The organism is Massilia sp. Dwa41.01b (genome assembly GCF_014171775.1).
GTDB lineage: Bacteria > Pseudomonadota > Gammaproteobacteria > Burkholderiales > Burkholderiaceae_D > Telluria.
Genome location: NZ_CP050454.1, coordinates 1,996,825 through 2,051,553 on the forward strand (window position 1 = coordinate 1,996,825; position 54,729 = coordinate 2,051,553).

General features: G+C 66.0%; 55 protein-coding genes, 2 tRNA genes and 5 pseudogenes (2 of these 62 cut by a window edge). 26 read left to right on the forward strand and 36 right to left on the reverse strand.

The genetic code is table 11. The features are described 5' to 3' along the window. The 4 genes and pseudogenes from G4G28_RS09085 to ppa form a co-directional block, all read left to right on the forward strand. Positions 1–104, forward strand: a pseudogene (locus G4G28_RS09085) (uroporphyrinogen-III synthase) (it extends 662 nt beyond the left edge of the window). Next, positions 101–1,279, forward strand: a complete 1,179-nt coding sequence (locus G4G28_RS09090; RefSeq protein ID WP_183108266.1) for a uroporphyrinogen-III C-methyltransferase — start codon at positions 101–103, stop codon at positions 1,277–1,279. The pseudogene G4G28_RS09085 and the gene G4G28_RS09090 overlap by 4 nt, the downstream one beginning before the upstream one ends. A 72-nt stretch (positions 1,280–1,351) precedes the next feature. Further along, positions 1,352–2,518, forward strand: coding sequence for a heme biosynthesis HemY N-terminal domain-containing protein (locus G4G28_RS09095; protein ID WP_229508069.1), 1,167 nt, complete (start codon positions 1,352–1,354; stop codon positions 2,516–2,518). Between the two features lie 528 nt (positions 2,519–3,046). Next, entirely contained in the window at positions 3,047–3,586 is a 540-nt protein-coding gene (gene ppa, locus G4G28_RS09100; protein ID WP_182988016.1) for an inorganic diphosphatase, read from the forward strand. Positions 3,587–3,863: 277 nt separating this feature from the next. Here ppa and G4G28_RS09105 read toward each other — a convergent pair whose 3' ends face one another. From G4G28_RS09105 to G4G28_RS09150, 10 genes are all read right to left on the reverse strand, one after another. After that, on the reverse strand, positions 3,864–5,300 hold the full coding sequence (locus G4G28_RS09105; RefSeq protein ID WP_183108268.1) for a PA domain-containing protein: 1,437 nt from the start codon (positions 5,298–5,300) through the stop codon (positions 3,864–3,866). After that, complete coding sequence (locus tag G4G28_RS09110) at positions 5,287–5,730, reverse strand: post-PEP-CTERM-1 domain-containing protein (protein WP_183108269.1); 444 nt, start codon at positions 5,728–5,730, stop codon at positions 5,287–5,289. The genes G4G28_RS09105 and G4G28_RS09110 overlap by 14 nt, the downstream gene beginning before the upstream one ends. 53 nt (positions 5,731–5,783) lie before the next feature. Further along, entirely contained in the window at positions 5,784–6,452 is a 669-nt protein-coding gene (locus G4G28_RS09115) for a choice-of-anchor J family PEP-CTERM protein (RefSeq protein WP_182988018.1), read from the reverse strand. A 464-nt stretch (positions 6,453–6,916) separates the two neighbouring features. Continuing rightward, entirely contained in the window at positions 6,917–7,990 is a 1,074-nt protein-coding gene (locus G4G28_RS09120) for a branched-chain amino acid ABC transporter permease (protein ID WP_182988019.1), read from the reverse strand. 13 nt (positions 7,991–8,003) lie between these two features. Continuing rightward, entirely contained in the window at positions 8,004–9,032 is a 1,029-nt protein-coding gene (locus G4G28_RS09125) for a branched-chain amino acid ABC transporter permease (RefSeq protein ID WP_182988020.1), read from the reverse strand. A gap of 7 nt (positions 9,033–9,039) precedes the next feature. Further along, the gene (locus tag G4G28_RS09130) at positions 9,040–9,786 is read right to left on the reverse strand and encodes an ABC transporter ATP-binding protein (RefSeq protein ID WP_182988021.1); all 747 of its coding nucleotides are present in this window, start codon (positions 9,784–9,786) and stop codon (positions 9,040–9,042) included. Continuing rightward, positions 9,779–10,561 (reverse strand): ABC transporter ATP-binding protein, encoded by a 783-nt coding sequence (locus tag G4G28_RS09135; RefSeq protein ID WP_182988022.1) that lies wholly within the window; start codon positions 10,559–10,561, stop codon positions 9,779–9,781. Before G4G28_RS09135 ends, G4G28_RS09130 begins: the two co-directional genes overlap by 8 nt. A gap of 1 nt (position 10,562) precedes the next feature. Continuing rightward, positions 10,563–11,762 (reverse strand): substrate-binding domain-containing protein, encoded by a 1,200-nt coding sequence (locus G4G28_RS09140; RefSeq protein WP_183108270.1) that lies wholly within the window; start codon positions 11,760–11,762, stop codon positions 10,563–10,565. A 33-nt stretch (positions 11,763–11,795) separates the two neighbouring features. Continuing rightward, a complete protein-coding gene (locus G4G28_RS09145) occupies positions 11,796–12,692 on the reverse strand; it encodes an alpha/beta fold hydrolase (RefSeq protein ID WP_183108271.1) in 897 nt (298 codons plus the stop codon). A 167-nt stretch (positions 12,693–12,859) separates the two neighbouring features. Continuing rightward, complete coding sequence (locus G4G28_RS09150; RefSeq protein WP_182988023.1) at positions 12,860–15,151, reverse strand: TonB-dependent receptor; 2,292 nt, start codon at positions 15,149–15,151, stop codon at positions 12,860–12,862. Positions 15,152–15,421: 270 nt separating this feature from the next. Here G4G28_RS09150 and G4G28_RS09155 point away from each other — a divergent pair, with 270 nt between their 5' ends. After that, positions 15,422–16,315 (forward strand): LysR family transcriptional regulator, encoded by an 894-nt coding sequence (locus G4G28_RS09155; protein ID WP_183108272.1) that lies wholly within the window; start codon positions 15,422–15,424, stop codon positions 16,313–16,315. A gap of 181 nt (positions 16,316–16,496) precedes the next feature. On the opposite strand, the gene G4G28_RS09160 is transcribed toward G4G28_RS09155, so the two are convergent. Then, positions 16,497–17,627: a GNAT family N-acetyltransferase gene (locus tag G4G28_RS09160; protein WP_183108273.1), complete on the reverse strand. Its 1,131-nt coding sequence runs from the start codon at positions 17,625–17,627 to the stop codon at positions 16,497–16,499. A gap of 130 nt (positions 17,628–17,757) precedes the next feature. Between G4G28_RS09160 and G4G28_RS09165 the strand changes: the two genes are divergently transcribed. Further along, positions 17,758–19,806, forward strand: a complete 2,049-nt coding sequence (locus G4G28_RS09165; RefSeq protein WP_182988025.1) for an NAD(+) synthase — start codon at positions 17,758–17,760, stop codon at positions 19,804–19,806. A 35-nt stretch (positions 19,807–19,841) separates the two neighbouring features. Further along, positions 19,842–20,180 carry a P-II family nitrogen regulator gene (locus G4G28_RS09170; protein WP_056339716.1) on the forward strand — a complete coding sequence of 113 codons (339 nt, stop codon included), beginning with the start codon at positions 19,842–19,844 and terminating at the stop codon, positions 20,178–20,180. Positions 20,181–20,225: 45 nt separating this feature from the next. On the opposite strand, the gene G4G28_RS09175 is transcribed toward G4G28_RS09170, so the two are convergent. From G4G28_RS09175 to trxB, 9 genes and pseudogenes are all read right to left on the reverse strand, one after another. Further along, positions 20,226–21,197, reverse strand: coding sequence for a hypothetical protein (locus G4G28_RS09175; protein ID WP_182988026.1), 972 nt, complete (start codon positions 21,195–21,197; stop codon positions 20,226–20,228). A gap of 277 nt (positions 21,198–21,474) precedes the next feature. Further along, complete coding sequence (locus G4G28_RS09180) at positions 21,475–22,665, reverse strand: diguanylate cyclase (protein WP_182988027.1); 1,191 nt, start codon at positions 22,663–22,665, stop codon at positions 21,475–21,477. A gap of 236 nt (positions 22,666–22,901) precedes the next feature. Next, complete coding sequence (locus G4G28_RS09185) at positions 22,902–23,510, reverse strand: trimeric intracellular cation channel family protein (protein WP_182988028.1); 609 nt, start codon at positions 23,508–23,510, stop codon at positions 22,902–22,904. Between the two features lie 40 nt (positions 23,511–23,550). After that, positions 23,551–24,342, reverse strand: a complete 792-nt coding sequence (locus G4G28_RS25635; RefSeq protein WP_374039795.1) for a sensor histidine kinase — start codon at positions 24,340–24,342, stop codon at positions 23,551–23,553. A 36-nt stretch (positions 24,343–24,378) separates the two neighbouring features. Next, positions 24,379–25,046 (reverse strand): annotated as a pseudogene (locus G4G28_RS28135) (hypothetical protein); the annotation flags it as partial. Next, a pseudogene (locus tag G4G28_RS25645) lies at positions 24,956–25,531 on the reverse strand (GAF domain-containing protein); the annotation flags it as partial. The pseudogenes G4G28_RS25645 and G4G28_RS28135, both read right to left, overlap by 91 nt. 47 nt (positions 25,532–25,578) lie before the next feature. Then, on the reverse strand, positions 25,579–25,815 hold the full coding sequence (locus tag G4G28_RS25650) for a hypothetical protein (protein ID WP_229424939.1): 237 nt from the start codon (positions 25,813–25,815) through the stop codon (positions 25,579–25,581). 145 nt (positions 25,816–25,960) lie between these two features. Further along, on the reverse strand, positions 25,961–26,623 hold the full coding sequence (locus G4G28_RS09195) for a Smr/MutS family protein (protein ID WP_182988029.1): 663 nt from the start codon (positions 26,621–26,623) through the stop codon (positions 25,961–25,963). 12 nt (positions 26,624–26,635) lie between these two features. Further along, a complete protein-coding gene (gene trxB / locus G4G28_RS09200; protein WP_182988030.1) occupies positions 26,636–27,595 on the reverse strand; it encodes a thioredoxin-disulfide reductase in 960 nt (319 codons plus the stop codon). Positions 27,596–27,786: 191 nt separating this feature from the next. Between trxB and G4G28_RS09205 the strand changes: the two genes are divergently transcribed. After that, positions 27,787–30,381, forward strand: coding sequence for a DNA translocase FtsK (locus tag G4G28_RS09205; protein WP_182988031.1), 2,595 nt, complete (start codon positions 27,787–27,789; stop codon positions 30,379–30,381). Between the two features lie 185 nt (positions 30,382–30,566). Next, positions 30,567–31,199 (forward strand): outer membrane lipoprotein chaperone LolA, encoded by a 633-nt coding sequence (gene lolA, locus G4G28_RS09210; RefSeq protein WP_182988032.1) that lies wholly within the window; start codon positions 30,567–30,569, stop codon positions 31,197–31,199. Between the two features lie 51 nt (positions 31,200–31,250). Here the strand turns inward: lolA and G4G28_RS09215 are convergent, their stop codons facing one another. Beyond that, positions 31,251–31,808 (reverse strand): hypothetical protein, encoded by a 558-nt coding sequence (locus G4G28_RS09215; RefSeq protein ID WP_182988033.1) that lies wholly within the window; start codon positions 31,806–31,808, stop codon positions 31,251–31,253. Positions 31,809–31,997: 189 nt separating this feature from the next. On the opposite strand from G4G28_RS09215, the gene G4G28_RS09220 reads away from it, so the two are divergent. Beyond that, positions 31,998–33,302, forward strand: coding sequence for a replication-associated recombination protein A (locus G4G28_RS09220; protein ID WP_182988034.1), 1,305 nt, complete (start codon positions 31,998–32,000; stop codon positions 33,300–33,302). Between the two features lie 37 nt (positions 33,303–33,339). Here the strand turns inward: G4G28_RS09220 and G4G28_RS09225 are convergent, their stop codons facing one another. Beyond that, positions 33,340–33,696, reverse strand: coding sequence for a winged helix-turn-helix domain-containing protein (locus G4G28_RS09225; protein ID WP_182988035.1), 357 nt, complete (start codon positions 33,694–33,696; stop codon positions 33,340–33,342). 131 nt (positions 33,697–33,827) lie between these two features. Between G4G28_RS09225 and G4G28_RS09230 the strand changes: the two genes are divergently transcribed. The 3 genes from G4G28_RS09230 (at position 33,828) to G4G28_RS09240 (ending at position 35,953) form a co-directional block, all read left to right on the forward strand. Further along, positions 33,828–34,385, forward strand: a complete 558-nt coding sequence (locus tag G4G28_RS09230) for a hypothetical protein (RefSeq protein ID WP_182988036.1) — start codon at positions 33,828–33,830, stop codon at positions 34,383–34,385. Positions 34,386–34,484: 99 nt separating this feature from the next. After that, a complete protein-coding gene (gene serS, locus G4G28_RS09235) occupies positions 34,485–35,780 on the forward strand; it encodes a serine--tRNA ligase (protein ID WP_182988037.1) in 1,296 nt (431 codons plus the stop codon). Between the two features lie 83 nt (positions 35,781–35,863). Continuing rightward, positions 35,864–35,953 (forward strand) — tRNA-Ser (locus tag G4G28_RS09240). Positions 35,954–36,204: 251 nt separating this feature from the next. On the opposite strand, the gene G4G28_RS09245 is transcribed toward G4G28_RS09240, so the two are convergent. After that, the gene (locus tag G4G28_RS09245) at positions 36,205–36,645 is read right to left on the reverse strand and encodes a thioesterase family protein (protein ID WP_182988038.1); all 441 of its coding nucleotides are present in this window, start codon (positions 36,643–36,645) and stop codon (positions 36,205–36,207) included. Between the two features lie 109 nt (positions 36,646–36,754). Between G4G28_RS09245 and G4G28_RS09250 the strand changes: the two are divergent. Both G4G28_RS09250 and G4G28_RS09255 read left to right on the forward strand, forming a co-directional pair. Then, positions 36,755–37,745, forward strand: a pseudogene (locus G4G28_RS09250) (GlxA family transcriptional regulator). Between the two features lie 83 nt (positions 37,746–37,828). Next, a tRNA-Ser gene (locus tag G4G28_RS09255) sits at positions 37,829–37,918 on the forward strand. Positions 37,919–38,179: 261 nt separating this feature from the next. On the opposite strand, the gene G4G28_RS09260 is transcribed toward G4G28_RS09255, so the two are convergent. The 5 genes from G4G28_RS09260 to G4G28_RS09280 all read right to left on the reverse strand — a co-directional run bounded on the left by G4G28_RS09260 (position 38,180) and on the right by G4G28_RS09280 (position 41,991). Next, positions 38,180–38,665, reverse strand: coding sequence for a hypothetical protein (locus tag G4G28_RS09260; RefSeq protein ID WP_182988039.1), 486 nt, complete (start codon positions 38,663–38,665; stop codon positions 38,180–38,182). 131 nt (positions 38,666–38,796) lie between these two features. After that, positions 38,797–39,117, reverse strand: coding sequence for a GGDEF domain-containing protein (locus G4G28_RS09265; RefSeq protein WP_183108274.1), 321 nt, complete (start codon positions 39,115–39,117; stop codon positions 38,797–38,799). Positions 39,118–39,125: 8 nt separating this feature from the next. After that, a complete protein-coding gene (locus tag G4G28_RS27765) occupies positions 39,126–40,181 on the reverse strand; it encodes a tetratricopeptide repeat-containing diguanylate cyclase (RefSeq protein WP_183108275.1) in 1,056 nt (351 codons plus the stop codon). Positions 40,182–40,192: 11 nt separating this feature from the next. After that, positions 40,193–40,606, reverse strand: coding sequence for a tetratricopeptide repeat protein (locus G4G28_RS09275; protein ID WP_183108276.1), 414 nt, complete (start codon positions 40,604–40,606; stop codon positions 40,193–40,195). Positions 40,607–40,926: 320 nt separating this feature from the next. Then, on the reverse strand, positions 40,927–41,991 hold the full coding sequence (locus tag G4G28_RS09280; RefSeq protein WP_229507972.1) for a class I SAM-dependent methyltransferase: 1,065 nt from the start codon (positions 41,989–41,991) through the stop codon (positions 40,927–40,929). 177 nt (positions 41,992–42,168) lie between these two features. On the opposite strand from G4G28_RS09280, the gene G4G28_RS09285 reads away from it, so the two are divergent. From G4G28_RS09285 to G4G28_RS09305, 6 genes are all read left to right on the forward strand, one after another. Continuing rightward, complete coding sequence (locus G4G28_RS09285) at positions 42,169–42,345, forward strand: hypothetical protein (RefSeq protein ID WP_182988043.1); 177 nt, start codon at positions 42,169–42,171, stop codon at positions 42,343–42,345. Further along, the gene (locus G4G28_RS09290; protein WP_182988044.1) at positions 42,342–43,226 is read left to right on the forward strand and encodes a neutral zinc metallopeptidase; all 885 of its coding nucleotides are present in this window, start codon (positions 42,342–42,344) and stop codon (positions 43,224–43,226) included. The genes G4G28_RS09285 and G4G28_RS09290 overlap by 4 nt, the downstream gene beginning before the upstream one ends. 197 nt (positions 43,227–43,423) lie before the next feature. Beyond that, the gene (locus G4G28_RS09295; RefSeq protein ID WP_182988045.1) at positions 43,424–44,614 is read left to right on the forward strand and encodes a zinc-dependent alcohol dehydrogenase; all 1,191 of its coding nucleotides are present in this window, start codon (positions 43,424–43,426) and stop codon (positions 44,612–44,614) included. A 10-nt stretch (positions 44,615–44,624) separates the two neighbouring features. Further along, complete coding sequence (locus G4G28_RS09300; protein WP_229424941.1) at positions 44,625–45,227, forward strand: hypothetical protein; 603 nt, start codon at positions 44,625–44,627, stop codon at positions 45,225–45,227. 449 nt (positions 45,228–45,676) lie between these two features. After that, complete coding sequence (locus G4G28_RS25660) at positions 45,677–45,913, forward strand: hypothetical protein (RefSeq protein WP_229507973.1); 237 nt, start codon at positions 45,677–45,679, stop codon at positions 45,911–45,913. Continuing rightward, positions 45,826–47,232 (forward strand): M4 family metallopeptidase, encoded by a 1,407-nt coding sequence (locus G4G28_RS09305; RefSeq protein ID WP_229507974.1) that lies wholly within the window; start codon positions 45,826–45,828, stop codon positions 47,230–47,232. The genes G4G28_RS25660 and G4G28_RS09305 overlap by 88 nt, the downstream gene beginning before the upstream one ends. 195 nt (positions 47,233–47,427) lie before the next feature. Here G4G28_RS09305 and G4G28_RS09310 read toward each other — a convergent pair whose 3' ends face one another. Together G4G28_RS09310 and G4G28_RS09315 are read right to left on the reverse strand one after the other, a co-directional pair. Then, entirely contained in the window at positions 47,428–48,138 is a 711-nt protein-coding gene (locus G4G28_RS09310) for a M23 family metallopeptidase (protein ID WP_182988046.1), read from the reverse strand. 91 nt (positions 48,139–48,229) lie between these two features. Next, positions 48,230–49,273 (reverse strand): L,D-transpeptidase, encoded by a 1,044-nt coding sequence (locus G4G28_RS09315; RefSeq protein WP_229507975.1) that lies wholly within the window; start codon positions 49,271–49,273, stop codon positions 48,230–48,232. Between the two features lie 121 nt (positions 49,274–49,394). Between G4G28_RS09315 and G4G28_RS09320 the strand changes: the two genes are divergently transcribed. Further along, positions 49,395–49,706, forward strand: coding sequence for a 2Fe-2S iron-sulfur cluster-binding protein (locus G4G28_RS09320; protein ID WP_183108277.1), 312 nt, complete (start codon positions 49,395–49,397; stop codon positions 49,704–49,706). On the opposite strand, the gene G4G28_RS25665 is transcribed toward G4G28_RS09320, so the two are convergent. Beyond that, entirely contained in the window at positions 49,663–50,187 is a 525-nt protein-coding gene (locus G4G28_RS25665) for a S9 family peptidase (protein WP_229507976.1), read from the reverse strand. The two genes, G4G28_RS09320 and G4G28_RS25665, sit on opposite strands and share 44 nt — an antisense overlap. Positions 50,188–50,273: 86 nt before the next feature. Next, positions 50,274–50,405: pseudogene (locus G4G28_RS28140) on the reverse strand (alpha/beta hydrolase); the annotation flags it as partial. A gap of 333 nt (positions 50,406–50,738) precedes the next feature. Here G4G28_RS28140 and G4G28_RS09330 point away from each other — a divergent pair. Both G4G28_RS09330 and G4G28_RS09335 read left to right on the forward strand, forming a co-directional pair. Further along, entirely contained in the window at positions 50,739–50,918 is a 180-nt protein-coding gene (locus G4G28_RS09330) for a hypothetical protein (protein ID WP_182988049.1), read from the forward strand. A gap of 159 nt (positions 50,919–51,077) precedes the next feature. Beyond that, on the forward strand, positions 51,078–51,242 hold the full coding sequence (locus G4G28_RS09335) for a hypothetical protein (protein WP_182988050.1): 165 nt from the start codon (positions 51,078–51,080) through the stop codon (positions 51,240–51,242). 85 nt (positions 51,243–51,327) lie between these two features. Here the strand turns inward: G4G28_RS09335 and G4G28_RS09340 are convergent, their stop codons facing one another. Next, on the reverse strand, positions 51,328–51,522 hold the full coding sequence (locus tag G4G28_RS09340) for a hypothetical protein (RefSeq protein WP_182988051.1): 195 nt from the start codon (positions 51,520–51,522) through the stop codon (positions 51,328–51,330). 191 nt (positions 51,523–51,713) lie between these two features. On the opposite strand from G4G28_RS09340, the gene G4G28_RS27445 reads away from it, so the two are divergent. Both G4G28_RS27445 and G4G28_RS09345 read left to right on the forward strand, forming a co-directional pair. Next, on the forward strand, positions 51,714–51,848 hold the full coding sequence (locus G4G28_RS27445; protein WP_267873613.1) for a hypothetical protein: 135 nt from the start codon (positions 51,714–51,716) through the stop codon (positions 51,846–51,848). A 72-nt stretch (positions 51,849–51,920) separates the two neighbouring features. Then, positions 51,921–52,292, forward strand: coding sequence for a hypothetical protein (locus G4G28_RS09345; RefSeq protein WP_182988052.1), 372 nt, complete (start codon positions 51,921–51,923; stop codon positions 52,290–52,292). A 209-nt stretch (positions 52,293–52,501) separates the two neighbouring features. On the opposite strand, the gene G4G28_RS09350 is transcribed toward G4G28_RS09345, so the two are convergent. The 3 genes from G4G28_RS09350 to G4G28_RS25675 all read right to left on the reverse strand — a co-directional run. Continuing rightward, entirely contained in the window at positions 52,502–52,669 is a 168-nt protein-coding gene (locus G4G28_RS09350) for a hypothetical protein (protein ID WP_229507978.1), read from the reverse strand. 61 nt (positions 52,670–52,730) lie between these two features. Further along, positions 52,731–54,620, reverse strand: coding sequence for a bifunctional diguanylate cyclase/phosphodiesterase (locus G4G28_RS09355; protein WP_229507979.1), 1,890 nt, complete (start codon positions 54,618–54,620; stop codon positions 52,731–52,733). Between the two features lie 5 nt (positions 54,621–54,625). Further along, positions 54,626–54,729, reverse strand: partial view of a CHASE domain-containing protein gene (locus tag G4G28_RS25675; RefSeq protein ID WP_229507980.1) — the end only. The gene runs 871 nt beyond the window's last position; only the last 104 of its 975 coding nucleotides appear in the window; its start codon lies beyond the right edge, outside the window; its stop codon occupies positions 54,626–54,628.

Sequence of the window (54,729 nt, forward strand, 5' to 3'; positions counted from 1 at the left end):
CATGCCGGATCGCCGAAACGGCGCGTGCCCTCGGTCTGGAGCGCGTGACGCTCACCGGCTCGGGCGACGAGCGATTGATTGCCGCGTTACAATCTCGAACATGAACGAACTGCCGAATAATTCAGATCTGCCGGAATCCGCACCGCCTGCGCAGCCCGCCATGCAGCCACCCGTCGCGCCTCCGGTGCGCGCATCCGACGCGCCGGGCTCCGACGCCTATGGCGCGCGTGTCGTGCACCGCGCACCGCCCCCGAGCCTGGCCGACCAGTTGCTGCGGCCGCTGCCGCTGGCCGTGGGGGCGCTGGCCTTCCTGCTGGCGCTCCAGACCTGGTCGAGCCACAGCCGCATCAACACGCTGCGCCAGGAAATGGCGCGCAGCCTGCAAAAAGGCAACGAGATGAATGCGGAGACGGCTGCGCTGGCGCGCGACGTCGCCGAGCAATCGAAAGCGTTGCAGGTCAAGGTGGGCGTGCTCGAGAGCCGCCAGCTCGAGAACCAGAGCCAGCAACTGGCGCTGGAACAGCTCTACCAGGATTTGTCGAAGAGCCGCGACGAATGGGCGCTGTCGGAAGTGGAGCAGGTGCTCTCGACCGCCAGCCAGCAGCTGCAACTGGCGGGCAACGTGCAGGGCGCCCTGATCGCGCTGCAGAACGCCGACCGTTCGCTGTCGCGCTCGGACAAGCCGCAGTTCATCAACGTGCGCCGCGCGATCGCCGGGGACATGGAAAAGCTCAGGGCGACGCCCGCCGTGGACCTGGCCGGGGTAGCCGTGCGCCTCGACAGCGTCATCGCCCAGGTCGATACGCTGCCGCTCCTGTCCGACGAGAAACCTTTACTGCCGGCGGCGCCGGTGCGCGCCACCCGCGCGAAGGAGGCGCCGGCGCCGGCCGTCAAGATGACGCTGGGCGAGCGCGTGCTGGCGACCTGGCGCAACTGGAGCGCCGAGATGTGGGACGATGTGCGCCAGCTGATCCGCGTCCGCAGTGTCAATACGCCGGAAGCGCTGATGCTCTCGCCCGACCAGAATTACTTCGTGCGCGAGAACCTCAAGCTGCGCCTGCTCAACGCCCGCCTGGCGCTGCTGTCGCGCGACGAGACGACTTTCGCCAGCGACCTGGCCGCCGCACAGGAGTCGCTAAGCAAGTACTTCGATACCGGTGCGCGCACGACGCAGCAGGCCCAGGCCGCGCTGCGCCAGGTCCAGGCCAACAACCTGGCGATCGAGATGCCGACGCTGGCCGACAGCTTGACGGCAGTGCGCAACTACAAGAAGCCTTAACCCGTCTTCTCCATACGAAGTCTTAACAAGAAGTTCGAATACATGCGTCTACTTCTCTGGCTGGTTGCCCTGATGCTCGCCGCGATCGGCATCGCCGTGACGGCCCGTTTCAATCCGGGCAACGTGGTGCTGTTCTACCCGCCGCACCGGATCGACATGTCGCTGAACCTGTTCGTGGTGCTGCTGGGGCTGCTGTTCCTGACGCTCTACGGCCTGGCCCGGGCGGTGGCGGCGACGCTGCGCATGCCCGAACGGGTGGCCGCCTACCGCCTGCGCAAGCGCGAGCGCGAGGGCAACAAGGGCTTGCGCGATGCACTGAAAGCCCTGTTCGAAGGCCGCTTCGGCCATGCCGAGAAAGCGGCGATGCGTGCCGCCGAGCTGCCCGAGAACGCCGGCCTGGCCGCGCTGATCGGCGCGCGGGCCGCCCATCGCATGCGCGAACCGGCCCGGCGCGATGCCTGGTTGGCCGGCATCGCCCACGACAACACCCTCAAGACCGCGCGCCTGATGACGGTCATCGAGCTGCTGGTCGACGACCACCAGCCGGAAGCGGCCCTGGCGGCGGTGGCGGAACTCAACGCCAGTGGCCAGCGCCATATCCACGCGCTGCAATGGTCGATGAAGGCGAACCAGCAGGCGCGCAACTGGCCGGAAGTGCTGCGCCTGGTGCGTATCCTCGACAAGCGCCGCGCGCTGCATCCGGCACTGTCGAGCCGCCTGCGCGAGATGGCCTACGACAGCCTGCTGTCGGAAGAGGGACGCGACCCGGAAGCGATCCGGCGCGTGTGGGCGGACGTGCCGGCGCAGGACCGCACCAAGCCGTACATCGCCGCGCGCGCGGCCGCCGCCTTCAACGCCAGCGGGCTGCAGGACGAGGCGCGCGTGATTGCCGAGGAATCGCTCCGTGCAGGCTGGGACGAACGCGTGCTGCGCGCCTACCGCGACGCAGCCGGTCCGGCCGGATCGAGCACGCTGCTGTCGCAGATCGAACACTGCGAGACCTGGCTGCGCGAGCGTCCGCTTGATGCCGAACTGGCATTGACCCTCGGCTCGCTGTGCCTGCGCCAGAAGCTGTGGGGCAAGGCCCAGCGCTACCTGGAGCAGGCGCTGTCGGACGCGCTCGACGCGACCATGGTGCGCGACGCCCACCTGAAGCTGGCGCAATTGCACGAAGCGCTCAGCCAGGAAGAGCAGGCGGCGAATCATTATCGGCAGAGCGCGCTGGCGAATCTGTTGTGATGGCGGGCTGAGGCATCAGTCCCCTCGTTTGGTCGAGATTGATCGGCACTGACGGTGTCGTAGGGTGTGCGGCTCCACCCGACCGGCTGATCGCACGCGACGTGGGGCGCCGCTCACGCGTTCAACCCATGCATGCAGGCCCGCGGCCCGGTATCCAACCTTGATCTCCACGCCTCTGCCGAGGCCTTATCCCGGAACCGCACTTCGACCCGCAACCGTGCGTTGAACGCGTGGACGGCGTTTGCGCCGCGTCAGGGCGGGCGTGCGGGTGGAGCCGTCCACCCTACGGTTTTTTTCGCGTCCCCGGCAATATTTCGCGTCCCCGGCAATATCGCTCGGCAAGCACCATTTCTCCCACTGCGACGCGATTCGATGCGCGTCTTTGCGTCGCATGCAAGCCGCTCTTCTCGCGCCTCGCGTGATTCCACCACCACCGATCCGCACGGCAAGGTGCTGCGCCGCACAAGCTTATGCCTATTCGATATAATGCTCCCCTTTATTGATTCTTCAGCAACCAAGGACCCACCCATGAGCTTGAATAACGTCCCAGCCGGCCGCGACGTGCCGAATGATTTCAACGTCATCATCGAGATCCCGATGAACGCCGATCCGATCAAGTACGAAGTCGACAAGGATACCGGTGCGATCTTCGTCGACCGCTTCATGGGTACCGCGATGCACTATCCGTGCAACTACGGCTATGTGCCGCAAACCCTGTCGGACGACGGCGACCCATGCGACGTGCTGGTCATCACCCCGTTCCCGCTGATCCCTGGCGTGGTCGTGCGTTGCCGCGCGATCGGCATGCTGAAGATGACGGACGAAGCCGGTGGCGACGCCAAGATCCTGGCCGTGCCGGTCGACAAGATCCTGCCGATCTACAGCCACTGGCAGAAGCCGGAAGACCTGCAGGACCTGCGCCTGCAGCAGATCCAGCACTTCTTCGAGCACTACAAGGACCTCGAAAAAGGCAAGTGGGTCAAGATCGAAGGCTGGGTCGGCCCGGAAGAGGCGAAGGCCGAGATCATCGGCGGCGTCGCCAAGTTCAAGGAAAAAGAACAGCAGTAACAGCGCAGCGCGGCTGCCGGCGTGCACGCGCCGAGGGGCCGCGGCCATTGCCCATGCCGGAAATGGCATGGGCAATGGCATTGCGGCTGCATACCGGCTGCATCATGAAAAGGCCCGGCACCATCAGGTGACCGGGCCTTTTTTTGTCTCACGCGCTGCACCCCGGGCCTCGGGCCGCACCTGCCTGGGCACGCATCCGGGCACGCATCCGGGCAGGTCGCTGAGCACGTCACTGAGCACGTCACTGGGCGCGCTCAGGAGCACGTCGCCGCCAGTGTTACCAGCCGATGTCCTGCAGCAGCGGGTAGGTGAGGTCGCGCGGCGGCGTCACTTCGTGCGTCAGGTCGGAGTTGATGGACGGCTCCATCAGCTGGTTCGGCTTGGCTTCCGTGGTGTAGTGCGACACCGAGGACCCGGGCGCATTGACGGTCGGCGTGTACATCAGGATGCGGCGCCGCGTATCGGTGCCGGCCAGTCGCGCGGGGTCGATGCCCAGGCTGGCGACGACGCCGGACCGGGTGCGCGAGCGCGACTGCAGGGCGCCCAGCAAGGACGCGCCTGCCGCCTGCGTGACGCGCACCGACGGGATCGTGATGCTCGGGTCGGCGCCGCTCATGCCGGTCGGGTCGCCCGGGGCGTTGTCGGCCACCACCATGCCAATCGCACCCGCAGCCTGGACATTGCGTGCCTTGTCGACGAAGGGGCAGGTACCACGCGAGACGAGGGCGATGTTGCCGCGCACGGCCAGCGCGTTGAGCGCGTCGAGCGGGGTGCAGGCCTGGCCCAGCGCGTTGGCCGCTTCGACCACCGGCATCAACTGCCCCGTGACCGGGGTGGCGCCCAGCGGCGGACCGAAGGAGGCGTCGCCGACGTCGTAGTTGCCCGCCGCCCCGCCCGCGGCACTGCCGCCGACCGTCAGGCGCGAACGTGGATCGAGCACCTGCGGTACCGCGGCGGTGACGATCGGGCCATTCCAGGACAGGCCGTTGCCGCTGATGGCCGACGCGACCCGTTCGGCGTCGGTCATGTCGACCCAGGGCCGTTCGGTGCGGTTGTCGACCAGGTAGTAGTCCCAGATGGAAGGCACGCCGAGGATTTCGGCACCGGTTTCGTCGTCGGTGAAGGTCTGGAAGCCGAGGCCGTGCGCCATTTCGTGCAGCAGCACGGTGACGAGGTCGATGGCGGCGCCGGCATTGCGGTCGAAGCCGAGGTAGAAGCCGGGTCCGGGCAGGCAGTCGGGGAACAGGCCGAGGCGCGAATTGAAGCGTGCGATGATGTGGGGCTCGCCCGGAGTGCTGACGTCGGTGCCGGCCAGCTTGCTGGCCAGGGCGCTCGGATACCAGGTGCCGGGACGCGGCGCGTTGGTGAAGTCCGACCAGATCTCGTTCGCGCCGGCCGAGCCGAGCACGGCGCTGTTCTCGGTGCAGGACAGCGGCACGAAGGAAGCGCCGATGCGGATCGGCACCTTGCTGGTCAGGGTGGCGCCCCAGATGTCGGCCGCGTGCTGGAAGGCCAGCAGGCGTTGCTGGCCGAGCGTGGTGCCGGGATTGCCGCCCACCGGCGTGACCGGGGTCGGGTCGTTGAAGCCGACACCAGGGGCGTTCTGGTTGACGATGGTGATGGTGGCCGCCTGCGCGCTGGCCACGGCGGCACAGGACAGGAGCAGCGTTGCGAGCCGGCGCAGCGGCGTGGTGAACGACTTAGCGAACATCATGGCTGTGCTCCTCGGTGTGGGCTGGCGCGCTCTGCGCTGCATGGACGGCCTTGTCGGCGGCGGCCGCGCCCTGGACGCATTGCTCGGCCAGCTTGCCATCGGGGCCGCGCGTGACGACCGAATACACGAGGCTGCGTTCGCCCAGCCGCACCTGGCGGCTGCCGCCTGGATGGGTGATGAGCGCAGGTTGTGCGGGCGCGCGCAGCGCGCTGCTGCTGCGGCTTGGGGCCAGCGCGCGGATTTCCTGCGGCGTGGCGGCGCGCATCTGGCCGGTCTGGGCGTCGCGCACGACAACCATTCCCTGCTGTGCGGCGCCGCTGCTGCCTGCCGCCGCCGGTGCCGCGGCTTCCGGGGGCGCGCCGAGGCGCCGGCCGGGACGAACAGGCCGGCGAACAGCGCGGCCGACAGCGCGGCCGACAACACGGCGCACGGCAGCGCCTTGCGATGTTTGTTATGTGACATGGTGGGGTCTCCGGAGAAGCGTCAGGTCGACTTGCGGCGCATGAAGCCCAGTGCGCCCAGGCCGAGGGCCAGCATGGCGTAGAGCGACGGTTCGGGTACGGCGGTGACTACTCGGACCGAATCAAGGCCAATGTAGTTCAGGGTATTGGCATAGCCGACATAGCGGAAGGCAAAACGGCCTTCGCCCTCGATGTTCAGGCTGCTGCTCCATTCGCTCCAGTCAGCCGGGTAGCCGCCGGTGCCGCCAATGGTGCCGAGCAGCGTGGTGAAGGCCGAGGTGCCGCCGCCGGCCCCGGAAGCGAAACGCACTTCCAGCAGGTCGGAGAAGCCGGGGATGTCTTCATGCCGGGTCCAGAAGGTCAGGTTGGTCACGCCGGTCAGCGACAGCACGGGCGTGATCAGCCAGTTGTCGACCACGCCGAGCGGGTCGCTCGTGCCGAGGAAGCTGGCGGCGGCATAGGAATTGGCGGCGCCCGACTGCGAGCCGAAGATATCGCTGTTGCCCTGCGACCAGCTGGCGCCGCCCGGGACGCTGCTGTTGACGAGGGTCCAGGTAGACAGGCCGCCGACGTTGTCGAAGCCTTCGTTGAGCGCCTCGACCGCCCCATGGGCAGCGCCGGGCGTGGCCATCGCCAGCGCGATGGCGCCGGCCGCAAGGCAGGAGGGGAGGGACGACTTGAGAGTTTTCATGGGTGAGCTTTCATGCGGAGCCAGAAGGATGGCGTTCCACTCGCGCTGGCTGTCACGAGGCCATGGTTGATTTCATCATATGAGCTGAACGATAACGAACATTGATATTCATTCAATGTGTGCGGCAACTCGGCTGTATGGCGTAAGGTCTAACCAGGACAGGCGAAACGTGGCGGCACGCGCGTGTTTCCGCACGCCGTCAGCGCTCTTGCGCAAGCGAAAACTGGTGGACTGGCGGCGGGTTCCGGAGGGGCAGCGTGGAAGCGAAGTGGCGAAGCGGAAGCGGGAGTACGAACGCGGGAAAGGGTAAGAGCATCTAACACAACCTGCAGCGCAAGACGCTGCAACGCAGCCATGCAGGTTGTGTTAGATGCTCTAAAGCGTAGAGGACAAACGAGAGGAAACAAGCAGCGAAACTGCATGCGGACGGCGGGGCGCCGTCCGCATCCAAACAAAGACGCCGCTCAGCGCCGCGCCAGGTAGCTGCGCAGGCGCAGCTTGCCGACAATGCCGATCGGGAAGAAGTAAATCGACAGCACGAACAGCACGCCCAGCCAGAGCATCCAGCGGTCCGGATGCAGGGCCGCGGCCAGGACGGGCACGCCTTCGAGCGCGCTCGAGCCATGGGCCATCAGTTCCTTCAGGTAGTTCTGCGCCAGGATGAACAGCGCCGCACCCACCACGGCGCCATACATCGTGCCCATGCCGCCGATGACCACGATCAGCAGGATGTCGGTCATCACCTCGAAGCCGAGCGAAGTCTTGGGCCCGACATAGCGCAGCCACAGGGCCATCAGGGCGCCGGCCAGCGCCGCCACCAGCGCGGCCAGGCAGTTGGCCCAGATGCGGTAGACGACGGTGCGGTAGCCCAGGGCCTCGGCGCGGAACTCGTTTTCGCGGATCGCCTGCAGCACCCGCCCGAATGGCGAATTCACCAGGCGCAGCAGGAACAGGAAGAGCAGCAGGCAGCCGAAGAAGACCAGGTAATAGGTCAGCAGCTTGCCGTCGATGGAACGTCCGAACACTTCATTTTCCAGCAGCGTGAAGCCGGGCGTGAGTACCTCGGGTACGCTGAAGGTCTTGCCGTCCTCGCCGCCGGTGAAGTCCGACAGCTGCGAGGCCAGCACCGCGAACGAGGACGCCACCGCCAGCGTGATCATGGCGTAGAAGATCGCCCGCACGCGCAGCGCGAACAGGCCCACCACGAGCGCCAGGGCGAGGGCCACCAGCAGGGCAAGCCCTAAGCCGGTGAGCGCCGCCGACCAGGTCGGCTCGTCGACGGACGCCAGGCCGAGGCCAATGCCGTAGGCGCCGATCCCGTAGAACATCGTGTGCGCGAACGAGACGATGCCGGTGTAGCCCAGCAGCAGGTCATACGAGGCCACCAGCACGATGTAGACGCAGATGGTGGCAGCCGTGTTGAGGGGGCGCGCGCCGGAAGTCAGGAAGGGCGCGGCCGCCAGGCCCAGGAAGATCAGCAGCAGGAGGAGCGACAAGGCGCGGCTGCGCGGCAGGTCGCCCGAGAGAAGTCGGTTCATAGGTCCCATGTTGTCAGCCCCGCGCTTTCGAATACAGTCCGGCCGGGCGCCACAGCAGGATCGCGATCATCAGCACGATGTTCGAGACCAGCGCGAATTTCGGTGCGAGAAAACCCGCGTAGTTGGCCACCAGGGCCATCAGGAGGGCGCCGATGAAGCAGCCGCCTACGGAACCCAGGCCGCCGATGATGATGACGATGAAGATCATGACCATGATCTCGCCGCCCATCGCGGCCGAGAGCGTTTCCTTGTACAGTCCCCACATCACGCCGCCGAGACCCGCCAGCGCGGAACCGGCCGCGAACACGGCCACGAAGAGGCGGCGGATGCGGTAGCCCAGGCTTTCCACCATCTCGCCGTTCTCGACGCCGGCACGAATCAAGAGGCCGATCTTGGTGCGGTTCAGGGTCAGGAACATGGCGGCGAACACCACCACGCCCACCACGACCGCTACCAGCCGGTACTTCTCGATGGCGGCGTCGCCAAGGAAGATGGCGCCGCGCAGGGAAGTCGGCAGCGGCAGCGGAATGGTCTCGGCCCCCCAGATCACGTTGATCAGCTGTTCGGCGACGATCATGCCGCCCATCGTGATCAGGATTTGTTTCAGGTGCTGGCCATACACCGGCATGATGATGACGCGTTCAAAAGCCCAGCCGAGCAGGCCGGTGACCAGCATCGCCACCGTGACAGCCAGCGCCAGCACGCCGAGGTTGGCCAGCAGCGAATCGACCTCGAGCCAGCCGCGCATGGGCAGCAGCACGAGGGTGGCGGCAAAGGCGCCGACGGAAACAAAAGCGCCGTGGCCGAAGTTCAGCACGTCCATCAGGCCGAACACCAGAGTCAGGCCGCTGGCCATGATGAAGATCATCATGCCCATGGCGAGCCCGGCGACGGTGAGCGTGACCCAGGTCGGGAAACTGCCAACCAGGGGCAGCATCAACAGGATCAGGGCGGGGACCAGCAGCAGCGGCGCGATGTCGCGCGGTGCGCTCGGCAAGGGCGCATCCTGCTGGGGCGTTGCGAGGGGAAGGGAAGCACTCATTGGATTCCTATTGGTGGGAGTCGAGCGACAGGCCCAGGAGGCGCTGCTGCAAGGCGTCGTCGCCGGCCAGCTGCGCCATGCTGCCGGCGTGGGCGACGCGGCCATCGTCCATCACGCTCACCGTGTCGCCGAGCGAGCGCACGAAGTTGAAGTTCTGCTCGACCAGCAGGATCGTCGTCTCGAGCGCCTTCAGTTCGCGGAAGGCTGCGATCAGGCTGTGCACGATGGCCGGGGCCAGGCCCTTGGTCGGCTCGTCCACCAGCAGCAGCTTCCTTGGCTCGACGATCGCGCGGGCGATGGCCACCATCTGCTTCTGTCCGCCAGAGAGATTACCCGCGGGGTAGTTCCAGAATTTCTTCAGGGCGGGGAAGAAGCCGCAGATCCAGTCGACGCGCGCCATGTCGAGCGGGCCGTTCGTGGCCGCCAGGTACAGGTTCTCGCGCACCGTCAGGTTCGAGAACACGGCCATGCTCTCGGGGACGTAGGCAATGCCGAGGCGGGCGATGTCGGGCGTCGCCATCTTCGTGATGTCGCGGCCGTCGAAGACGATGCTGCCCGCGCTGGCCTTCCACAGGCCCATGATGGTGCGCAGCGTCGTGGTCTTGCCGGCGCCGTTACGGCCCAGCAGCACCGAGAGGCCGCCGCGCGGCACGACCAGGTCCACCCCTTGCAGGATGTGATACTGGCCGATATGGGTGTGCACGCCGGACAGGGTCAGCAGGGGTGCTGTATCCGCCTTCAATGGGTCAGGCATGTTCGGTTTCCGGTGTTCCAAGATAGGCTTCCTGTACGATCTTCGATTGCATGACTTCGCCGGGATTCCCGTCCGCCACCAGGGTGCCGTTGTGCAGCACGATGATGCGGTCGGCCAGCTGGCGCACCACGTCCATCTTGTGCTCGACCAGCAGCACGGTCTTGTTGGCATCGCGTTTCACGGCATGGATCAGGTCGAGCACGACCGGCACCTCGTCCACGCTCATGCCGGCGGTCGGCTCGTCGAACATCAGGATGTCGGGTTCGAGCGCCAGCAGGATCGCCACTTCCAGCTTGCGCTGGTCCCCGTGCGAGAGCGAGCCGACGCGCGCCTCGCGTTTGCCGGCCATGGCCACGCGCTCGAGGTAATGCTCGGCGCGCTCGATCAATTCCTTGTGGCCGAACCAGACCGAGAACATGTTCAGGCCCAGCCCCGCGCGGCTCTGTACCGCCAGGCGCACGTTTTCCATCACCGTCAGGTTGGGGAACAGGTTGGTCAGCTGGAAGGCGCGGCCGATGCCCAGGCGCGTGCGGCGGGCGGCGCCCTGGCGCGTGATGTCCTGGCCATTCAAGAGTACGCTACCGGAAGTGGCCGCCAGCTGGCCCGAGACCAGGTTGAAGTAGGTGGTCTTGCCGGCACCGTTGGGACCGACGATCACGGTCAGCGTGCCCGGATAAAAGTCCGCCGTCACCCCGTTCACGGCGACGTGCCCGCCGAAGCGGATGGTCAGGTCGCGCGTGGACAGGGAAGGCTGTTGCGAATTCACGGCAGTCATCTCAGCGCTTGTTCTTCACCGGCAGCGGCAGTTCGGTGACGGGAATTTCGCGCACGAGTTCCAGCAGGTCCCATTCGTTGGCCTGGTTCTTCTTGATGCGGAAGTGGTACATCGACTGCAGCGCCTGGTGATCCTCCTTGCGGAAGGTCATCGGGCCTTTCGGGGTCTCGAAGCGCATGCCTTCCATCGCCGCCACCAGCTGCTCGCTGTTCCCGGTCGGGACTTTCGACAGGGCGGTGAACACGGCGCTGGCCGCCGCGAAGCCGCCAGCGGTGAACATGTCGGGCGGTGCCTTGAAGCGCTTCTGGTGCTCGGCCACCAGCCAGTCGTTCATCTTGTTCTTCGGGAAGGCGTAGTAGTAATAGATCGTGCCTTCGGTGCCGGCGTAGTTCTTCCAGGTCTTCATCACCGGCAGGATGTTGCCGCCGGGAGCGAGGGCGATGCCGAAACGCTCGGGCTTCATATCGGCGATCTTGTTCATCGGGTTCGGGCCGGCCCAGACGATGCCGAGCACGCGCGGCTGCGGCTTGTCCTTCAAGGCGTCGAACAGGCGCTGGGTCGGCGCGGTGAAGTCGGTGGCGGTGGCCGGCGCGTATTCCTCGTGCACGACCTTGGCGCGGCTGCCGGTGGCGGCCAGCGCTTCCTTGCCGGCCTTGACGGCGTCGCGGCCGAAGGCATAGTCCTGGGCAAGGAAGGCGACGCTGCCGCCCTTGAGCGTGCTGGCGGCGGCCAGCGCATCCTGCATCGAGCTGCGCGCGGTGCGGAAGATGTACTTGTTCCACTTTTCGGCCGTGATGGCGTCGGCCACGGCCGGCTCGACGATCAGCACCTTCTTGTACTCCTTGGCCACCGGCAGCATGGCGATCGCCGAGCCGGAGGAGGTGGTTCCCACCGCGATGTCGACCTTGTCGTCGCCATAGGCTTCGGCCAGCAGGGTGCGGCCCAGGTCAGGTTTGCTCTGGTCGTCCTTGACGATGACCTTCAGCTTGCGGCCATTGATCTCCATCTTGCCGCCGGTGAGGTATTCCAGGCCCATCATGAAGCCGGTCTCGGTTTCCTTGGCATAGGCTTCGAGCGGGCCGGTCTTGCCGGCGATGACGGCGATCTTGAGGTCGGGGCCCGCGGCCAGTGCCAGCGGCGCGGCGCCGGCGGCGAAGGCGGCCATGAGGGCGATGGACAGGGGTTTGATCAGGTGGTTCATGGTGTCTCCTGTGATGCTGCGTGGTGCAGTTATTTATGGAAGCCGGGACAGGAACTGGCGGATGGCCGCCAGCGCTTCCGGTTCGGTGAGCATCGGTGCATGGCCGACGTTCGGCACTTCGGTGTATTGCAGCGTGGGCGCGGCGCGCCGCATCCAGGCCGCCTGTTCGGGTTCGACCAGGTCGGACAGGGCGCCGCGGACCAGCAACACCGGACGCTTGTGCGCCAGGCGCTTGTAGGCCAGGCGCGCGGCGAGCGATGTCGGACGCAGTTTACCTGTTTGCAGGGAGCGCGCAATGCTGGGGTCATAGCGAAGCGCGAGCTTGCCGGTGTCGTCTTCCTCGAAGGCGCGCGCGGCCCACTTGCGCCATTCCGTGTCCGGATTGTCGGGGAAGGCGCAGGCGTTGATGTCCTTCAGGTAGTCGGCCGCGTCCTGCCAGCTCGAGAGCGTGTTGCAGCGGCCCGCGTAGCCGGCGATGCGCGCCAGGCCCCGGGTCGACAGCACCGGCCCCACGTCGTTGAGGACGGCGCCCGCGATGAGCTCGATGTGGCGCACGGCCAGGGTCATGGTGATCAGGCCGCCCATCGAGGTGCCGATGAAGATGGCGCGGGAGATGCCCAGGTCGTGCATCAGCTTGACGACGTCGCCGGCGTACACGTTCGGGTTGTAGTTGTCGGGGTTGGGGTCGCGCGCCGAGTGGCCGCGGCCGCGCACATCCGGCGCCAGCACGCGCCGGCCCAGGCCTGCGATTGCAGGCGCCAGCTCGTCGAAATCGGCCGAGTTGCGGGTCAGGCCATGCAGGCAGACGACCGGCAGCCGTGCCGGCACGCGCGCCGACGGGTTGGCCTCGATGGCCAGCGCCGGGTAATCGCGTGCGTACAGTGCCAGCCCGTCGGTGCTCTGGTAGCTGATAGGTGTGTAGTTGGACACGCTGGCTCAAATCCTGTGATGCTCGAAAAGAAGGGGCCATCCGCAGGGCGCGGCGGGCGCCCTGTGGCGGCGGTTGTTCCTGCAGGATGTGGTGGCTGCAGGTGCCGTCCTGCCGTCGACCGGGGCGGCGCGTGCCTGCCGCCCGATCGTTCGTCAGGAGCGGGCCGTCAGAAGCGGTACTCGAGGGTCGCCGACACCGTGCGCGGGTTGCCGTAGAAGGCCGTCAGCGTTCCCTCGTTGCCCAGGGTCGGGAACAGGTAGCCGGCGGTCTTGTAGCGCTCGTCGCTCAGGTTCTTGCCGTGGATGCCGGCGCGGATCTTGCCGTCGGCGCGGGTCCAGATCACGCTGGCGTCATACAGCTTGTACGACTCCTGGTCCAGCACCGAGCGGGTCTCGAACTGGTTGGTGGCACCCTTGTAGGAAACGCTGCCGATCAGCGAGATCTTGCCGTTGGCGCCGAAGAGCGGCAGGGCGATGTCGTAGTTGGCGCGCAGGTTGGCCGAGTTGCGCGGGGTGTTCTGGAAGACGCGCTGGTTGGCCACGTTCACGCCGGCCACGATGTACTCCTTGTACTCGGCATCGATGTAGCTGACCATGCCGGCCACCATGAAGTCGCGCGTCAGGTTGGCGACCGCCTCCAGTTCCACGCCCTTGATCTTGGCCTTGCCGGCATTCGTGGTGACGCCGGCGAAGCTGTCGTCGACGCCGTCGCCGTTGGTGTCGATCGCCACCGAGCCCGGGATCTGCACATCCTGGTAGTCGCTGTAGAACAGGGCGGCATTGGTGGTGATGCGCCCGCCGTTGAAGGCGGACTTCAGGCCCAGCTCATAGGTTTCGATGGTTTCCGGCGCATAGCCGGCGCGGGCCTGGGCCAGCGGGATGCGGGTGCCGACCACGTTCAGGCGCGGGTCGAAGCCGCCGCCCTTGAAGCCTTCGGCATAGGACGCGTAGACGTTGTGGTCGGGGTTGATCTTGTAGTTCAGGGCGATGCGCGGGGTGAACTTCTTGTCCTCGCGCTCCAGGCCGTTGCGCAGGTCGGTATCGGTGCGGAACAGGATGGCGTTCGGGTTGCCCATTTCCGGGGTGCCGTTCAGGCCCAGGTAGATCTGGCGGTAGATCGAGGCGGTGCGCTTGTCGACGGTGTAGCGTCCGCCCAGCGACAGGCTGAGGGAATCGGTGAGGTTGTAGCTGCCGTCGATGTAGGCAGCCCAGGCCTTGGTGCCGATGTCGCCGCTGGTGAAGGTCGAGCTCGGGAAGGCGCCGGCCAGGATGGTGTCGAACTTGTTGTAGGCCTGGGCGTCGATGTAATAGATACCGGCCACGCCCTGGATGCGGTCGCCGGTGTAGGTCAGGTTGAATTCCTGGCTGGTCTGTTCGTTCTTGTACAGGGCCGGCACTTCCATGTCGACGACCGGCAGGGCGTCGAAGTCGATCGGCGCGTACGATTTGTCCTTGCGGCTGGCGGTGATCGACTTGACCGTGAACTGGTCGTTGATGCGGTATTCGACCAGGGCGGAGACGCCGTAGGCCTTCACTTCCTGCTCGTGGCCGAGCGCGCGGGTCAGGCTGGCGCGGGTGTCGAATTCGTTTTCGAGGATCGGGGCGCCGCTGGTGCGGCCGACCGTCAGGCGATGGCCGTTCTTCGGGCTCGAGTCGTCCTGGGTGCCGTCGGCGGCGATGCGGATGAACAGGTCCGGGGTGGGCGTGAACTCGGTCGACAGGCGCAGGGCGGTGACGTCCTTGTCGTAGTTCTCGGCGCCGGTGTAGAGGTTCTTGCCGAAGCCGTCGCGCTTGAAGCGGGCCACGGTGCCGCCGATGCGCAGGCTGTCGGTGACCGGGGTGCTGGCCGTGGCGACGCCTTCGATCTGGCCATAGTCGCCGACGGTGGCGCGCAGGCGCAGGTCGGGCTTGGAGCCGAGCTTGCGGGTGACATACTTGACCGCGCCGCCGATGGTGTTGCGGCCGTACAGGGTGCCCTGCGGACCGCGCAGCACTTCGATGCGCTCGACGTCGTAGATGTCGGCCACGGCCGCCTGCGGACGCGCCAGGTAGATGTCGTCGATGTAGATGCCCACGCCCGACTCGAAGCCGGCCAGCGGGTCGGCCTGGCCGACACCGCGGATGAAGGCGGTCAGCGTGGAGTTGGTCGCACGCGAGGCTTTCAGGGTGGTGTTCGGCAGGGCCAGGGCCAGCGCGGTCACGTCCGGCACGCCCTGCTTGGAGAGCTGGTCGGCGGAGAAGGCCGTGACCGACACCGGCACGTCCTGCAGCGACTCTTCGCGGCGGCGGGCGGTGACGACCACTTTCTGGACGCCGGAGGCATTCTCGCCATCGGGAGCGGGCGCGCCTGCCGACTGCTGGGCGTGGGCCATGCCGGCCATGCTGCTCGACAGCGCGAGCAGGGCGGCGGCGGAACTGATCAGCTTCATGTTGTACGTTTTGTTCTTTGTCAGGCGCATCTTGTGTCTCCTAATTTTTGGTATGGCGGCATGCTTGGATTCGCACGCCATGCAGTGTGCTCCGGTTCGGTCTGGCTGAAAAGATAACAGCGCGCCCACCCCTTGTGCGTGAATGCACAGGCCCCGGCACCGTTTTGGGGCCTGCGCTGTCGAGGGCAAATGCTGCAAACGCACAATTTACGTGCCCTCAAACCTGCATACGGGAATAGATTGCGGGAGGAATGTGCACTGGTGCACAATAGGGCGTCTTGATCTAGAACAAGTGCGCCAATGAATACCCTGCCTGAGTGGACCGACCTGCGTTTTTTCCTCGAGCTGGCCCGTGCCGGCACCCTGTCGGGCGCCTCGCGCCGCCTCGATGTCGAGCACACCACCGTGGCGCGGCGCATCGACCGCCTGGAAAAGGAACTCGGCACGACGTTATTCGACCGCTCGCGCGAAGGCTATGAATTGACCGAGATGGGACTGGCCCTGCTGCCGCATGCCGAGGCGATGGAAGGCGCGGCGCTGGCCGCCGCCGAACAGCTGGGCGGGGCGGAAGTAGCCGCCCACGGCGTGGTGCGCCCGGGCGTGCCGGAAGTGTTCGGGGTCAAGGTGGTGGCGCCGCTGCTGGTGGGGCTGCTCGATGCCAATCCCGACCTCACCATCGACCTGCTGGCATTGCCGCGCTTTGCCAACCTGGCCAATCGCGAAGCCGACCTGGGCGTGATGCTCGATCCGCCCACGACCGGGCGCTACATGGTCACGCGCCTGGCGTCCTTCCGCTTCTACCTGTATGCCTCGCCGGCCTACCTGGCCAAGCACCCGCCGATCCGCACCCAGGCGGACCTGGCCCAGCACTATTTCGTCGACTACGTACAGGACCGACTGGCCAGCCGCGAACTGTCCTACCTGGACGAACTGGGCTTCACGCCGCGCCGGCGCCTGTGCTGCTCGGGCATGACGGCGCAGATCGAGGCGGCCTCGCTCGGCATGGGCCTGATGATGGCGCCGCCCTATGCGGTGCCCGACGATGGCAGGCTGGTGCAGGTGCTGCCGGGCTTCTTCGCCGAGCGCTCGTTCTGGCTGGCCGCGCCCACCGACCTGTACCGGCTGCGCCGCGTGAAAGTGGTGTGGAATTTGCTGCGCGATTACGCCGACAGCCAGCCCTCATTGTTCGTGTAGGGTGGGCACTCCGTGCCCACGCGGTGATGGTTGGCAGCCGAATCATCCGGCACGAAATCGGAGCCGTTACCGAACATGGCGTGGGCAGGGAGTGCCTCGGCAGCCTCGCCCACCCTAGTACGTTGATCAGTGTCTGACGTCAACATGCCGCACCGATTCGCGTGGGCACGGAGTGCCCACGCTACCGAAACGGATTGCGCTCGTTGAGCTCACTCATGTACTCATCGATCCCACCCGCCTCGCGTGCGAGGAAGTTCTGGATCGCGTCCGCGAACGCCGGGTGCGCGAGCCAGTGGGCCGAGAAGGTGCGCGTCGGCAGGAAGCCGCGTGCCATCTTGTGCTCGCCCTGGGCGCCGCCTTCGAAGGTCGCGATGCCTTGCTCGATGCAGAATTCCAGCGGCTGGTAATAGGCGCACTCGAAATGCAGGCAGGGCACGTGTTCCAGTTCGCCCCAGTAGCGTCCGTAGAGCGTGTCTTCCGTGTGGATCACGAGCGAGGAGGCGATCGGCCGGCCGCCGCGCTCGGCGATGACGAGCAGGATATTCTCCGGCATGCTCGCACCGATGCGGCGGAAGAAATCGAGGTTCAGGTAGGGCGTCGAGTAATGCGCCGCGTACGTGTGGCGGTAGCAGCGGTTGAAGAACACCCAGTCCGCATCGACCGCGTCGACCCCGCGCACGCGGCGCAGCGTCACGCCCGCCTCGCGCACTTTCCGGCGCTCGGCGCGGATGTTCTTGCGCTTCTTCGCCTCCAGCGTGGCGAGAAAGTCCTCGAAGTTCGCATAGCCGCGGTTGAGCCAGTGGAACTGCACGCCGCTCCGGAGCAGGAACCCCGCCGCCTCGAGCTGGCGCGCGTGCTCCTCGGGCGGGAACAGGATGTGCGTGGACGAGACGTCCATGGCCTCTTGGGCCGCCTGCAGTACGGCGATCAGCGCGGCGCGGGCGGCGTCGTCGCGCGCCAGCAGGCGCGGGCCGGCCACCGGCGTGAACGGCACCGCGGCCAGCAGCTTCGGGTAGTAGTCGAGCCCATGGCGTTGATAGGCATCGGCCCAGGCCCAGTCGAACACATATTCGCCGTAGGAGTGGTCCTTGACGTAGAGCGGCAGCGCGGCGGCAAGTGCCTCGCCGTCGTAGAGCGCGATGTACTGCGGCTGCCAGCCAGTATCGGGCGCGGCGCTGCCGGACTCGTGCAGGGCATGCAGGAAGGCATACGACAGGAAGGGGTTCGCTTCGGCTTGCCGGGCCAGCAGGCCGTCCCATGCGGCCTCGCCTATCTCGGACAGGGAAGAAACGATATGCGTGCGATAATTCAAAAGCTTCAACCCTCGAAGGAAGTGCGCGAAATATGTATGCGGCAGGGGTGCGCAACCCGCGCCTCGTGCGTGGCCGGGCTGCCTGGCGTTCGCCGCGCTTTCCGCGCACTTCGACACGCGAAAGGCCAAGATGAACGACCGATTTTTAAACTTGTACTCGCACGGTTTTGCGCGCGTGGCCGTGGCCATCCCGCGCTGCCGCATCGCCGACCCGGCCTATAACGTCGAGCAGACCCTGAACCTGGCGCGCCAGGCGGCGAAAGAAGGCGCCGCGCTGGTCGCGTTTCCCGAGCTGGGACTGTCCGCCTACAGCTGCGAAGACCTGTTCCACCAGCGCGCGCTGCTCGATGCCTGCGAAGCGGCACTGGCCGCCATCGTCGAGGCCTCGACCAGCCTGCCCCTGGCGATGGTAGTGGGCCTGCCCCTGCGGGTCAATCACCAGCTGTTCAATTGTGCGGCGGTGGTCGCGAATGGCCGCGTGCTCGGCCTGGTCCCGAAAAGCTTCCTGCCGAACTACGGCGAATTCTACGAGTCGCGCCAGTTCTCCGCCGCCGATTGCGCGACCGTCGATGCGGTGCGCCTGTTCGGTGAAGACGTGCCTTTCGGCCCGAACCAGCTGTTCGAGGTCGAGAACCTGCCAAATTTGCGCTTTCACGTCGAGATCTGCGAAGACGCATGGGTGCCCGTGCCGCCATCCTCGTACGCGGCCATGGCCGGCGCCACGGTGCTCATCAACCTCTCGGCCTCGAACGTCCTGGTCGGCAAGAGCACCTACCGCCACCAGCTGGTGTCGCAGCAGTCGGCGCGCTGCATGGCGGCCTACCTGTACACCTCGGCCGGACGCGGCGAATCGACGACCGACATGGCCTGGGATGGCCAGGCGCTCATCTACGAGAAGGGCGATCTGCTGGCCCAGTCCGAACGTTTCCTCGACGAGTCCCACCTGATCTTCGCCGACGTCGACCTGGAGCGCATGTCGCAGGAACGCATCCGCGCCACGACCTTCGCCCAGTCGGCCCGCCGCCATGCCGAGCAGGTGGCCAGTTTCCGCGTGACGCGCTTCCCGCTGGCGCTGCCCCTCGAAGGCCGCCTGCTGCTGAACCGCGAGATCGAGCGCTTCCCCTACGTGCCGGCCAACCGCGCCTTGCGCGACGAGCGCTGCACCGAGGTCTACAACATCCAGGTGCAGGCCCTGATCCAGCGCCTGTCTTCCAGCGGCATCCAGAAGGTGGTGATCGGCGTCTCCGGCGGGCTCGATTCGACCCATGCGCTGCTGGTCTGCGCCGCCGCCATGGACCGCCTCGGCCTGCCGCGCACGAACATCCTGGCCTATACCATGCCGGGCTTTGCCACCAGCGGGCGCACGCTCAAGCAGGCGCACGAGCTGATGCGCGTCGTCGGCTGCAGCGCCCGGGAAATCGACATCCGCCCCAGCTGCCTGCAGATGCTGGAAGACCTCGACCACCCGTTCGCGAAAGGCGAGGAGCAGTACGACGTCACCTTCGAAAACGTGCAAGCGGGCGAACGGACGAACCACCTGTTCCGCCTGGCGAACCACCTGGGCGCGATCGTGATCGGCACCGGCGACCTGTCCGAACTCGCCCTGGGCTGGTGCACCTACGGCGTGGGCGACCACATGTCGCACTACAACGTGAACGCCAGCGTTCCCAAGACCCTGATCGCCCACCTGGTGCGCTGGGTGGCCGAGACCGAAGCGGTCGTGAAGGGCGGGGCGCAAGTCCTGATCAACATCCTGGAGACCGAGATCAGCCCCGAGCTGGTGCCGGGCAAAGAGAACGACGACAAGCCGGCGCAAAGCACCCAGGACGTGATCGGCCCCTACGAGCTGCAGGACTTCAACCTCTACTACATCCTGCGCTACGGCTTTGCGCCCACCAAGGTGGCCTTCCTCGCCTGGTCGGCCTGGCGTGCCAGGGAGGAGGGCCACTGGCCGGAAGAACACGGCGCCCGCAACGAGTACGACCTGGCCACGATCAAGCGCGTGCTGGGCATCTTCCTGTGGCGCTTCTTCAAGACCAGCCAGTTCAAGCGCACCTGCGTGCCGAACGGGCCGAAGGTCGGCAACGGCGGCTCGCTGTCCCCGCGCGGCGACTGGCGCGCACCGAGCGACTCCGAAGCCACCGTGTGGCTGGACGAACTGAAGAAGATTCCCGACTGAGCGCGCGACAAACCATTACCAGAAAAGGAGCAGACATGAAGCAGATTACCTGCGTAATCAAACCTTTCAAACTCGACGAAGTGCGCGAGGCCCTGGCCGACGTGAACGTCACCGGCCTGACCGTGACCGAGGTAAAAGGCTTCGGCCGCCAGAAGGGCCATACCGAACTGTATCGCGGCGCCGAATACGTGGTCGACTTCCTGCCGAAGGTGAAGATCGAAGTCGTGGTAGACGACGCCATCGTCGACCAGGTGGTCGACGCCATCATCAAGGCCGCGCGCACCGGCAAGATCGGCGACGGCAAGATCTTCGTGCAGGATGTGCAGCAGGTGATCCGCATCCGTACCGGCGAGACCGGGGCGGACGCGGTGTAGGATGCGGCGGGCGCTGGCCATGCCAGCCAGCGCGCCCGCCGATGATTACCAGTCCTCGTCCGTGCGTGCGCCTTCGTCATCCAGGTCGGCGCGCGGGATCGATTCAAACAGTGCTTGTGCCGCTTCGCGCGCCGCCCGATCCGACGCTGCGTCGAGCGGCTCGACCTCGAGTGCCTCTCCTCCTGCAACATGGAGCGGACCGCCGACATCGTCGTCATAGTCCGAGCCATCCTCGTGATAAGCTCGCAGAGTGCTTGCAAGCACATCGTTACCCAGCAAGCGCGCCAGGTAAATCCAGGTCCAGCGCTGTTGCGGATCGTCCTGGTCGTCTTCTACCAGGGCGCGCATTGCGCTGGTGTCACCTGCACTGGCGGCAAGCGTGTACCACTCGCGGGGATCGTCCGATCGTTCCGCAAGCACCCTGCGCGCCTCAAGGTGGCCCAAGCGTGCGGCGGCGGCCAGATGCTGCTCCTGAAGCAGCGCGTATTCACGTCGCTTTCGTTCATTGTCGGCCCATTCGGCCTCGACACCGGACAGCATCTTTCCTGCCTGCTGCCGGGCATACCAGTACGCGCTTGCCTGGATTTCGTGGGGATCATAGAGTCCAGCAAGAATCCAGTGCGCTTCGCCATGGCCGGCGTCGGCAGCGTGTCGTACAGCCTCGAGCAGGCCAGGAGACACGGTCTCCAGATCGCCGTCCCGGATCAGATCGAACAGTGTCGACAGCCCCATCGGTGCGATATGTGCCGCCGCCAGCATTGGGGGCAGCACGGTCGTGATGCGGCCGGTATCGAGCCGGAGCCGTGTGCAGCGCTCGCGCAGGAGCCATTCATGCAGGGCAGGGCGGGCCTGGTCACCCGGCCATTCGGTGAAGATGTGGTCTCGATGCAGCGCCGCGAATGAGTTGAAGCCGTAAGACGCGGCTAGCAGCTCGTAGACATGCGATCGCCGGACATCGAGCCCAGCGCTGGACTTGAGCTGCGCCTGAATGAAATATGCAAATGCTTTGACAGTCATGAAAACCTCTCCAGTTGTTCGCCATATTCGGAAGAGCGCACACGTTGAAGGTCCGAATGACGGCGGTCACGGATTGGTTTTGACGACGATGGGGAAAGGCAGCCTGTTTCTACTCGTGTGCAAGTATGGTGGGCACCGGAGGCCATTCTAGCACGAGGCCGGTGCCTGCCCATCCTTGCTACCCGAACTTCCAAGACCTTCCATGTCCCGGATCGGCACTGACGATCTGTCGGAGCAGGTTCCGGGCTGGCGTGCACCATGCCCGCCAGGCGCCGAGTCAGATCATGAATCCGGGTGCCGCGTTGTCCAGGCCGACACTGGCGCCGCATACCCGGTTGCGGCCGCCATGTTTCGCCAGGTAGAGCTGGGTATCGGCGAGCGCCACCAGCCTGGAGAACTCGAAACCATGATCGACCCGCATGGCTGCCAGGCCGATGCTGACCGTCGCGCCGGCAGGGAGCAGGGATTGCGTCATCCGGTGAAAGCCCTGCCTGGCCTGCTCGGCAAGGTCGGACAGGGACCGGCCGGTGAAGCCGTCGACGACGAAGCAGAACTCCTCGCCGCCCCATCGGCAAGGGACGGCATGGGCGCCGCCCAGGCCGTGCAGGACCTCGCCCATCGTGGCCAGGACCTTGTCGCCCACCTCGTGCCCGTACTCGTCATTGATGCGCTTGAAATGGTCGACGTCGAGTAGCAAGACGGCCAGCGAGGTCGTCGACCGTTCCGCTTCCAGCAGGCCGTCGACGTGCAGGCGCAGCCCACGCCGGTTCAGAAGCCCCGTCAGCGCGTCGTTCCCGGCAGCGGCCCGCAATTCGCCCACCAGGCGGAGCATGACGAGCAGGAACAGGATCCAGTTGCCGATCAAAATGTTCGACATCGTCGCAACCCAGGTAACGATATTCACGATCGGGAGCTCGGGTGCCGCATAGGTGATCGCCACGGGGCTCGTCAGGACAAACAACGCCTGTGCCAGTGCGGAGCCCGCCTGTGCAAGCGTCACCACGGACGCAACCGCGTAGGCATAGCGCGACCGCGCTTCGCGATGGCGCCAGAGCAGCCATGAGGTGAACGCGTTGGTAGCAGCCTGGAAGGAGGAGAGAGAGGCGATACGGGGCACGCTGTCGGGCAGCAGCAGCGTGAACACCAGCGTGAGCATGACCACGAGCGCCGCCAGCGCGGGCAGCAGCCACTTGGGACAGGGCCGTCCGACGAACTGCGCCGTTCCGACCAGGAAGAAGGCCTGGCCCAGGCCCAGTGGAATGTTAAACAGGAGCGAAGCCCATTGCCAGTTTTCGATCAGCCGTGGGCCGTCGAGGATGACCGCGAATCCGACGGCAAGTGTCCCGAAGGCCCACAGGCGCACGCCGGCGATATGGCGTGCGGAGGCATGCAGCGTGAAGAACATGGCACTTGCAGTGAGCGAGGCTGCGCCAAGTACCATCATCAGGGTCGGTTCGTCGATCGTCATTCGGATGCTTTCAAGGCAGCGGGCGTGCTTGTCGAAGTAGAAGCGTCAGCCTGGAAAAGTGATGGACTTTACGTGACGGTTCGTTGACGAATGGTACGTGACAGCGTCATGCAAAACACATGCGTGGGGGAGAACACCAGGCGAGAAAGGCACTTTTCCAATTAAATGTTGCTGTGTGGCAACACATTGGGTGAAAGCTCGTGCAGCGGGTGCGCGGGCGCGGTGTGCCAGGCTTCCTAGCGCCCCACCTGTACATCGAACTTCCAGGTAATCAAGCGCAGTGCGCTGATGAAGAGCGCGCTGGTCCACAGGGCGAAATCATGCGACACGCCCGTGTACAGCCCCATCAGCAGGAACATCCAGTTGCCGAGGAAGGCGCAGATGGCATAGGGTTTGCCGTCGCGGAAAACCATCGGTACCTCGTTGCAGACGATGTCGCGCAGGACGCCACCGAAAATGCCGGTGATCACGCCCATCATCGAAGCGATGAAGAGGGGCATGCCGGCGTCCAGCGCCGCCGAGACGCCGGCCACCGAGAACAGGCCCAGGCCGACGGCGTCGGCAATGACGATCAGGCGTTCGGATACGATGTGGCGCAGTGTGCGGATCAGCGGCGAGGCGATCAGGGCCAGGACAAAAATGGCGATTGCGTATTCCTGGTGCGTGACCCAGAACAGGGGGCGGCGGTCGAGCAGGATGTCGCGCAGGGTGCCGCCGCCGAACGCGGCGATGAAGGCAACGGTGAACACGCCCACCAGGTCCATGCGTTTGCGGCGCGCTTCGATGAAGCCGGAAAAGGCGCCGACAAGGATCGCCACGATCTCGATGAACTTGATGAGGGTCATGCGGGCTTGGAGGCTGTTGGCATGTTGCTAGCCTAACATGTCATGCAGCCCGGATGGTAGGACGAAGTTTGCCGCCGGCGGGTGCACTGGCGTGCCGGCTCAGGTCGGGACCGGCGCGTTCGGTTTCCGCCAGCGGCAGGCGCACCGAAAACACCACTTGCCCATCCTCGTGGCGGTAGGCGATTTCGCCCTCGTGTTCGCGCACGATGGTGGCGACGATATACAGGCCCAGGCCCATGCCGCTGCGGTTACGCGGATTGTGCAGTGAGCTGCGCTTGAAGGGATTGAAGAGGGTGGCCGCCTGTTCGTCGCCGATCGGCTCGCCGGCGTTGCTCACTTCCAGCATCGCCCAGCCGGCGTGGGCGGCCAGCGCCACCCGGATCGGACTGCCCACCTGGCCATGGTGGCGTGCATTGCTCAACAGGTTCGACAGCACCTGCGATATGCGCCCGCTATCGGCACGCACCGGCGTCGGGCCGGGCCTGGCGTACTCGTAGCGAATGGCCGGGTAGGCCAGGCGCATCTCCTCGACCAGGTCTTCGGCCAGCGCAGCCAGGTCGAGCGGCTCGAGGATCATGCCCAGCCCCAGGCCGCCGTCGATGCGGCTCATGTCGAGCACCTGGCCGATCAGGCGCTGCATGCGGTTGCTGGAGGACTGGATGCGCTTGCCGAGCGTGGGCTGGGCCTTGCTACGTTCGAGCAGGGTGCCGGCCATGTTGATCGAATTGAGCGGGTCGCGCAGGTCGTGCCCCAGCATGGCCAGCAGCTGGGCGCGGGTCGAGTCGAGCTGGGCGCGCCGCGCATTCGAGGCGCGCAGCAGTTCCGACAGCATCAGGCGGGCATTGTCGAGCACCGCCGCTTCCCGTGGGTGGGCGCGCCCGGCCACGGTCTCGTGCCAGGCGTCAAACGACCCGCGCGGCGTCAGGCGCGCGCCCAGCGGCCCGAATTCGACGCTCTTTCCGGACGGCCGGCCCAGGACACGTGTTCGATCTGCTCGGTGCGCAGCAGCAGGCACCAGCCGCCGCCGGGCGGATCGAAGGGCAGGGCCAGCATGCCGACCCATTTGCCCAGCAGCGGCTGCAGGGCCTCGGGCCACTCGTCCGTGTGATCGCGCGCCAGCAGGTCGAGTGCGTCGGCCGGCAGCGAGCAGGCGATCGCCTCGGCGATGGCGCGCTCGATGGGGCCGTGATGGACGATTTTGCCGTTGTGCAGGCACACCATCGCCTGCGCGCCGGTGGCGCCCAGCAGGGCCTCGGCATGGCGCGCCAGCGCGTCCGGGGTTCCTCGTCGACCAGCAGCGATTCGACGAGATCGGTGCGCACGCGCGCGGTGCGTTCGACCAGCTCGGCGTCCAGGCGCGCTTCGATGCTCTGGATGGTCGAGGCCATCACCTGCGCCAGCACGTCGGCCGCCATGCGGATCGCGTAGGGCACGATTTTCGGTGCCATGTGATGACAGGCGATCAGGCCCCAGAGGCGTCCATTGATGACGATCGACACGCTCATCGAAGCATGCACGCCCATGTTGCGCAGGTATTCGACGTGCACCGGCGAGACGCTGCGCAGTACGGCGAAGCGCATGTCGAGCGGCGCCGCGCCCGGCGCGCCCAGCAGCGGCACCGGCGCGTAGCCGATGTCGGCGATCATGCGCAGGGTGTTCAGTACATACAGGCGGCGCGCCTGGGCCGGAATGTCGCCGGCCGGGTAGCGCTGGCCAAGGAAAGGCTGCAGGTCGTCGCGGCGTGCTTCGGCCACCACGTCGCCGCTGTCGTCGGGACGGAAGCGGTAGGCCATCACGCGGTCGAAGCCGGTGAACTCGCGCACCTGGCGCACGGCCGTCTCGAGCAGGCCTTCGATGCTGCGCTGGCGCCGCACCCGCTCGATCGAGCTGTGGGCCTTGACGGCGAACAGGGCCACTTCATCGGCGCGGACCGCGCGCGTTTCGAATTCGGCGACGATGCGCCCGGCCGTGCCATGCACGATGGCGTCGTAGTCGCGCCCGGCTATGGTGACGGCGGCCATCGCCGGCGGGCATTCGCCCTCGCTCAGCGACGCGGTGCAGTCGGCAATCAGGTCGAGGGCGACTGCGGGCAGGGGAAGACCGGTGCAGGGCCTGCGAGTTGCAGCAGCGCGCCCAGCGCGCCCGGCACATTGCCGCTCCAGCCTTCGAGCTTGCCGGCCGCATCCATGAAGAGCAGGAAGCCGTGCGGCTGGATCGAGCCCGGAATGTGGATGGGCTCGTCGGCGCAATTTGCCAGGTCGACCTGGCGGGGGACGGGCATCGGCTCGGCCTGGACTGTCTTCAATTCGCTTCCCTTATATTGGGCGAGCCACGGATGAACAGGTACGGGCCGGCAGGAGCCAATAGTATAACGGGGGATCGGTGGGCGCCGGACGACTGGTCGGGAGCAAGCGCGCCGCGGCGCCAGGAAGGCCGGCGCGGACAGGGGTTTACAGGTCGAGGGCGGGGCGCAGCAGCACGATCAGCGCGCCCTGGCCGCCGTCGGCGCGGCCGGCCACGCAGAAGGCGACGACATCAATCATCTGCACCAGCCAGCTGTGCACGACCGAGCGCAGCACCGGCTCGCCGTTCGGCGAACCGTAGCCGACGCCATGGATGACGCGCACGCAGCGCACGCCGCGCCGCACCGAGCGGTGCACGAAGTCACCCAGCTGGCCGCGCGCGACGTCGCGCGTCATGCCGTGCAGGTCGAGTTCGTCCTGCACGGGCCAGCGGCGTTTGCGCAGCTTTTTCACCACATCGGGCCCGACGCCTTCGCGCGCGTACGACAGGGTAGGATCGTCGTCGAGCAGGCCGTCGACGTCGAACAGGTCCGACAGCGACTGCTGCATGACCAGGGCATCGTCCTCGGCCTGGGTGCGCTGGACACGGGGCTGTTTCCCCTCGCGCAGCAGCGCTTCCTGGACCGGACGGTAGACGTAGCGGTTCGATTCCGGCATTTTCTTCACGCCGGACATCGCGCCCTGGAACTCGACGGCGCGTTCGCGCGCGATGCGTTCCTGTTTTTCCCGCTCGGCCTGTTCGATGGCGCGCAGCCGCTCTTCCTCGCGGAGGCGGTCGCGCAGGGCCTTCAGGTCAGCAAACTCTTTCATGCCCCTCCAGCATCACGAATCTTCCAGGGCCTCCAGGTAACGCTGCGCATCGAGCGCGGCCATGCAGCCGCTGCCCGAGCTCGTGATCGCCTGGCGGTAGATGTGGTCCTGGACGTCGCCGGCCGCGAACACGCCCGGTACGCTGGTGGCCGTGGCCATGCCCTCGGTGCCGCTGCGGGTCTTGATGTAGCCGTTGTGCATTTCCAGCTGGCCTTCGAAGATCATCGTGTTCGGCTTGTGGCCGATCGCCACGAACAGGCCGTGCACGGTGAGGTCCTTCGTGCTTCCGTCGGCAGCCGACTTCAGCCTCAGGCCGGTCACGCCGCTATTGTCGCCCAGGACTTCGTCCAGGGTCTGGTTCAGTTCCAGCACGATCTTGCCTTCGCTGACCTTGTGCATCATGCGGTCGACCAGGATCGGCTCGGCGCGGAACTTGTCGCGGCGGTGGATCAAGGTCACTTTGGAAGCGATGCCGGCCAGGTACAGGGCTTCCTCGACCGCGGTATTGCCGCCGCCGATGACGGCCACTTCCTGGTTGCGGTAGAAGAAGCCGTCGCAGGTGGCGCAGGCCGACACGCCGCGGCCCATGAAGGCCTGTTCCGATTCCAGGCCGAGGTACTGGGCCGAGGCGCCGGTGGCGATGATCAGGGCGTCGCAGGTGAATTCGTGCGAGTCGCCAACCAGGCGAATCGGCTTCTCGTTCAAATACGTCGTATGGATGTGGTCGAACACGATTTCGGTATTGAAGCGCTCGGCGTGCTGCAGCAGGCGCTGCATCAGTTCCGGACCCTGCACGCCCAGCGGATCGCCTGGCCAGTTCTCGACGTCGGTCGTGGTCATCAGCTGGCCGCCTTGCTCGACGCCGGTCACGAGCATCGGGGAGAGGTTGGCGCGGGCCGCATACACGGCAGCGCTGTAGCCGGCGGGACCGGAACCGAGGATCAGGACTTTGGCGTGTTTCGTAGTGGTCATGGGGTGCGAGTGAGTGTAAGGGAAGTGGGAAACTGGGGGCGCGGGCTGCAGAATCAAGTCGCCAGGCGCTCGCAGATTAGCAACGCAGATTATAGACGATGATGCAGTCAAGCATGAATGGACGGCCCCGGCGCCCATATATGGCTTAGAATGACAGATTCCGCAAAAGCGAACCCATCAGCACTAGCAGCATGAGCAAGAAGAGTCCCACCCCTGTCGTGAATGGTCCCCGCAACGCGTCGGCGCGCACGCCGATGCCAAGCCGTCTCGCGCGCCTCCTGCTGGAAGCGCGCTGGATCGCCATGGCGGTCGCATTCCTGTATTTCGTCATGATTTTGCTCAGCTACAACAAGTCGGATCCGGGCTGGTCGCATGCCAACACGGTCGCGTCGATCTCCAACCTGGGCGGCAAGGCCGGTGCCTGGATTGCCGACCTGTTACTGTTCATATTCGGTTTCTCCGCCTGGTGGTGGGGCGTGCTGTTCCTGCGCGCCGTCTGGCGCGGCTACCGCCGCCTGACCGACAAGCTGGCCACGCCCAGGGAACCGGAGCACCAGGACGAGTTCATCGTCCGCTGGATCGGCTTTGCCATCATGTTTACCGGCAGCCTGGGCCTGGAATACCTGCGCCTCTGGCAGTGGAAGGTGGAATTGCCGCGCGCGCCCGGCGGCGTGCTGGGCCAGATCCTCGGCCAGGCCTCCCAGGTCGCCTTCGGCTTCACCGGCGCGACCCTGCTCCTGCTGCTGCTCTTCGGCCTGGGCTTTTCGCTCTTCTTCCAGGTGTCCTGGCTGGCCGTGGCCGAACGCATCGGCGAGGCGGTGGAAAGCACCATCGACTGGTTCCGCCTGCGCTATGAAGACCGCGAAGACCGCCGCCAGGGCGAAGCCGCTGCCGTGGCGCGCGACGAAGCGCTGGTGAGCGAACGTGCGCGCAACGACAAGGCGCCTGGTCAGGTGCCCGGCCGTGCCGAGCCTGAACTGATCGAATTCGACGAGGTGGCACCAAACCGTCCGGCGCCGCGCAGTGCGCCGCCGCGTGCCGAGCCGGTTCGTCCCGTCGAGCCCCAGCGTGTCGATACTGGCCGTGCCGATACTGGCCGTGCCGATACTGGCCGTGCCGAGCCGGTGCTCGACGTGCCCGTTGCAACGCCAGCGTTCGCCACCGCGGCGCAAACCGCAGCTGCCGAGCACCTGCCGTCGCCGATCAAGATCGAAGCGCAGATGCTGTCGGTGCCGAAAGGCGAGCGCGCCGTCAAGGAGCAGCAGACGCCGCTCTTCCGCGACTTGCCGGGCGACTCGCCGCTGCCGCCGCTGTCCTTGCTGGACGAAGCGCCGCCGGTGCAGGAAACCGTGGCCGTCGATACCCTGGAATTCACCAGCCGCCTGATCGAGAAGAAGCTGCACGACTTCGGCGTGGAAGCCAAGGTTGTCGCGGCTTACCCGGGCCCGGTTGTCACCCGCTACGAGATCGAGCCGGCGACCGGCGTGAAGGGCAGCCAGATCGTCAACCTGGCGCGCGACCTGGCGCGTTCGCTGTCGCTCACTTCCATCCGCGTGGTCGAAACCATCCCGGGCAAGAACTACATGGCCCTGGAACTGCCGAATCCGAAGCGCCAGATCGTGCGCCTGACGGAAATCGTCGGCTCCAAGGTCTACAACGACAGCGCCTCGAACCTGACGGTGGCGCTGGGCAAGGACATCGCCGGTAAACCCGTGGTGGCCGACCTGGCCAAGATGCCGCACCTGCTGGTGGCCGGTACCACCGGTTCCGGTAAGTCTGTGGGCATCAACGCCACCATCCTGTCGCTGCTCTACAAATCCGACCCGGCCGACGTGCGCCTGATCCTGATCGACCCGAAGATGCTCGAAATGTCGGTCTATGAAGGCATTCCGCACCTGCTGGCGCCGGTCGTGACCGACATGCGCCAGGCCGGCCATGCGCTGAACTGGGCGGTGAACGAGATGGAGCGCCGCTACAAGCTGATGAGTAAACTCGGCGTGCGTAACCTCGCCGGCTACAACACGAAGATCGCGGACGCGGCCAAGCGCGAGGAGCACATCCCGAATCCGTTCTCGATCATGCCGGACAATCCCGAGCCTTTGGCCAAGTTGCCGACCATCGTCATCATCATCGACGAACTGGCCGACCTGATGATGGTCGTGGGTAAAAAAGTGGAAGAGCTGATCGCCCGTATCGCGCAAAAGGCGCGCGCCGCCGGCATCCACCTGATCCTCGCGACCCAGCGCCCATCGGTGGACGTCATCACCGGCTTGATCAAGGCGAACATCCCGACCCGCATCGCCTTCCAGGTGAGCTCGAAAATCGACTCGCGCACGATTCTCGACCAGATGGGCGCGGAAGCCCTGCTCGGCATGGGCGACATGCTCTACATGCCGCCCGGTACCGGCCTGCCCGTGCGCGTGCACGGCGCCTTTGTCTCGGACGACGAAGTGCATCGAGTTGTAAAACATCTCCAATCGCTGGGCGAGCCGAATTACATTGAAGGCATCCTGGAAGGCGGGACGCTGGAAGAGGGCGGTGCCGGCGGTGGGGGCGATGCCATGGCCGGCGAAGGCGGCGGCGAGTCCGACGCCATGTACGACCAGGCCGTGGCGGTGGTGCTGAAGAACCGCCGCGCCTCGATCTCGCTCGTGCAGCGCCACCTGCGCATCGGCTACAACCGCGCCGCGCGCCTGCTCGAGCAGATGGAGCAAAGCGGCGTGGTCTCGCCGATGCAAAGCAACGGCAACCGCGACATCCTCGTGCCGGCAACGCAGGCGGAGTAAAGCCGTTGCGGCCGGCCGTGGTGCCAGGAACCGTAGGGTGGGCACCCCGTGCCCACGCGGTCGTACTGCTGCACACCGCAAAGCGACCGCCGGCTGCCAGCATCCGCACTGCGTTAAATGCCCAGCCGACACCGCGTCGTTTCCCGTCTATCCTGCACCCACGATTACTGAACCAAAGGACCCCGATGCCCAACACCAAAAACACCATCGCTCTCTTGATCGCCGCCGCCCTGGCGCTCTCAGGCGCCGCCCACGCGGCCGCCCTCGACCAGTTCAAGAGTTTCGTCGCCGGCACCAAGTCCGCCAAGGGCGAATTCACCCAGCAACAACTGAAGAAATCCGCCAACGGCAAGGCCACGCCCGCCTCCAGCGGCAGCTTCGTCTTCGCCCGCCCCGGCAAGTTCATCTGGAACTACCAGAAGCCCTACGAACAGGTGCTGCAGGCCGACGGCGACCAGCTCTACATCTACGACAAGGACCTGAACCAGGTTACCGTGCGCAAGCTCGGCAATGCTCTCGGCTCGTCGCCTGCGGCGATCCTGTTCGGCAGCAATGATCTGGAAAAGAATTTCACGCTGTCGGAAGCGGGAACGCGCGACGGCCTGGAATGGCTGAACGCCGTGCCCAAGGCGCGCGACACCACCTTCGAGCAGATCAGCATCGGCATGCGCAACGGCGCGCCGGAAGCGATGGAACTGAAGGACACCTTCGGCCAGACCTCGGTCCTGAAATTCACCAGCTTCCAGCGCAATCCCGCGCTGGGCGCCCAGCAGTTCAAGTTCGAGATCCCAAAAGGCGCCGAGGTCAGCCGGCAGTAAACAGTTGTTGTCCTGATAAACAATTGTCGGGTTGGCGCGGGTGCGCCTGGTTCAATAGATCTGCGTGCGCAGGTCGATGTGCTTGCCTGGTTCAAGCCCGACGAAGACCCCATCGGTCGGCGCGGCGACCAGCGTCACCCAGACCGTGTGCTCCTCGAAAAAGTAGGAGCGGTCCGAGCCGAACAGGGACGAGCGGAAGCGTCCGTTCCAGTCGATGCGGATGCTGTCGCCGACGCCGCCCTCGAACAGGGGCGAGGGCAGCCAGGCGGGCCATTTGGTCGTCAGCATGCTGGCCCAGGGCGGCTGCAGCGACACGATGAAACGCTCGCCGCTCGCGCGGGCGACCACGTTGTCCGGGTGCCCTGGGCGCGCGCGGTCCCAGTCCGGGTCCTTGATCCTTCCCACGCGATGCACCGGCACGAAGCCGTTTGACTCGTGCACCATCACCTCGTGACGGATCGTCGCCTCGTTCGCTTCCGCCGTCAGCTGGGGCAGGGGGTGCACCCGCGGCACCGCCAGCCGCGTGCCGGCATCGGCAGCGGCACGTGTCGCCTTGGTCCAGCGGAACCAGACGTCCTGCATCATCAGGACGGGAGGGGCTTTCTTCATCCGGAACTCCAGGGGAAAAGCGGATTATAGTGGCAGCGCTTCCATGAAAACGCCGTGGGTGCCTTTGCCTGTCTCAAGCGTGCGCGCCATCGCGGTGCGCAGCCCGCACAGGCAGCATCGGCTACACTAGTCGCATGCACAACCATTCGCAACAATTCCGCTATCCGTCGCGGCTCACGGGAGCGCGCCGTGGATGACCTGTTCAGGAACGAACCGGCGGCGCCGCTGGCCGAAGCCCTGCGTCCGCGCACCATCGACGAGGTCATCGGCCAGAGCCACCTGCTCGGTCCCGGCAAGCCCCTGAACCTCGTGTTCAAGTCGGGCAAACCCCATTCGATGATCCTGTGGGGCCCTCCGGGCGTGGGCAAGACCACGCTGGCGCGCCTGACGGCCTATGCCTTCGATTGCGAATTCATTGCCCTGTCGGCCGTGCTGTCGGGCGTGAAGGATATCCGCGCCTCGGTCGAGCAGGCCGAGCAGTACCTGGCGCGCGGCAAGCACACGATCTTGTTCATCGACGAGATCCACCGCTTCAACAAGTCGCAGCAGGACGCGCTGCTGCCTTTCGTCGAGTCCGGCCTCGTGACCCTGATCGGCGCCACGACCGAAAACCCTTCGTTCGAGGTCAACTCGGCCTTGCTGTCGCGCTCGCAGGTGTATGTGCTCAAGGCCCTGAGCGACGACGAAATGCGCCAGTTGCTTGCCCGCGCCCAGGAGCGCGTGCTCAAGCACCTGAAATTCGACGAGATCGCCATCGACACCCTGATCGGCTATGCCGACGGCGACGCGCGCCGCTTCCTGAACTTGCTGGAGCAGACCAAGACCTCGGCCGAGACCTCCGGCATCACGACGATCACCGCGGATTTCGTGGACAACGCGCTGACCCTGAATTCGCGCCGCTTCGACAAGGGTGGCGACAATTTCTACGACCAGATCTCGGCCCTGCACAAATCGGTACGCGGCTCGCATCCCGACGCGGCGCTTTACTGGCTGTGCCGCATGCTCGATGGCGGCGCCGATGCGAAATACCTGTCGCGCCGCATCGTGCGCATGGCCTGGGAAGACATCGGCCTGGCCGACCCGCGCGCCATGCAGATCGCCAACGATGCCGCCACCACCTATGAACGCCTCGGCTCCCCGGAAGGCGAGCTGGCCCTCGGCCAGGCGGTGGTTTACCTCGCCATCGCGGCCAAGAGCAATGCCGGCTACAACGCCTTCAATGCGGCGATGGCGTTCGTGCGCAAGGACAAGTCGCGCGAGGTGCCGGTGCACCTGCGTAATGCGCCGACGAAGCTGATGAAGGAACTCGGCTACGGCCATGAATACCGCTATGCCCACGACGAGCCGAACGCGTATGCGGCGGGCGAAACCTATCTGCCGGACGGCATGCCGGAACCGGGCTGGTACCAGCCGGTGCCGCGCGGGGTGGAATCGAAGATTGCCGAGAAGCTGGCCTTCCTGCGCCAGCTCGACGAGGATGCGCGCGAGGATTGAGGGCTCCGGGGAGCAGCGACGGCGGCGGCCTTGACGCTCAGTCCGACTTCGCCGCCTGCATCAGGCACCCCGACAGCTGGTCGAAATAGGCCAGGGCCGCCGGCGTGAGGTCCACCTGCTTGCGGCGCGTGTCGTCGGTGTCGGCCAGCAGGATCCAGCCTTTCTTGCGCATGCCCTTGATGCGGGTATGGATGGTGGCTGGGGCGCCCAGTTCCGCCTGCGCCATCAGGTCGCGCACGCACAGGCGCTGCTGCGCTTCGCGGGCGCGGCCGACGATGGACAGGATGCGTTCCTCGAGCGGGTCGAGCGGCGGCAGCGAGGGCAGGGCGCGCAGGGCCTGCGCCAGGTTCAGGAAGCGCAGGTAGACATCAGCGGGGCGCGTTGCCTTGCTCATGCAGGCGCGCTTCCGGGGTGTGAGCTAGGCTTGTCGGCATATCCGGTCATGTGTCGATTTTGAAATAAAGTTTCTTGATATAATCTTTTTTACGGCACTTTTGCCTATTCTACCGAAGTCGCCGCGAGCTCATGCCAGAAGTGAAGTTCAAGTTGTCCTTGTGCGGCGCCACCGTGCTGTTGTTCCTCGCCACCATCGCCCTCAACGAATTGCTGTTCACCCGGCTCGAGTTCGCACCGGGAATCAACTGGGTCTACCTTCCCGCCGGCGTCAAGCTTCTCAGTACGCTCTTGTTCGCGGAAGCGGGCGCGGCTGGCATCCTGATCGCGTCCTGGCTGGTGTGCTTCGGCTACTTTTTTCCGGACGATCCGCTGCGTTCCTTTATCGGCGGCATCCTGGCCGCCCTCGCACCCTATCTCGTCTACCGCTTCATCCTGTCCTCCAACGGAGGCAACGCCAGCCTGGCCGGGCTGTCGGCGCCGCGCCTGCTGTTCTATGCGCTGGCGTTCTCGATCGCCAGCCCAGGTCTGCACCACCTGTGGTTTGCCTTGCAGGGCGGCAAGGATGAGCTGTGGCGTAGTTTCCTCGTCATGGCCGGCGGCGACCTGGCCGGTACGCTGATCGTTCTCTACGCCGCGAAAGCGGCCTTGCTGCTCGCGCGGCCCTCGTCCGGTTCCCGCCGAAATTGACAAATCCCGCCCGAGAATTCGCTGCCAGCTTGGTACAATTGCACAATAGATAAACTGCGCGACATACCGCCAGCCCGACCTCATACTCCGATACCCATAATGATAGACATCCAACTCCTCCGCAAAGACATCGACAACGTCGCCGCCCGCCTCGCTGCGCGCAAGTTCCAGCTCGACGTGGCCGCGTTCAACGCCATGGAAGCCGAGCGCAAGGCAATCCAGACCCGTACCGAAGAACTGCAGGGCAAGCGCAACTCGCTGTCGAAGCAGATCGGCGTCCTGAAGGGCAAGGGCGAGGACACGGCTGGCGTGATGGCGGAGGTGGCGGGCCTGGGCGACGAGCTGAAGGCCAACGAAGTGGCCCTGGCCGAGGTGCAGGCAAAATTGGCGCGCTTCATGGAAGCGGTGCCGAACCTGCCGCACGAGTCCGTGCCCGCGGGCGTGGATGAAAGCGGCAATGTCGAGGTGCGCAAGATCGGCACGCCGCCACACTTCGACTTCCAGGTGAAGGACCATGTCGACATCGGCGAGAAGCTGGGCCTGGACTTCGACACGGCGGCCAAGCTGACCGGCTCGCGCTTCTCGGTCATGCGCGGCGGTATCGCACGACTGCACCGCGCGCTGGCGCAGTACATGCTCGACACCCACACCGAAAAGCATGGCTATACCGAGTGCTACACACCCTACATGGTCAACGCCGATTCGCTGCGCGGCACCGGCCAGCTGCCGAAGTTCGAAGCCGACCTGTTCTCGGTGAAGAAGGGCGGCGCGGAAGGCGAGGGCGAGCACTTCTACCTGATCCCGACTTCGGAAGTGTCGCTGACGAACATCGTGCGCGACGAGATCGTGGCACTCGACACGCTGCCGATCCGCATGACGGCGCATACCCCGTGCTTCCGCTCGGAAGCGGGCAGCTACGGCCGCGACACCCGCGGCATGATCCGCCAGCACCAGTTCGACAAGGTCGAGCTCGTACAGGTGGTCCATCCGGAGCAATCGTATGCGGCGCTCGAGGAAATGGTCGGCCAGGCCGAGTTCATCCTCCAGAGCCTGGGCTTGCCTTACCGCGTGATGTCGCTGTGCACGGGCGACATGGGCTTCTCGGCCGCCAAGACCTACGACCTGGAAGTCTGGCTGCCGGCACAGAATACCTACCGCGAGATCTCGTCGCTGTCGAACTGCGAAGCCTTCCAGGCCCGCCGCATGGGCGCGCGTTTCCGCAACGCCCAGAACAAGCCGGAACTGCTGCACACCCTGAACGGCTCGGGCCTGGCGGTCGGCCGCACCCTGGTCGCGGTGCTGGAGAACTACCAGCAGCCTGATGGCAGCGTGGCGATCCCGGACGTGCTGCGTCCCTACATGGGCGGCCTCGAGCGCCTGACGCCGGCGGCGTGAGCTCGACGCGCAAATAGCTCTTCCGTTTTCGCAAGCGGCTGCTATAATGTGGCCTCTCGCGAATTACAAGCGACCGGTTACCAGGAGAGGTGGCAGAGTGGTCGAATGTACCTGACTCGAAATCAGGCGTACGGGTGACCGTACCGTGGGTTCGAATCCCACCCTCTCCGCCAGTAAATGAAAAAGGCTCCTTCGGGAGCCTTTTTTATTTGCTGGCGGAGAGGAGCAGGGTCCTGCGGACCCTGCGCGTGGGATTCGAAGACCCGCGCCTGCAGGCGCGGGGGCGGCCCGCGGCACGTGGGCGAATCCCATCAGGCCCCGCCGGGGCCTGTTCTGCGCTGGCTCAGTGGGCGTTGCGGTTATAGCCGATACCCGTAGGGTGGGCACCCTGTGCCCACGCGTAACCTCCGAGCAGCCCGCACCCCTACCTCACACTCCCCGCGAACTCCTGATAATCCCCACTCCTCTCCAACCCCCTCAACAAGCCCGCCAGCCCCTCCGGCGGCACCGTCAACTTCCGCTTCGCCAGATCGAACCACCCCGCCGTCGACGTCACCCGCGCGCACAGCACCCCCTCCCGGTAAAACTCATTCCTCAGCATCATCCGGCTGCCGTCCTCCGACAGTCCCGCAATGCCCAGCGTCACATCGATGCTGTCGAGCAGCCGGCACTCGCGAAAATACTCGACCTCGTCGCGCATGACGACCGGCCCCAGTTGCAGGCGCATGAATTCCGACATCGGGAAGCCGTGCTCCGTGAAATACATCATGCGCACATCGGCCGACTTGTCGAGGTAGGCGGTGTTGCGCATGTGCGCGTTGAAGTCCATGTCGCCCCAGCCGGCGACCAGTGCTTTCGTGTACATGTTTTCTCCCGTGATGGATATGCGAACGCCGTCGCCAATAAGCCCACTGTACAGACCTGGCAGCCGATGAGATACTGGCCGGATTGACTTCTATGGTAGCGAACTTGCCATGCACATCCTTGTCCTCGTCCTGAACGGCGCCTTCGATACGGGTCTCGCCGCGATGCTCGATGCCTTCCAGACGGCGAACGAGCTCTCCGGCATGCTCGAAGGCCCGCAACCGCGCTTCCGGGTGACGCTTGCCGGCGTGCGCGCCGACGTACGCACGGCGCAGGGAATGACGGTGCCGGTGGTGCCGGCCGGTGAATGCGGCGTGCCCGACCTGGTCCTGCTGCCGGCGCCCGGCGACAAGATGCCCGCGCCGCTGGTGCGCACGCTCGGCGGCGGCGAAGTCCAGACGCCGCTTGCGCCCTGCGCGACTGGGCCGGGCAGGGCGCGCGCATCGGCGCCGCCTGCATCGGCAGCTTCGTGCTCGCCGAAAGCGGCCTGCTCGACGGCCACGAGGCCACCTGCACCTGGTGGCTGACGCCGCTCTTTCGCGAGCGCTATCCACACGTGAAGCTCGACGCCAGGCGCATGGTCGTCAGTTCAGGGCCGTATCTCACGGCCGGCGCCGCGCTCGGCCACCTGGACCTGGCGCTGTGGGTGATCCGCCAGGCCAGTCCGGCCCTGGCGGCGCTGGTGGCGCGCTACCTGATCGTCGACGAGCGTCCGGCGCAGTCGGCCTACGTGATCGCCGATCACCTGGCCCACGACGATGCGCTCGTCTCCGCTTTCGACCGCTGGGCACGCGCGCGGCTGGCCCGGTTTTCAGCCTCGAGGAGGCGGCAAGCGCGCTGGCGACGAGCAAGCGCACGCTGGCGCGCCGCCTGTCGGACGTGGTCGGCAAGACACCGGTCGCCTATGTGCAGGACCTGCGCATCGAGCAGGCGGTGCACCTGCTGCGCACGAGCGACCAGCCGATCGAACGCATCGCCGAACTGGTCGGCTACCGCGACGGCGTCACCCTGCGCACCCTGCTGCGCAAACGCCTGGGCAAGGGTGTACGCGAACTGCGTGGGCAACGCAGCGCCATGGCCGCGCAGCGCCGGTCTGGTTAAAACAATGCAAGCCGATAAACTTGCCACAACCGGTAGAGTGTCGCTATAATGCGGCCTCTTGCAGCGACCGCAACACCGATTCAGGAGAGGTGGCAGAGTGGTCGAATGTACCTGACTCGAAATCAGGCGTACGGGTGACCGTACCGTGGGTTCGAATCCCACCCTCTCCGCCAGGCAATAAAAAAAGGCCCCCTCGTGGGGCCTTTTTTCATTGCTTGGCGGAGAGGAGCAGGGCCCTGAGGGCCCTGCGTGTGGGCCCCAAGGGGAAGATTCGAAGCCGTGCGCCTGCAGGCGCACGGGCGGCCCGTGGCACGTGGGCGAATCCCACCGGGCCCTCCAGGGCCCGTTCAGCGCTGGCTCAGCCGGGGTTGCACGCGAAAAAGGCTCCCAACGGGAGCCTTTTTGATTCCACCGCTAAATCCGCTAACTGCCCCTCACGGCCACGGACAAACACACCCCGTCTCCAGCGACACCAGTGGCAAACTCGAATTCATCTCCGCCATATACAACTGCCGGTCATACACAAAGAACAGCCACGGCAACCCTTTCGCATCGCCCTGGTCCTTGAACGAACCGACATGCCCGCGCGCACAGCTGAGGGTCGCCAGCCACTTCGCCAGGTACAAATGATATTCGTAGAACCAGTAGGACTTCAGGTTCGGACAGGTGAAGTGCACGCCGGAGAACATGCCGGGATGGTCGCTGGCGCGCCACGAGGCCGACACATAGGCGCCGCCCGGGAACATGTTGGGACCGCCCATCGGATAAGGCGGCGCGCCGAGCTCGAAGAAGGCATGCCGCGGCCAGCTGTCGGGCGGGTCGGGCCGCTCGTTGAACAGATAGTCGAGCGTATGCAGCTCGAGAGGCGACAAGTCGTCGCGCAGTTCGATGTAAAAGCTGAAGGTGCAACTATCGGCCATGCGTGCTCCGTGGGAGGGTAAGCAACCGGGAGACGATAGCATGCTGAAAGTGGTCGAAAATGCACACTTTGTTGCACTTAGGACTATTTCGATGAACCCTGGAGCAATCGAGCCCCGGGCCGCGGCGCAAGCTAGGCGGAATCCTGCTGGCGGGGTCCGCGCACGCAGTGCAGGTCCAGCAAACCTGGCGGCAGGCTGCCGTGTCCGGCCCCGTCCAGGTCGGCGAGCACGGCAGGCACCGGCGCAAGCAGGCCGGTGACGATCCAGGCCTGGTTGCGCCCGTTCTCCTTGCCGTGGTACAGCGCCCAGTCGGCAAGGCGCAGCGCGCCTTGCCAGTCGAGCGCGCCGCTTTCCGCCCCCGGGCAGGGCAGGTAGACGACGCCGGCGCTCAGCGTGACCGCGACCTGGCAGCTGCCCGCGTCGACGGGCGTTGCGCCCACCGCATCGAGCACCCGGCCGATCAGTTCGGCAAGGTGGACTGGATTGGTTGCCGGGGCGTATACCAGAATTCTTCGCCACCCCAGCGCAGCACCATGTCGGTATCGCGCACCGCCAGCGCCAGGCGGCGCGCTACTTCGACCAGCACCGCATCGCCCACGGCATGGCCCCAGCGGTCGTTGATGGTCTTGAAGTGGTCGATGTCCATCAGGACGAAACAGTCGACGTCGCCCGGCGCCGCCTTGCGCCGCTCGCCGCTGCCGTGGGTGGCGCGCGCCGACATCTTGTCGACAAAGGAGCGGCGGTTGAACAGGCCCGTCAAGGCGTCGCGCATCGAGTGGAACTCGAGCTGGGTGTTGAGCTGCTGCAGGCGCACGGCGCTGCTGCGGGCACGCCGGTAGAGCACGAACACGACGGCGCCACCGAGCACAGTCAGCACGGCGGCAAGGGTCGTGACGAGCTGGGCCATGCGGCGGCTGCCCAGCTCGGCTTCCTTGATGCCGTTCTCGCGGTGCAGGAATTCGATCTGGCGCGTACGCTGGGTGGCGTCGAATTCTTCCTGGAGCGCCGCAATCGCCCGGTCGCGTGCAGCGCGATCGTTGGTGCGCCCCAGCTCCTGCTGCTGGCGCACGGTTGCCAGGGCTTCCCTGTACAGGCCGGCCTGTTGCTGCATGCGGCTCTTTTCGTCGAGCATTGCTTCGACGTCGCCCCAGACTTCGCCTTTGCGCAGCTCGGCAATCACGCCGTCGACCCAAGGGAGTCCTTCGGCCATGCGTCCCTGGCCCATCAGCGCAAAACCGAGGTTCGCCCTGGCCATCAGGATCAGGCGTTGCTCCTTGACGCGCTCCGACGCCGCCAATGCCAGCCGCGATTCGCGTTCGGCGCCGGGATAATCGTGCTGCCGCAGGAAGAAATCGGCGATGTTGCCGCGTATGTTGGCTTCCAGCGTGCTCAAGCCGCCCCGTTCGGCCGTGGCCAGTGCGTCGCGGAAGGCTGCAAGCGCCTCGCGGTCGCGTCCGAGGTGCACCAGCGCGGTGCCTTCCTTGAACTGGAGCTTGCCCATGGTGATCGGGCGCACACCGGGTTCCTTCAGCGCGCGGCGGGCGGTGTCGAGCCCTTTGCGGCGTTGTCGATGTTGATGTAGACCTGTGCGATTCTCGACCCGAGATAGGCACGGCGCTCGCCCGCGCCAGGTTCGTCCGGTACCAGGCGCAGGGCGCGCAGGAAGGCACCCAGGGCCTTTTCGTGCTGGCCCCTGGCGTTGAAGACATCGCCCCGGACCTCTTCCAGCGAACCGCGCAGCGCCGCAGTCGCGTTGGCCGGCATCGCTCGTGCGATGCGGTCGAGCTCGGCGGGCGCTTCCCCAGCCCGGTTCTGTTCGACCATTTGCTTGACCAGGCCGAGCCGGGCGGTCATCTCGGCCTGGGTGTCCTTGTGCTGGACGGCCAGGCGCAGCAGCGTGCGCGCGTCCTCGTGAGCCCGTTCGACGTGGCCCGTTTCCACGTACAGGGGATGCCGGCCTGCAAAACGTCACGCCGCAGCGCGTATGGCGCGTCCTTGCCGAGGCCGGCCTCCGGGGCCTCGAGCCGGCGCAGCGCCTGCGGCGAGGAGGTTTCGGCCAGTTTCGCGATCGCCGCGAGTTCCGCGCGTGCGGTGCTCCACTGTGCAGGCGCGGACGGGGCCGCCGACAAACTGGCACAAAGCAGGGAGGCAGCGAAGGCGAGGGCGGCGCGGGCGGCAAGCGGCATGGAGGGATTCGGCGTGGCTGGGAAGGTGGGGCGAGCATGGGTGTCGCCACCGTATCGCCGCGATCGCTCCATTATCTACGGAAATATAAATTGATGCAGAGCAATGTCTTCAAGCAAGAGGATGAGGCCACATGATTGATGTGTGTACGCAACAACAGCGCGCCGGTACGCCTGCGTCTCCTGCTGGTCAAGCGCGTCGCGTGGCTTGCAACCACACAGCCGCGATCCGTTCCACGTCCTCGTAGCCTTCGCAGTCGAGCTGGCCGCCGAAAATGTCCGGGTCGAGCTCTTCATACGTCCAGCCCGGACAGGTCGCGTCCAGGCGTGGAGCAATGACGTCGCGGAATTCGTCGCGGCCGTCGACAATCGCGATGCCCGTGTAGAGCAGCAGGGTGCCGCCCGGGTTGAGGCGATCGAGCGCGGCTTCGACGATCGCCAGCGACAGGCCGGCCCCATGCATGTCGCCGCCGTGGCGGTAGCGCAGCTTGTCGGGGTCGAGGATGTAGGGGGATTCGATAGCACCAGGTCGAAGCCGCCGTCGAGGTCCTTCAGCAGATCGCTGTGGCGCGTCTCGACGCGCGCGGTGCCCGCCAGGCGCGCATTCACGGCGGCCAGTTCGAGCGCGCGCGCGTTGATGTCGGCGGCGACCACCTGCGCTTCTGGAAAACGCGCCGCCACTTCGATCGCGCCGGCGCCGCTGCCGGCCCCGATATCGACCGCCCGGCCGGGCGTTGCCAGCCTGGTCATGGCGCGCTGCGCCGCGGCGATGTAGCGGTAGGTATCGGGGCCGAAGAACACGGCATCGTCGTCGCTGGTGGGGAATCGCGAGTGGAAGTACAGGCGCTCGCCGATCGTCGAGGCGCGCACGGTGGCGCACAGGCCGCCGCCGCGGCTGGCCTCGCGCTCGCTGACGACACCGGCGCGCCGCATCAGCGCGAAGATGTGCGCGGGCAGGGTGTCCTCGCGAAACGGCCGGCTCCAGCCGAACACGCCGCGCAGGTCGCGCGCCCGTGCGTTCTCCTCGCGGCCATTGACGCGCCGGTGGGTGGCAGGGGTGACGGTGGTGAAACGGTAGCCTGCATCCTGCAGGGCCTGGCCCAGCGCGAGCAGGGCGTCGAAGTCGAGAGTGGTCTGGGTCATCCGGCGAGCATGCGCGAACACGGATTCATGCTCTGTACGGCAGCGAACAGAGTATCCCGTTTGCATGCAGCTCGTGCTTTATGTGAATGTCCGAACATACCGGCATGGCGCGTATCGCCATACTGGTGGCATGCCAGGCTGGCAAGGGTGCCGGCGGGCGTCACATCAAGGATGACCATGAAGCCATTGCTTCCGGATCAGGAACACGTCCGCGTCGAGCGCGAAGTCGCGCGTGAACGTCACGAGCGCGAGCTCAACGACGAAGCCCGCGCCGGCCTTGCCCGCGACGACGAATTTCGCCTGAAAGACGCCCGCGAGAGCCTCAATTCAAGCAACCTGAGGAGAACACGATGAAATGGGAAGGCGGTCGCGAGAGCGATAATGTCGAGGACATGCGCGGCGGCGGCGGTGGCGGCGGAGGAGGAGGTTTCGGGATCGGCGGCAAGTCGGTCGGCCTGGGCACGGTAGCGATCGCCCTCGTGGCATCGCTCATCTTCGGCGTCGATCCAGGCACAGTACTGGGGGTACTGGGCGGGGGCTCCCCTTCTCCCCAGGTGCAGCAGCCGCGCGATCCGAATGCGCCCCGCGCAACCGACCGTGAATCGCGTTTCGTGCGCACCGTCGTCGGCTTGACCGAAGATGTCTGGACGCCGCTGTTTCGCGAGCAGGGCGGCACCTACCAGGCACCGACGCTGCGCCTGTTCGAACGCCGTACCGATACGGCATGCGGCGCGGGCAACGCGGCCACCGGGCCTTTCTATTGCCCGGCCGACCAGAAGGTCTACATCGACCTGAGCTTCTTCCGCATGATGCAGGAGCGCTGGCAGGTCGGCGGCGAATTTGCCCAGGCTTATGTGATTGCCCACGAAGTGGGACACCACGTCCAGAACCTGCTGGGAATCTCCGACAAGGTCCACAACGCCCAGGGACGTGCGTCCGAAACCGAAGGCAATGCCTTGTCGGTGCGGCTCGAACTGCAGGCGGACTGCCTGGCGGGGGTCTGGGCCTACCACGCCAACAAGAAGCAGTCGATCCTCGAAGCGGGCGACGTCGAACAGGCGCTGGCGACCGCCACCGCCATCGGCGACGACGCCCTGCAGCGCCAGGCACGCGGCGAAGTGGTGCCCGATTCCTTCACGCACGGCAGTTCGGCCCAGCGCGTGCGCTGGTTCAAGCGCGGCATCGAGAGCGGCGACGTCCAGCAATGCAATACCTTCGAAGCGCGCCAGCTGTAAGTGGCGGCGGCGAGCGCGATGCCATCAGGAAGTTTCGCTTTCCTGCTGCGAACAGTCGGCAACAAGGCGTGAAAATCGTTTAAAAAAATGGCGTTCATTTCCGTGCGCCTATCGTAATTCATAGCGTTTTGACATAAGTTTAAAGCCCATGCGTCCGCACCGATGAGTGGACACGCAAAACTTTTGAGGAGGAATTTATGCTGGCAATGAACTACCGGGGGCCCTACCGCGTGCGCGCCCAATACAAGTCCGACCCGACCATCGAACACCCGGGCGACGCCATCATCCGCGTCACGCGCTCGTGCATCTGCGGCTCGGATCTGCACCTGTATCACGGCATGGTGCCGGACACCCGGGTGGGCCACACCTTCGGCCACGAGTTCATCGGCATCATCGAGGACGTGGGTTCCGAGGTCACCACGCTGAAGGTGGGCGACCGCGTGCTGGTACCCTTCAACATCTTCTGCGGCTCCTGCTTCTTCTGCCAGAAAGAGCTCTACGGTAATTGCCACAATGCGAACCCGCAGTCGACCGCGGTCGGCTCGATCTACGGCTACTCGCACACGGCCGGCGGCTACGACGGCGGCCAGGCCGAATACGTGCGCGTGCCGATGGCCGACGTCGCTCCCATCAAGATCCCCGACGACATCCACGACGACGACGCCGTGCTGCTGACCGATGCACTGCCGACCGGCTACCAGGCGGCGGAAATGGGCGACATCGAGGAAGGCGACACCGTCGTCGTGTTCGGCGCCGGTCCGGTCGGCATCTTTGCCGCCAAGTCGGCCTGGCTGTTCGGCGCCGGCCGCGTCATCGTTGTCGACGAGCTCGACTACCGCCTCGAATTCGTCAAGAACTATGCGCAGTGCGAAGTGGTGAACTTCAAGGAAGTCGGCGACATGGCGCTGCACATCAAGAAGATGACCGACTGGCTGGGCGCGGACGTCTGCATCGACGCGGTCGGCTGCGACGCCGCCGGCAGCGTGGCGCAGACCGTCACTGGCCGCCTGATGAAAATGCAGGCCGGCGCCGCCACCGTGCTCCACTGGTGCATCAATTCGGTGCGCAAGGGCGGCAATGTCTCGATCGTCGGCGTGTATGGCCCGACCTTCAATGCGGTACCGATCGGTAACGCCCTGAACAAGGGCATCACGATGCGCATGAACCAGGCCAGCGTGAAGCGCCACGTGCCACGCCTGATCGAGCACATCCGCGCTGGCCACATCGATCCGAAAGCGATCATTACGCACCGCATCCCGCTCGAGGAAGTCGCCGACGCCTACCACATCTTCTCGAGCAAGCTCGACAACTGCATCAAGCCGATCCTGATTCCGCCGCGCGCCTATGAAACGACGCGCCCGGTGACGAACAGCGTGTCGGAAGAATAAGGAGAAGCGCATGGACAACCGCACGATCGTCAAGACCGATTACTACCCCGACAACAACGCCGAGCAGGACCAGGACTACGCCCACCCGACCATGAACGTGCCGGTGCAGCCCGAGGCGCGCCAGCACCGCCGCACGCGCGAGTCGCTCACCCACATCAAGGGCTGGGGCGCCGACCTCGACCGCAAGAACCGCCCCGGCGTACCGATGGAACGCACGCCGCCGCGCTACACGCCGGCCAACATGCCGACGCCGCCCGCGCAGCACCAGCACGTCGAGGTGCTGGTGTCGAACGAACGCCCCGGTATCACGCCGCTGCACGGCACGGTGCAGCCGCCGTCGGGCCTGTCGGGCATGATGCGCCGCGCCGCCTTCAAGTACACCGAGAACGACCTGCGCCACTGGCTGATGCTGCTGGGTGCGGACCGCGTCAACGTGGTCGAGGGCATCGTCGAGGACCTGGCCCACGGCCATGTACCGAACATCCTCGGCGAAATGGGCATCAAGTCCGAATGGGAGCACAACAAGGCAGGCCTGGCGAAGAAGGTCGCGATCGCCGGCGTGCTGGCCGGTGCCGCCTACTACCTGCTCAAGCGGCGCGACGAGCGTTATTGAGCTGCGCCGCGGGCAGAGCCGCAGCCATCGCGGCACTCCATTGCGCCGCTGCTTCCGGGGCCCGCAGCCCGCACTACCGTGCGCGCTGCGGGACTTCTTGCGTTTGAGCAAAATCTCCCTAATCCAGCTCGTCCACACTCGAAGAAGGTCCGGGCCGCGTTTGCGTCCGGAAAACTTCGATTGGAGACGAGATGACCCTACCCGCAACGACCAAGGCGCGCCTGCTGGCCCTGCCGCTCGGCATCCTGATTGCCGCTTCCTGCGCCCGGGCGCGCCCATGATGAGCGCGCCCAAGGCGATGACGAGCCAGGCCGGCGCCGACCTGGTATCGCGCCTGGCCCGGGGCGCGCTTCACGCGGGCTCGACAACAACCACGGCTTCACGGTCTCGCTCCAGCACCCCGGCATCCGGGTAGCCAGGTAGTACGCGCCGCGCACACCTACAAGGGCTTGCGCATATTCGGCTCGGAATCGGTGGTCGTGGTCGACGCCGCTGGCGCCATCGTGTCCGAAGCGGCCTCCGAACGCCGCCTGCACCGGGACGCGGCCAGGCCAACCGGCTCGGCGCCGTCACGGCGGACTACAGCGTCAGGCCGGCCATGCCGCCGAAAGCCGCCATCGATGCCGCCGTGGCCGCCACCGGTCGGGGCGCCAGCCACGTGGCACCGCCGAGCGCGGAACTGCTGATCTACCCGGTCATGAAGATGGAGCGCATCCCGGAAGCGCAGGACAAGCCTGAATCCGAGCTCAATGCGCTGGACGTGCGCGACGTGGTCGACCACTACGAGCTGGCCTACCTGGTGCGCACCCGCATGCAGCGCGCCGACCAGCCCCTGTTCTTCGATACCGTCGTCAGCGCGAAGGATGGGCACATCGTCGAGCGCTGGAGCATGTTGCAGACCGTCGTCGGCGTCGGCAAGAGCCAGTACAACGGCGAGGTGCCGATCAGCACCACACAGGATGGCGCCACCTTCCGCATGCTCGACCCGGAGCGCGGCACCAAGGGCGCCTATGGCGCGATGGCGATTACCAACGCCAACAACTCGAGCAAGGCCGGCGAGATGTACACCAACAGCACCAATACCTGGGGCGACGGCAAGCAGTACATCCGCGGCGGCAGCACAGTCGACGCCAACGGCCAGACCGCGGCGGTCAATGCCATGTGGGGCCTGATGAACACCTACGACGCCCTGAAGAACGTGCTCGGCTGGCAGTCGCTCGACGGCCACAACACGGCCACCTACATCGCCGTGCACGTCAACACGGCCTACGACAACGCCTACTACAGCGACACCTGCCGCTGCATGTTCATCGGCGACGGCAGCAGCTTCAGCAGCCTGGGCTCGATCGATGTCATCGGCCACGAAATGGGCCATGGCGTCACCGCGGCCACATCCGACCTGGTGTATTCCGGCGAATCGGGCGGGCTGAACGAAGCGAGTTCGGACATCGGCGGCGAAGTCGTCGAGGCCTATGCCCGCGCCGGCGGCAAGGGAGACGCGATTCCCGCGGGCGGCAACGACTGGATGCTGGGCACCGAAATCAGCCGCAACAAGACCCCGCTGCGCTGGATGTACCGCCCGAGCAAGGACGGCAGCAGCCCGGACGCCTGGAGCACCTCGCTCAAGCGCCTGGACGTGCACTACAGCAGCGGCCCCAACAACCGCATGTTCTACTTCCTGGCGCAGGGATCGAAAGCGGAGAAAGACGGCGACTACTACAGCAAGTATCTGGTGAAGTCGCCGGCGGCGATGAGCGGCATCGGTACGGACAAAGCCTTCCGCATCTGGTTCAAGGCGAACACGACCAAGTTTACCTCGAGCACGAACTATGCCGATGCGCGCGCGAAGATGGTCGAGGCGGCCGAGGAGCTGTACGGCAAGGGCAGCGTTGAGGCGGTGGCGGTGCAGCGCGCCTACGCGGCCATCAATGTCGGGGCGGATGTGGACGAGCCTGCGACAGCGGAACCCGGCACCGAGGCGCCGGACGCGGTCGCGGCCAGGTAGTCCCGCGTAGGGTGGGCTCTCGAGCCCACGCGGTCTCATCGCTTGATCAGCGCCTCACGTGTTGCGAAATGGCATGGTGTGCAGGCCGCCATCACATGAATTCAGGTTTGTCTGCGTGGTTGCAACATCGCTGGTAGGCGTCCTGTGATACCACGTGGGCTCGAGAGCCCACCCTACGAATGCGACAAAGCCCGCTCAATCCCCCATCAGCGGATACGGATTGACCGGCGTCCCTTTCCACCACTGCTTCTCAGGCGTGAGCGCCACCACCGCGAAGTGCAGGTGCGGCGCGTTCGGATCGGCATTGCCGCTGACGCCGACATAGCCGATCAGGTCGCCCCGCTTGAGCTGCATGCCTTCCTTGATGCCGTCGGCGTAGCGGTCCAGGTGGGCGTAATAATAGGCGTGCTGTTCGTTCGGATCGAACTGGTACAGGGTGACGCCGCCCGGCTTGCTCTGGAACAGCTTGGCGACCTTGCCGTCGGCGACGGCGCGCACCGGCGTGCCTTTCGGGGCCATGATGTCGAGCGCCTCGTGGTGGCGCTCCTGGCCACGCGGCTGGTCGAAAGTATCGGTCAGCTGGCTGTAGGCCACGCCCTCGACCGGTACGAGCAGCTTGGCCGGCATGCTGCCGCCTGCGCTCAGTTCCGGCGCGGTCGTGCCGTTGCTGGCCACGTGCGGGGCGGGGCGGATCGGCAGGTCGGCTTCGCTCAGGTCGGTCTGTACCAGCCCGCTGTCGGAGCCCGTGGCGGCTGGAGCCGGTGCCGGCGGGCCGCCGGCCGGCGCGGGCAGGGCGCCGCCATCGGTAACGATCGGATCCGGCGCGTCGGCAATCTCGCGCAGGTAAACGAACAGACCGCCCGCGCCAACCGCGACGCCGAGCAGGAAGGTGACCAACCATCTCATGCAAGCCTCCCGATATCAATGGGCAGCGCACCGAGGCGCTGCCCGGATCGCTACTGAACTACCTTCGAATGTCCTTTGAACGACACCTGGATCAATCCTGCAGCACGACAGGCGTGCCCGCCGCCACCACACTGGCCACTTCGGCCGCGCTCCAGTTGGTCAGGCGGATGCAGCCGTGCGATTCCGTCTTGCCGATGAATTTCGGAACCGGGGTGCCGTGGATGCCGTAGTGGGGTTTCGACAGGTCGATCCAGGCCACGCCCACCGGATTGTTGGGGCCGGCGGCGATGGTGGCCTTCTTGTCGCCCGGTTCCGCGTCCCAGAACAGCTTCGGGTTGTAGTGGTAGGTCGGGTTCGGGTGCACGCCTTCGATCTTCCAGCTGCCGATCGGCAGCGGATCGTGCTCGCTGCCGGTCGAGGCCGGGTACTGGGCGATGACGCGTTCGGCAGCGTCGAACAGCATCAGCACCTTGCGGCTGTCGCTCACGACGACCTTGGCCGCCGGCGCCAGCGGCTGGCCGCCGTGGACGCTTGGTACCACGATCTGCTCGCCCGCGCGCGAGAAATTCTTGCCGGGGTTCAGGCGCGCGATCAGGTCGGGACTGGCGTGGAATTTTTCGCCCAGGCCTTCCAGTGGCGAGGCATAGCCCATCTTTTGCAGCTTGGCCTTGTCCATCATGTCTTCGGGAATAGGCTGGAAGGGACCGGCCACGTCCTCGGCCGCAAGCACATAGTTGACGAGGGTCGGCGTCGTGTCCTGGTTCAGCGCGTTCCAGGTCGCATCGTCGAGCTTGCCGGTAGCCGGCAGGTTGCGTTGTTGCTGGAAAGTGGTCACGGCCTGGCGCATGTTCGAGCCATAGGCGCCATCGATTTCGCCGGGCGACAGGTGCATGCGGTCGAGCAGCACCTGGGCGCGCAGGTTGCGCTCGAATTCGGCGCGCTCTTGCTCGCTTGACACCGCCTGGCCCGGCGCCCCGTTGGCCGCGAGGCCTGGCTGCTGGGCGGCTCCCTGGGTTGGTTGTTGAGCCGGCTGTGCAGGCTGGGCCGCTGCGGCTGCCATCGAGGGCAGCCAGGGCGCGGCGGCGAGGGCCGCGGCGAAGGCGGGGAGGGCGAGCTTGTTGACGATGTTTTTCATATGGCACCTGCAATACTTACTGAAGGAAACCTCAGCGTAGGCGCGCGCACCGGCCCGGTCTGTGCGCGAACGAACTCAGGCACGGGGCCCCGGGCGCGCCGCGCGGCGCTACAATCGCGCCATGCGCGACCCCACCAATTCCTTCATTATCGCGCTCGAACCGCTCGGCGCCAGCTTTTCCGGCGGCGACGGGACCGTGCTGGCCGCGGCCGAACACGCCGGCATCGACCTGCCCAGTTCCTGCCGCAACGGCACCTGTCGCACCTGCCTGTGCCGGCTCGAGCGCGGCAGCGTGCGCTACCTCGTCGAGTGGCCCGGCCTATCGATCGAGGAAAAGCGCGAGAACTACCTGCTGCCTTGCGTGGCCGTGCCCCTGTCCGACCTGGTCGTCAACGCGCCGTTGGCGAAACGGCGGCCGCCCCGGCAGGGCTAGCTTTGCCGCTAGCGTGCTCGAGCGCGCGCTCGATCGCGCCCAGTACCAGCGGCCAGGCGTGCGAGCTGGTGGCGACTTCGTCGTAGTGGCTCGCGCCCGGCAGGATCACCACTTCGGCGCTGTCGCCCGCCTGCCGCGCGCGCTCGGCGAAATCGTGCGCGATGCGCGGCGGCGAAATCGTGTCGAGTTCGCCCGTGACAAGGATGGTATGGCTGCCGTTGGGCAGCAGTTCGGCGGCGTTCGTGTCGGCATACACGTCGGGACGGCCGGGACCGGGCTCGCCCGCCAGTTCCGGCGTGTCGCGGCCGCAGTTGGCCTTGATCAGCGCGCGCTCGCGGCGCAGGTCGGCCAGGCCTCCCAGGCTGACCACGGCACGCACCGGCAGCATGCGTTCGCGATGGAGCGGACTTGTCGCGGGAATCTTCGCGCGTCCCGCGATCCACTGCACCAGCTGGCCGCCGGCCGAATGGCCCACCGCCACCACCCGCTCCAGGTCGAGCTTGCGCGCCGCGCCCGGGCGGCCAGCAGGTCCAGGGCCGCATGCATGTCCTGGTACATGCCGGGGTAGCCGCCGCCGGCTTCGTCCACGCGCCGGTATTCGACGTTCCAGACGGCGATCCCGCGTGCCCGCAAGGCGCCCGCCATGTTGCGGAACTGGGTGATGCCGCCGAAGCGCTCGGTCCAGCAGCCGCCGTGCACCAGTACCGCGACCGGGAAGGGGCCGGCGCCTTCGGGGACGAACAGCTCGGCGTATTGCGAGGGGCGGGGCCGTAGGGCAGGCGTGCCGTGGGGGCCGGTCCCTGCAGGGCCATGTAGTCGGCCAGCTTCATCGGGGCGGCCGGGGCCAGGGCGGGCAGGAGGGAAAACAGCAGGGCGGACAGGCGCGGGAAGCGGTTTTTCATGGCAGAAATGGAAGCTGAAAATCGCACTATACGGGAGCGGGGCGGGATGCGCACGATTGAAAACCTTCCGGGTTCTTCCATGCTAGGCTGCGCAAAACCGCATGTTTTCACTCACCACGGGAGCAACATCATGAATCAGACGAAACAGACCGGAACCCAGAACAAGCAGTCCGACAACCTGTCGGAAGAGGAAATGGCGAAGCAGCGCGCCGGCAAGGAACACAAGAGCAGCCACGATGCCAAGTCGCGCGTGCGTGCCGGCACCGGCGAAGGCGCCGGCGGTGGCGCCAAGCAGAAGCAGAATCACTGATGGCACTGGGCGGCGCCGTCCGGTTGCCGCTCGATGTTTCCGGTAGCCGCCCGGGGACGGCGTACGTGCGAACCTGCGGCTACCGGGTCGCGATGGCAGCGGACGCCCATGGCGGCACCAGGCAGGCACGCGACCACACCACATTCACGCGAGACGCCAATGGCTACGACACACCTGCAAGATCGTGCCCATTCCACGCCCGATCCCGAGACCGATCCAACCCCACCCAGCATTCCCATTCCCGACGACGTTCCCGATCCCGCCCACGCGCCGGTCGAGGAGCCCGCGATCCCGGTGCCGCCGATCCGCGAACCGCGGGTCTAGGCGAAACCCCATGAAGAACGGCCCCTGCCGGTTGCCTGGCAGGGGCCGTTGTCATGCATGGGCGGTCTCCTGGTACTTGTAGCGCCTAGTCCTTCGGCGTCGTCTCGTCCTCGCGCTTGGCATTGTCGCGCGCGCTGCCCGGCTGCAGCGGCGGGATTTCCTTGATCATTTCCTCGGTTTCCTTCTGGCCCGGCGTCTTTTCGCCGCTGCCGATGTCGCCTTCTTCCATGTAGGGGCGGCTGCCTGCGGCCGGGTCGGTATTCTTGTGTGATGGATTCATGGTGCACTCCGCTGTTGATGACAATGTTCTGGTCATCCTAGCAGCGGCATCCGCCATCCGGCGCGCGCTAGGCCTTCGCCGGAGTGTTGCCGCCTCACACAAAGTTACAATTATGTTAGGTAGCGAACCAGCCACATGTGTGATTTTTTTTATAATATCTATTCATGACTGCATTGATTTCGGAGAAACAGATGGGCAACTCGCTGCACAACAAAATTTACCTCGGCCGCCACAGTGGATTCGCATCGCGCCGCTTCCAGGGCGTACTGGCCGTGGCCGGCATTTTCGGTGCCGGGCTGCTCTGGATCGCGCTGCGCACCCATTGAGAAAGAAACGATGGTTGCCGCCGGGCGTCACGGCGGTTACCATGACGGCCGCGAAGAACCACGAAAGCGGTAATGAAGAACGAAAAACTGACGACTGACGAATACAACGCGCTGGAATTCATCCGCCGCGGCGCCCGCAGCGACCGCGTGAATGCCTGCGTCGGGCGCAACGCCAAGCGCCTGTCCGGGCTGAAGATGATCACCTACGGCCGCGACGGTCGCGTCGACCTGACGGAAAAAGGGCAGCAGGTGCTGTTCCTGCGCAGCTGCATCGAGGCGCTGGGCGCGCTGTCCCAGGACCCGCAGGCGCCGGTGGCCGGCGACGTTGCACAGTTCCTGAGCCGCAAGTCGCACATCGCGCCGCGCCCGGAAGGCGGCTTCGACGTGACGGCCAAGGGCCAGGAGTCGCTGGCCGACATCCAGGCGCAGGAACCGCGCAAGTAGTCGTCAAGTAAGCGCCAGGCAAGCGCCGGGAAAGCGCCAGGCAAGCAGTCGGCGCGATGGCGCGCGCACCCGGCGCGCATCAGCCGGGAACCGGCCACGGCGTGGCTGGATCCTTCGACACGCCGGGTGGGGTCCTGCGAGGGGCTGTCAGCCGCGGCGGCGCCGTTGCGGATAGACGAGGGTACGCACGGCGACTTCGGCCGGCACGTTCATCGCCGCCGAAACTCGGCCGCGCGCTGCAGGCCGAGCGTCGGCACCGAGGCCACCGCCTGGTTCACCAGGTCGCGCGTACGCAGGTCGGTACGCAGCACGCGCAGGCGCGCATCTTCCACTGATTGCGCCATCGATTCGGCGCCGAGATCGTCCATCTTCATCATGTTCGAGAATTGCTATAGAAACACAGCCATTCTAGAACAACGATGTGCAAATTGCTACATGTCAATACGAATTTGCCGCTCCGCCGTCCGCAATGGCCGGCTCGGCGGGCGCGATTGTTTCGTGCGGACGCAAACCGCGTCCTTCACGCAACAGTTGCTCAAATTCGAGCGCCGGTACGGGCCGGCTGAAGTAGTACCCCTGCATCTCGTCGCAGCCGTGGCGGCGCAGGTAGTCGAGCTGTTCGCCCGTCTCCACGCCTTCGGCGATCACCGCCAGCTTCAGGTTATGGGCCAGCGCGATGATGGACGTGACGATGGCCTCGTCGTTGGCGTCGCGCGTGATGTCGGCCACGAATGAACGGTCGATTTTCAGCACGTCGATCGGGAAGCGCGACAGGTAGGACAGGCTCGAGTAGCCGGTGCCGAAGTCGTCGATCGACAGGTTCACGCCCAGCGCCTTCATGCGGTGCAGCAGTTCCACCGCCGGCGTGATGTCGCTCATGAACAGGCTTTCGGTCAGTTCGATCTCGAGGTATTTCGGCTCCAGCCCGGTGTCGGCCAGCACCGCCGCGATGTCTTCGACCAGGTCGGGTGCGCCGAACTGGCGCGCCGACAGGTTGACGGCCACGCGCAGCTTGTCGAAACCGGCATCCTGCCAGGCCTTGTTCTGGGCGCAGGCGGTACGCATCACCCAGGCGCCGATCGGCACGATGAGGCCGGTTTCCTCGGCGATGCTCACAAAACGTCCCGGCGGTACCATGCCCAGTTCCGGATGCTGCCAGCGGATCAGCGCTTCCATGCCGACGATCTTGCCGGTCTTCATGTCGAGCTGGGGCTGGTAGTACAGCACGAACTCGTCGCGCTCCAGCGCATTGCGCAACGCGCCTTCGATGCGCACGCGCTCGAGCGACTCTTCGTTCATGGCCGGCGAATAGAACTGGAAGTTGTTGCGTCCCAGCTTCTTGGCGCGGTACATGGCGATATCCGCGTGTTCGATCAGTTCGTCGGCCGGCGTGCTCTCGCTCGGATAGACCGACACGCCAATGCTGCAGGTAACAAAAAATTCCTTGGTGCCGAGCAACACCGGCTGCGCCACCGCGTTCATCACGCGCTCGACGATGGCCGGCGTCAACTGCTGTTCGCCGTGTTCCGACACCAGCACGACGAATTCATCGCCCGACAGGCGCGCCACGGTGTCCGAATCGCGCAGGCAGGCACGCAGGCGCGCCGCCACCGTCATCAGGAGCACGTCGCCCGCCTTGTGGCCCATGCTGTCGTTGACGAACTTGAAGCGGTCCAGGTCGATCAGCATGACCCATACCGGGTTGCCGCTGCGGCTGGATTGGGCGATGGCCTGCGACAGCCGGTCCTGCAGCAGCGAACGGTTCGGCAGGCCGGTCAGCACGTCGTGCTGGGCCACATGGTGCACGCGCTGCTCGGTGAGCTTGCGCTCGGTGATGTCGCTGCCGGTGCCGCGATAGCCGGCGAAGCCGCCGTGTTCGTCGAAGACCGGCTGGCCGTTGACGCAGAACCAGCGGGTGTCGCCGTTGTCGTCGCGCAGCTGGTATTCGAAATTGGCAAAAGGCTGGTGCGCGCGCACCTGGGCGATATGGGCGCGGCCCGCTTCGCTGTCGGGAATCGAATCGATGAATTCCCAGCGCGTGCGGCCGAGCAGGCGCTCGAGCACGATGCCGGCCTTTTCGGTAAAGCCGCCGGTCACCATCGTGAAGCGGAAATCGCGGTCCTGTTCCCAGTACCAGTCGGAGGACATCGACACCAGCTGGCGGAAGCGCTGTTCGCTGTGCTGCAGCGCCTTTTCGGTGCGCTCGCGCGCGATCATGTCGTCGACCAGGCGGCGGTTGATGCGTTTCAGGTCGGCGGTGCGCTTGCGGACCAGTGTCTGGATACGCTGGGCACGCGCGCTCGATGCCTGGATCCAGGCGGCGCTCATCAGGCTCAGCAGGATGCCGCCGGCCAGGGTCGCCAGGGAGGCGAGGTGGTCGGCGGCGAAGGGCGCGGCTGCGCCGTCACCTCGACCAGCCAGGGACGGCCGGCCACGT

Excerpts from the sequence above, each read along its gene's own strand:
- G4G28_RS09225 (WP_182988035.1), bottom strand. The coding sequence starts at position 33,696 with ATGAGCAAGGCAACGCGCCCCGCTGATGTCTACCTGCGCTTCCTGAAC.
- G4G28_RS09315 (WP_229507975.1), bottom strand. The coding sequence starts at position 49,273 with ATGAAAAACATCGTCAACAAGCTCGCCCTCCCCGCCTTCGCCGCGGCC.
- G4G28_RS27445 (WP_267873613.1), top strand. The coding sequence starts at position 51,714 with ATGGGCAACTCGCTGCACAACAAAATTTACCTCGGCCGCCACAGTGGA.
- G4G28_RS09165 (WP_182988025.1), top strand. The coding sequence starts at position 17,758 with ATGAACGACCGATTTTTAAACTTGTACTCGCACGGTTTTGCGCGCGTG.
- G4G28_RS09280 (WP_229507972.1), bottom strand. The coding sequence starts at position 41,991 with ATGACCCAGACCACTCTCGACTTCGACGCCCTGCTCGCGCTGGGCCAG.
- G4G28_RS09305 (WP_229507974.1), top strand. The coding sequence starts at position 45,826 with ATGCCGCCGAAAGCCGCCATCGATGCCGCCGTGGCCGCCACCGGTCGG.
- G4G28_RS09185 (WP_182988028.1), bottom strand. The coding sequence starts at position 23,510 with ATGACCCTCATCAAGTTCATCGAGATCGTGGCGATCCTTGTCGGCGCC.
- G4G28_RS09180 (WP_182988027.1), bottom strand. The coding sequence starts at position 22,665 with ATGACGATCGACGAACCGACCCTGATGATGGTACTTGGCGCAGCCTCG.
- G4G28_RS09095 (WP_229508069.1), top strand. The coding sequence starts at position 1,352 with ATGCTCGCCGCGATCGGCATCGCCGTGACGGCCCGTTTCAATCCGGGC.
- G4G28_RS09230 (WP_182988036.1), top strand. The coding sequence starts at position 33,828 with ATGCCAGAAGTGAAGTTCAAGTTGTCCTTGTGCGGCGCCACCGTGCTG.
- G4G28_RS09215 (WP_182988033.1), bottom strand. The coding sequence starts at position 31,808 with ATGAAGAAAGCCCCTCCCGTCCTGATGATGCAGGACGTCTGGTTCCGC.
- G4G28_RS09295 (WP_182988045.1), top strand. The coding sequence starts at position 43,424 with ATGCTGGCAATGAACTACCGGGGGCCCTACCGCGTGCGCGCCCAATAC.
- G4G28_RS09120 (WP_182988019.1), bottom strand. The coding sequence starts at position 7,990 with ATGAACCGACTTCTCTCGGGCGACCTGCCGCGCAGCCGCGCCTTGTCG.
- G4G28_RS09105 (WP_183108268.1), bottom strand. The coding sequence starts at position 5,300 with ATGATGTTCGCTAAGTCGTTCACCACGCCGCTGCGCCGGCTCGCAACG.
- G4G28_RS09170 (WP_056339716.1), top strand. The coding sequence starts at position 19,842 with ATGAAGCAGATTACCTGCGTAATCAAACCTTTCAAACTCGACGAAGTG.
- G4G28_RS09195 (WP_182988029.1), bottom strand. The coding sequence starts at position 26,623 with ATGAAAGAGTTTGCTGACCTGAAGGCCCTGCGCGACCGCCTCCGCGAG.
- G4G28_RS09340 (WP_182988051.1), bottom strand. The coding sequence starts at position 51,522 with ATGAATCCATCACACAAGAATACCGACCCGGCCGCAGGCAGCCGCCCC.
- G4G28_RS09355 (WP_229507979.1), bottom strand. The coding sequence starts at position 54,620 with ATGAGCGCCGCCTGGATCCAGGCATCGAGCGCGCGTGCCCAGCGTATC.
- G4G28_RS09175 (WP_182988026.1), bottom strand. The coding sequence starts at position 21,197 with ATGACTGTCAAAGCATTTGCATATTTCATTCAGGCGCAGCTCAAGTCC.
- G4G28_RS09290 (WP_182988044.1), top strand. The coding sequence starts at position 42,342 with ATGAAATGGGAAGGCGGTCGCGAGAGCGATAATGTCGAGGACATGCGC.
- serS (WP_182988037.1), top strand. The coding sequence starts at position 34,485 with ATGATAGACATCCAACTCCTCCGCAAAGACATCGACAACGTCGCCGCC.
- G4G28_RS09155 (WP_183108272.1), top strand. The coding sequence starts at position 15,422 with ATGAATACCCTGCCTGAGTGGACCGACCTGCGTTTTTTCCTCGAGCTG.
- G4G28_RS09205 (WP_182988031.1), top strand. The coding sequence starts at position 27,787 with ATGAGCAAGAAGAGTCCCACCCCTGTCGTGAATGGTCCCCGCAACGCG.
- G4G28_RS09350 (WP_229507978.1), bottom strand. The coding sequence starts at position 52,669 with ATGATGAAGATGGACGATCTCGGCGCCGAATCGATGGCGCAATCAGTG.
- lolA (WP_182988032.1), top strand. The coding sequence starts at position 30,567 with ATGCCCAACACCAAAAACACCATCGCTCTCTTGATCGCCGCCGCCCTG.
- G4G28_RS09090 (WP_183108266.1), top strand. The coding sequence starts at position 101 with ATGAACGAACTGCCGAATAATTCAGATCTGCCGGAATCCGCACCGCCT.
- G4G28_RS09335 (WP_182988050.1), top strand. The coding sequence starts at position 51,078 with ATGGCTACGACACACCTGCAAGATCGTGCCCATTCCACGCCCGATCCC.
- G4G28_RS09320 (WP_183108277.1), top strand. The coding sequence starts at position 49,395 with ATGCGCGACCCCACCAATTCCTTCATTATCGCGCTCGAACCGCTCGGC.
- G4G28_RS09300 (WP_229424941.1), top strand. The coding sequence starts at position 44,625 with ATGGACAACCGCACGATCGTCAAGACCGATTACTACCCCGACAACAAC.
- G4G28_RS09285 (WP_182988043.1), top strand. The coding sequence starts at position 42,169 with ATGAAGCCATTGCTTCCGGATCAGGAACACGTCCGCGTCGAGCGCGAA.
- G4G28_RS09125 (WP_182988020.1), bottom strand. The coding sequence starts at position 9,032 with ATGAGTGCTTCCCTTCCCCTCGCAACGCCCCAGCAGGATGCGCCCTTG.
- G4G28_RS09140 (WP_183108270.1), bottom strand. The coding sequence starts at position 11,762 with ATGAACCACCTGATCAAACCCCTGTCCATCGCCCTCATGGCCGCCTTC.
- G4G28_RS09260 (WP_182988039.1), bottom strand. The coding sequence starts at position 38,665 with ATGGCCGATAGTTGCACCTTCAGCTTTTACATCGAACTGCGCGACGAC.
- G4G28_RS09135 (WP_182988022.1), bottom strand. The coding sequence starts at position 10,561 with ATGACTGCCGTGAATTCGCAACAGCCTTCCCTGTCCACGCGCGACCTG.
- G4G28_RS09330 (WP_182988049.1), top strand. The coding sequence starts at position 50,739 with ATGAATCAGACGAAACAGACCGGAACCCAGAACAAGCAGTCCGACAAC.
- G4G28_RS09345 (WP_182988052.1), top strand. The coding sequence starts at position 51,921 with ATGAAGAACGAAAAACTGACGACTGACGAATACAACGCGCTGGAATTC.
- G4G28_RS09310 (WP_182988046.1), bottom strand. The coding sequence starts at position 48,138 with ATGAGATGGTTGGTCACCTTCCTGCTCGGCGTCGCGGTTGGCGCGGGC.
- G4G28_RS09130 (WP_182988021.1), bottom strand. The coding sequence starts at position 9,786 with ATGCCTGACCCATTGAAGGCGGATACAGCACCCCTGCTGACCCTGTCC.
- G4G28_RS09245 (WP_182988038.1), bottom strand. The coding sequence starts at position 36,645 with ATGTACACGAAAGCACTGGTCGCCGGCTGGGGCGACATGGACTTCAAC.
- G4G28_RS09150 (WP_182988023.1), bottom strand. The coding sequence starts at position 15,151 with ATGCGCCTGACAAAGAACAAAACGTACAACATGAAGCTGATCAGTTCC.
- ppa (WP_182988016.1), top strand. The coding sequence starts at position 3,047 with ATGAGCTTGAATAACGTCCCAGCCGGCCGCGACGTGCCGAATGATTTC.
- G4G28_RS25635 (WP_374039795.1), bottom strand. The coding sequence starts at position 24,342 with ATGCTGTCGGAACTGCTGCGCGCCTCGAATGCGCGGCGCGCCCAGCTC.
- trxB (WP_182988030.1), bottom strand. The coding sequence starts at position 27,595 with ATGACCACTACGAAACACGCCAAAGTCCTGATCCTCGGTTCCGGTCCC.
- G4G28_RS09115 (WP_182988018.1), bottom strand. The coding sequence starts at position 6,452 with ATGAAAACTCTCAAGTCGTCCCTCCCCTCCTGCCTTGCGGCCGGCGCC.